52 protein-coding genes (1 of these 52 cut by a window edge) are annotated in these 57,223 nt (G+C 62.5%); 27 read left to right on the forward strand and 25 right to left on the reverse strand.

Annotation, left to right across the window (positions count from 1 at the left end; genetic code table 11):
- Positions 1-24: 24 nt before the first annotated feature.
- Positions 25-957, reverse strand: coding sequence for an ATP-grasp domain-containing protein (locus QRN04_RS08995; RefSeq protein ID WP_284975679.1), 933 nt, complete (start codon positions 955-957; stop codon positions 25-27).
- A gap of 138 nt (positions 958-1,095) precedes the next feature.
- Positions 1,096-2,664 carry a sigma-70 family RNA polymerase sigma factor gene (locus QRN04_RS09000; protein ID WP_284975680.1) on the reverse strand — a complete coding sequence of 523 codons (1,569 nt, stop codon included), beginning with the start codon at positions 2,662-2,664 and terminating at the stop codon, positions 1,096-1,098.
- A gap of 317 nt (positions 2,665-2,981) precedes the next feature.
- Here QRN04_RS09000 and QRN04_RS09005 point away from each other — a divergent pair, with 317 nt between their 5' ends.
- The 3 genes from QRN04_RS09005 to QRN04_RS09015 all read left to right on the forward strand — a co-directional run bounded on the left by QRN04_RS09005 (position 2,982) and on the right by QRN04_RS09015 (position 6,072).
- Positions 2,982-3,599: a hypothetical protein gene (locus QRN04_RS09005; RefSeq protein ID WP_284975681.1), complete on the forward strand. Its 618-nt coding sequence runs from the start codon at positions 2,982-2,984 to the stop codon at positions 3,597-3,599.
- 93 nt (positions 3,600-3,692) lie between these two features.
- Entirely contained in the window at positions 3,693-4,973 is a 1,281-nt protein-coding gene (locus QRN04_RS09010; protein WP_284975682.1) for an Ig-like domain-containing protein, read from the forward strand.
- 271 nt (positions 4,974-5,244) lie between these two features.
- On the forward strand, positions 5,245-6,072 hold the full coding sequence (locus QRN04_RS09015) for a DUF1684 domain-containing protein (RefSeq protein ID WP_284975683.1): 828 nt from the start codon (positions 5,245-5,247) through the stop codon (positions 6,070-6,072).
- A 17-nt stretch (positions 6,073-6,089) separates the two neighbouring features.
- Here the strand turns inward: QRN04_RS09015 and QRN04_RS09020 are convergent, their stop codons facing one another.
- Both QRN04_RS09020 and QRN04_RS09025 read right to left on the reverse strand, forming a co-directional pair.
- A complete protein-coding gene (locus tag QRN04_RS09020; protein ID WP_284975746.1) occupies positions 6,090-7,358 on the reverse strand; it encodes an acyl-CoA dehydrogenase family protein in 1,269 nt (422 codons plus the stop codon).
- A complete protein-coding gene (locus QRN04_RS09025) occupies positions 7,358-8,170 on the reverse strand; it encodes an SDR family NAD(P)-dependent oxidoreductase (RefSeq protein WP_284975684.1) in 813 nt (270 codons plus the stop codon). Before QRN04_RS09025 ends, QRN04_RS09020 begins: the two co-directional genes overlap by 1 nt.
- A gap of 92 nt (positions 8,171-8,262) precedes the next feature.
- On the opposite strand from QRN04_RS09025, the gene QRN04_RS09030 reads away from it, so the two are divergent.
- Positions 8,263-9,438 (forward strand): glycoside hydrolase family 76 protein, encoded by a 1,176-nt coding sequence (locus tag QRN04_RS09030; protein ID WP_284975685.1) that lies wholly within the window; start codon positions 8,263-8,265, stop codon positions 9,436-9,438.
- 33 nt (positions 9,439-9,471) lie between these two features.
- Here the strand turns inward: QRN04_RS09030 and QRN04_RS09035 are convergent, their stop codons facing one another.
- Positions 9,472-10,068 (reverse strand): YdeI/OmpD-associated family protein, encoded by a 597-nt coding sequence (locus QRN04_RS09035; protein WP_284975686.1) that lies wholly within the window; start codon positions 10,066-10,068, stop codon positions 9,472-9,474.
- A gap of 169 nt (positions 10,069-10,237) precedes the next feature.
- Here QRN04_RS09035 and QRN04_RS09040 point away from each other — a divergent pair, with 169 nt between their 5' ends.
- The 5 genes from QRN04_RS09040 (at position 10,238) to tgt (ending at position 14,802) form a co-directional block, all read left to right on the forward strand.
- Positions 10,238-10,918: a hypothetical protein gene (locus QRN04_RS09040; RefSeq protein WP_350224927.1), complete on the forward strand. Its 681-nt coding sequence runs from the start codon at positions 10,238-10,240 to the stop codon at positions 10,916-10,918.
- Positions 10,919-10,995: 77 nt separating this feature from the next.
- A complete protein-coding gene (locus tag QRN04_RS09045; protein ID WP_284975688.1) occupies positions 10,996-11,535 on the forward strand; it encodes an NUDIX hydrolase family protein in 540 nt (179 codons plus the stop codon).
- A gap of 66 nt (positions 11,536-11,601) precedes the next feature.
- A complete protein-coding gene (locus QRN04_RS09050) occupies positions 11,602-12,546 on the forward strand; it encodes a DUF6707 family protein (RefSeq protein WP_284975689.1) in 945 nt (314 codons plus the stop codon).
- 78 nt (positions 12,547-12,624) lie between these two features.
- Positions 12,625-13,335, forward strand: coding sequence for an SRPBCC family protein (locus tag QRN04_RS09055; RefSeq protein ID WP_284975690.1), 711 nt, complete (start codon positions 12,625-12,627; stop codon positions 13,333-13,335).
- Between the two features lie 204 nt (positions 13,336-13,539).
- Positions 13,540-14,802 (forward strand): tRNA guanosine(34) transglycosylase Tgt, encoded by a 1,263-nt coding sequence (gene tgt / locus QRN04_RS09060; protein WP_284975747.1) that lies wholly within the window; start codon positions 13,540-13,542, stop codon positions 14,800-14,802.
- A 1-nt stretch (position 14,803) separates the two neighbouring features.
- Here the strand turns inward: tgt and QRN04_RS09065 are convergent, their stop codons facing one another.
- Both QRN04_RS09065 and QRN04_RS09070 read right to left on the reverse strand, forming a co-directional pair.
- Positions 14,804-15,514, reverse strand: coding sequence for a queuosine precursor transporter (locus QRN04_RS09065; protein ID WP_284975691.1), 711 nt, complete (start codon positions 15,512-15,514; stop codon positions 14,804-14,806).
- Between the two features lie 189 nt (positions 15,515-15,703).
- Complete coding sequence (locus QRN04_RS09070) at positions 15,704-16,633, reverse strand: cytochrome b/b6 domain-containing protein (protein WP_284975748.1); 930 nt, start codon at positions 16,631-16,633, stop codon at positions 15,704-15,706.
- 302 nt (positions 16,634-16,935) lie between these two features.
- On the opposite strand from QRN04_RS09070, the gene QRN04_RS09075 reads away from it, so the two are divergent.
- Positions 16,936-17,553, forward strand: a complete 618-nt coding sequence (locus QRN04_RS09075; protein WP_284975692.1) for a TetR/AcrR family transcriptional regulator — start codon at positions 16,936-16,938, stop codon at positions 17,551-17,553.
- A 26-nt stretch (positions 17,554-17,579) separates the two neighbouring features.
- On the opposite strand, the gene QRN04_RS09080 is transcribed toward QRN04_RS09075, so the two are convergent.
- A complete protein-coding gene (locus tag QRN04_RS09080; protein ID WP_284975693.1) occupies positions 17,580-19,088 on the reverse strand; it encodes an XRE family transcriptional regulator in 1,509 nt (502 codons plus the stop codon).
- A 153-nt stretch (positions 19,089-19,241) separates the two neighbouring features.
- Here QRN04_RS09080 and aceA point away from each other — a divergent pair, with 153 nt between their 5' ends.
- The 3 genes from aceA to QRN04_RS09095 all read left to right on the forward strand — a co-directional run bounded on the left by aceA (position 19,242) and on the right by QRN04_RS09095 (position 23,724).
- The gene (aceA, locus tag QRN04_RS09085) at positions 19,242-20,588 is read left to right on the forward strand and encodes an isocitrate lyase (protein ID WP_284975694.1); all 1,347 of its coding nucleotides are present in this window, start codon (positions 19,242-19,244) and stop codon (positions 20,586-20,588) included.
- Positions 20,589-20,610: 22 nt separating this feature from the next.
- Positions 20,611-22,272 carry a malate synthase A gene (gene aceB, locus QRN04_RS09090; RefSeq protein WP_284975695.1) on the forward strand — a complete coding sequence of 554 codons (1,662 nt, stop codon included), beginning with the start codon at positions 20,611-20,613 and terminating at the stop codon, positions 22,270-22,272.
- Between the two features lie 138 nt (positions 22,273-22,410).
- Positions 22,411-23,724: an ATP-binding protein gene (locus QRN04_RS09095; RefSeq protein ID WP_284975749.1), complete on the forward strand. Its 1,314-nt coding sequence runs from the start codon at positions 22,411-22,413 to the stop codon at positions 23,722-23,724.
- Between the two features lie 147 nt (positions 23,725-23,871).
- Here the strand turns inward: QRN04_RS09095 and QRN04_RS09100 are convergent, their stop codons facing one another.
- The 5 genes from QRN04_RS09100 to QRN04_RS09120 all read right to left on the reverse strand — a co-directional run bounded on the left by QRN04_RS09100 (position 23,872) and on the right by QRN04_RS09120 (position 29,850).
- Complete coding sequence (locus QRN04_RS09100) at positions 23,872-25,068, reverse strand: MFS transporter (protein ID WP_284975750.1); 1,197 nt, start codon at positions 25,066-25,068, stop codon at positions 23,872-23,874.
- 131 nt (positions 25,069-25,199) lie between these two features.
- Positions 25,200-26,039: a carbohydrate ABC transporter permease gene (locus QRN04_RS09105; RefSeq protein ID WP_284975696.1), complete on the reverse strand. Its 840-nt coding sequence runs from the start codon at positions 26,037-26,039 to the stop codon at positions 25,200-25,202.
- Positions 26,032-27,006, reverse strand: a complete 975-nt coding sequence (locus tag QRN04_RS09110; RefSeq protein WP_284975697.1) for a carbohydrate ABC transporter permease — start codon at positions 27,004-27,006, stop codon at positions 26,032-26,034. The genes QRN04_RS09105 and QRN04_RS09110 overlap by 8 nt, the downstream gene beginning before the upstream one ends.
- A gap of 73 nt (positions 27,007-27,079) precedes the next feature.
- Positions 27,080-28,411, reverse strand: coding sequence for an ABC transporter substrate-binding protein (locus QRN04_RS09115; protein ID WP_284975698.1), 1,332 nt, complete (start codon positions 28,409-28,411; stop codon positions 27,080-27,082).
- 203 nt (positions 28,412-28,614) lie between these two features.
- On the reverse strand, positions 28,615-29,850 hold the full coding sequence (locus tag QRN04_RS09120; RefSeq protein ID WP_284975699.1) for an ROK family transcriptional regulator: 1,236 nt from the start codon (positions 29,848-29,850) through the stop codon (positions 28,615-28,617).
- Positions 29,851-30,046: 196 nt separating this feature from the next.
- Between QRN04_RS09120 and QRN04_RS09125 the strand changes: the two genes are divergently transcribed.
- Genes QRN04_RS09125 through QRN04_RS09160 form a run of 8 tightly spaced genes read left to right on the forward strand, consistent with a single transcriptional unit; the run spans position 30,047 to position 37,663 of the window.
- Positions 30,047-30,778, forward strand: coding sequence for a sugar phosphate isomerase/epimerase family protein (locus QRN04_RS09125; protein ID WP_284975700.1), 732 nt, complete (start codon positions 30,047-30,049; stop codon positions 30,776-30,778).
- A complete protein-coding gene (locus QRN04_RS09130; protein ID WP_284975701.1) occupies positions 30,778-31,899 on the forward strand; it encodes a Gfo/Idh/MocA family protein in 1,122 nt (373 codons plus the stop codon). Before QRN04_RS09125 ends, QRN04_RS09130 begins: the two co-directional genes overlap by 1 nt.
- A 10-nt stretch (positions 31,900-31,909) precedes the next feature.
- Positions 31,910-33,136, forward strand: coding sequence for a Gfo/Idh/MocA family protein (locus QRN04_RS09135; RefSeq protein ID WP_502868779.1), 1,227 nt, complete (start codon positions 31,910-31,912; stop codon positions 33,134-33,136).
- Between the two features lies 1 nt (position 33,137).
- Positions 33,138-34,139, forward strand: coding sequence for a sugar phosphate isomerase/epimerase family protein (locus tag QRN04_RS09140; RefSeq protein ID WP_284975702.1), 1,002 nt, complete (start codon positions 33,138-33,140; stop codon positions 34,137-34,139).
- A 7-nt stretch (positions 34,140-34,146) separates the two neighbouring features.
- On the forward strand, positions 34,147-35,019 hold the full coding sequence (locus QRN04_RS09145; protein ID WP_284975703.1) for a TolB family protein: 873 nt from the start codon (positions 34,147-34,149) through the stop codon (positions 35,017-35,019).
- 28 nt (positions 35,020-35,047) lie between these two features.
- On the forward strand, positions 35,048-36,058 hold the full coding sequence (locus QRN04_RS09150; protein WP_284975704.1) for a Gfo/Idh/MocA family protein: 1,011 nt from the start codon (positions 35,048-35,050) through the stop codon (positions 36,056-36,058).
- On the forward strand, positions 36,055-36,642 hold the full coding sequence (locus QRN04_RS09155) for a TMEM175 family protein (protein WP_284975705.1): 588 nt from the start codon (positions 36,055-36,057) through the stop codon (positions 36,640-36,642). The genes QRN04_RS09150 and QRN04_RS09155 overlap by 4 nt, the downstream gene beginning before the upstream one ends.
- Positions 36,643-36,694: 52 nt before the next feature.
- Entirely contained in the window at positions 36,695-37,663 is a 969-nt protein-coding gene (locus tag QRN04_RS09160) for a magnesium transporter CorA family protein (RefSeq protein WP_284975706.1), read from the forward strand.
- 38 nt (positions 37,664-37,701) lie between these two features.
- On the opposite strand, the gene QRN04_RS09165 is transcribed toward QRN04_RS09160, so the two are convergent.
- Entirely contained in the window at positions 37,702-38,859 is a 1,158-nt protein-coding gene (locus tag QRN04_RS09165) for a hypothetical protein (RefSeq protein WP_284975707.1), read from the reverse strand.
- Positions 38,860-39,004: 145 nt separating this feature from the next.
- On the opposite strand from QRN04_RS09165, the gene QRN04_RS09170 reads away from it, so the two are divergent.
- Entirely contained in the window at positions 39,005-39,535 is a 531-nt protein-coding gene (locus QRN04_RS09170) for a GNAT family N-acetyltransferase (RefSeq protein ID WP_284975708.1), read from the forward strand.
- Here QRN04_RS09170 and QRN04_RS09175 read toward each other — a convergent pair.
- Positions 39,479-41,641 carry an amylo-alpha-1,6-glucosidase gene (locus tag QRN04_RS09175; protein ID WP_284975709.1) on the reverse strand — a complete coding sequence of 721 codons (2,163 nt, stop codon included), beginning with the start codon at positions 41,639-41,641 and terminating at the stop codon, positions 39,479-39,481. The two genes, QRN04_RS09170 and QRN04_RS09175, sit on opposite strands and share 57 nt — an antisense overlap.
- A 148-nt stretch (positions 41,642-41,789) precedes the next feature.
- Here QRN04_RS09175 and QRN04_RS09180 point away from each other — a divergent pair, with 148 nt between their 5' ends.
- A complete protein-coding gene (locus tag QRN04_RS09180) occupies positions 41,790-42,488 on the forward strand; it encodes a DsbA family oxidoreductase (protein ID WP_284975710.1) in 699 nt (232 codons plus the stop codon).
- A gap of 97 nt (positions 42,489-42,585) precedes the next feature.
- Here the strand turns inward: QRN04_RS09180 and arfA are convergent, their stop codons facing one another.
- From arfA to QRN04_RS09205, 5 genes are all read right to left on the reverse strand, one after another.
- The gene (gene arfA / locus QRN04_RS09185) at positions 42,586-44,124 is read right to left on the reverse strand and encodes an arabinosylfuranosidase ArfA (protein WP_284975711.1); all 1,539 of its coding nucleotides are present in this window, start codon (positions 44,122-44,124) and stop codon (positions 42,586-42,588) included.
- 62 nt (positions 44,125-44,186) lie between these two features.
- The gene (locus QRN04_RS09190) at positions 44,187-45,092 is read right to left on the reverse strand and encodes a carbohydrate ABC transporter permease (RefSeq protein ID WP_284975712.1); all 906 of its coding nucleotides are present in this window, start codon (positions 45,090-45,092) and stop codon (positions 44,187-44,189) included.
- A gap of 2 nt (positions 45,093-45,094) precedes the next feature.
- Positions 45,095-45,997 (reverse strand): carbohydrate ABC transporter permease, encoded by a 903-nt coding sequence (locus QRN04_RS09195; protein WP_284975713.1) that lies wholly within the window; start codon positions 45,995-45,997, stop codon positions 45,095-45,097.
- Positions 45,998-46,031: 34 nt separating this feature from the next.
- Entirely contained in the window at positions 46,032-47,366 is a 1,335-nt protein-coding gene (locus QRN04_RS09200; RefSeq protein ID WP_284975714.1) for an extracellular solute-binding protein, read from the reverse strand.
- Positions 47,367-47,602: 236 nt separating this feature from the next.
- The gene (locus QRN04_RS09205; RefSeq protein WP_284975715.1) at positions 47,603-48,604 is read right to left on the reverse strand and encodes a LacI family DNA-binding transcriptional regulator; all 1,002 of its coding nucleotides are present in this window, start codon (positions 48,602-48,604) and stop codon (positions 47,603-47,605) included.
- A 125-nt stretch (positions 48,605-48,729) separates the two neighbouring features.
- Between QRN04_RS09205 and QRN04_RS09210 the strand changes: the two genes are divergently transcribed.
- Positions 48,730-49,455, forward strand: coding sequence for a TetR/AcrR family transcriptional regulator (locus tag QRN04_RS09210; RefSeq protein ID WP_284975716.1), 726 nt, complete (start codon positions 48,730-48,732; stop codon positions 49,453-49,455).
- Here QRN04_RS09210 and QRN04_RS09215 read toward each other — a convergent pair.
- Complete coding sequence (locus tag QRN04_RS09215; protein ID WP_284975717.1) at positions 49,415-50,083, reverse strand: LytR C-terminal domain-containing protein; 669 nt, start codon at positions 50,081-50,083, stop codon at positions 49,415-49,417. The two genes, QRN04_RS09210 and QRN04_RS09215, sit on opposite strands and share 41 nt — an antisense overlap.
- On the reverse strand, positions 50,076-50,375 hold the full coding sequence (locus QRN04_RS09220) for a type II toxin-antitoxin system VapB family antitoxin (protein ID WP_144661451.1): 300 nt from the start codon (positions 50,373-50,375) through the stop codon (positions 50,076-50,078). The genes QRN04_RS09215 and QRN04_RS09220 overlap by 8 nt, the downstream gene beginning before the upstream one ends.
- A gap of 135 nt (positions 50,376-50,510) precedes the next feature.
- Here QRN04_RS09220 and QRN04_RS09225 point away from each other — a divergent pair, with 135 nt between their 5' ends.
- The gene (locus tag QRN04_RS09225; protein WP_284975718.1) at positions 50,511-51,431 is read left to right on the forward strand and encodes a Cof-type HAD-IIB family hydrolase; all 921 of its coding nucleotides are present in this window, start codon (positions 50,511-50,513) and stop codon (positions 51,429-51,431) included.
- 15 nt (positions 51,432-51,446) lie between these two features.
- Positions 51,447-53,081, forward strand: coding sequence for a stealth family protein (locus tag QRN04_RS09230; protein ID WP_284975719.1), 1,635 nt, complete (start codon positions 51,447-51,449; stop codon positions 53,079-53,081).
- Here QRN04_RS09230 and QRN04_RS09235 read toward each other — a convergent pair.
- Together QRN04_RS09235 and QRN04_RS09240 are read right to left on the reverse strand one after the other, a co-directional pair.
- Positions 53,059-53,988, reverse strand: a complete 930-nt coding sequence (locus QRN04_RS09235) for a phosphodiesterase (protein ID WP_284975720.1) — start codon at positions 53,986-53,988, stop codon at positions 53,059-53,061. The genes QRN04_RS09230 and QRN04_RS09235 overlap by 23 nt on opposite strands.
- A gap of 151 nt (positions 53,989-54,139) precedes the next feature.
- Positions 54,140-55,585 (reverse strand): M23 family metallopeptidase, encoded by a 1,446-nt coding sequence (locus QRN04_RS09240; protein ID WP_284975721.1) that lies wholly within the window; start codon positions 55,583-55,585, stop codon positions 54,140-54,142.
- A 186-nt stretch (positions 55,586-55,771) separates the two neighbouring features.
- On the opposite strand from QRN04_RS09240, the gene QRN04_RS09245 reads away from it, so the two are divergent.
- Positions 55,772-56,695 (forward strand): oxygenase MpaB family protein, encoded by a 924-nt coding sequence (locus QRN04_RS09245; RefSeq protein WP_284975722.1) that lies wholly within the window; start codon positions 55,772-55,774, stop codon positions 56,693-56,695.
- 100 nt (positions 56,696-56,795) lie between these two features.
- Here QRN04_RS09245 and QRN04_RS09250 read toward each other — a convergent pair whose 3' ends face one another.
- On the reverse strand, positions 56,796-57,223 hold the final stretch of the coding sequence (locus QRN04_RS09250) for a bifunctional proline dehydrogenase/L-glutamate gamma-semialdehyde dehydrogenase (protein WP_284975723.1). The gene runs 3,046 nt beyond the window's last position; 428 of the gene's 3,474 nt are visible here — the last part of the coding sequence; its start codon lies off the right edge, out of view; its stop codon occupies positions 56,796-56,798.

The following is a 57,223-nucleotide window of genomic DNA, read 5'->3' on the forward strand; positions in this document are numbered from 1 at the left end:
GTCTCACATTCCGGCGTCGCGGCATCAACGAGCGTTCCGCAGGCCTTCCCTTGCATACGGCCGCATGACTGCGTCCACGAGCTCCGGCGCCCAGGCACTATGCGCACCAAACCCGGCCTCGATCCCCAGCACCACCGGGCTTCCGTCCGGCATGCGCCGGATCGCGACTCCGACCGGTCCAGACAACTTCGATGCCGCGGCTGCCGCGCCCGCCAGCTGCGCTACGTCCGGCAGGTCCACTCGACGGATGGAATCGCGGTGGGCTCTTCGGATTCCGCTACTGCCCACCTGCCCGGTCTTCTCCAAGACAACCACGACGTCGGCGCTGCCTCCGCTGAGGGCGTGGCGCAGAACCGTGGGGAGGTAGGCAGGACCGGGAGTGAATCTTTGCACCATCCAGGAATCGTCCAGGGCTGACCAGTTCAGGGCCGACCAGTTCAGGGCTGACCCGTTCAAGGCAATGTGCCCGACGGTGCTTCTCCTTTTCAGGACCTGTGCACCCAGTCCACCCTTGGAAACCCTTGGCCTCACCACCAGCGACCCGCCGAGCTGGACCATCGCCTCATTGATCGACCCGAATTCTCCCGGCAGTCCGAACCCGGCCACGGGAATGCCGGCAGCCACCAGTCGCTGCATGGCGAGATACTTGTCATGCATTACCCGAAGAGGTGCCGGATCGGCGATGAGCACGTCCACACCCGGGGCGAAATGATTCTTGGCCGCGGACACCACCAGGAGCTCATCACGGGCAGTGGGAACAACCACCTCGATGTCATGGATCGCGGCGAGCCCGCGTAGTTCCCAGAGGTAGCCGGGTACATGTGGCTGCGATACGACTGACACTGCGTGGGCAGCTGAAGCCTCCACCGGGTGCGCTTCGACGCCGAGTACCCAATGGCCACGATCCATTAATTGGCGCGCCAAGGAGTTGCCTGCAGGTCTTCCGACGCCAGTCACCAGAACCCGAACCATTACTTTGCCGCCGTTGTCATACGTCCCTTATTCGCCTACGTGCTGCCTCCTCAGTCAGGGCCAGCACGACATCAGTGCTTCAAACCGTGATTTCGTGACGCGGCAGGGGCAAGGAATTTGAGGTCAATACTTATGCACAAAGTCACCGGGGCCGAGTCCTTGGCCACTGAGCGAGTACGTCAGGACACCGCCTTGACTTCGCCGTTGGCTCACTGCGGTCACCTGAAAGTGCAGTTCCCTTCGCTGGATGGATGGAGTAGTGCAGGTAACCACGTTCGACGCCTGCACTGAGCAGGACCAACCTTCCGGGGCATCGACGAGCTTCATGGGGATCGACTCTGCCCTTCCCACCGAGAAGACCACCTTGCCCGGTCCCAAAGCTTGTGATCCCCCGACAGTGAAATTCACTTCCATGGTGACAGCCCGTGGGCCGGCACTCATGTCCTTGACCGAGGCGTCAACCGGCGCGGGCACATCCACCCGGGGCGGTGACGGCCGAGTGGAACTCGGTGGGGGGACCGGCGTCGGAATCGGCGTTGTGGTGGGTCTCACGACGGCGGGGGGCGGCGCTGCGGGAGGCACGGCCGGGACGACGGATGGAGCCGCCGCGGTGGGAACCTCGGCCGGGGGAACTGTGGCTGAAGGCGGCTGCGGTTTGGGTGGTGGGGCTGAAGCTGAGGGTTTGACGCTCTGTAACAGCTGGGAGGTACTGGCTTCCCCGGCACGCTGCTCCATGTAATCCGGCGTCAAGAGGTCCACCAAACCGACCGCGCCGAGGGCAAGCCCTAAGCCCGCAGCAGCAACCACTGCCATCACTGCCGGTTGAGCGATCGTCGGGACGGCCACGGCGGCCTTGACTGGCGCCAAGCCGCCAATGATGCCCAGTCCTGCACCCTTGCCGGCCCATGCCGCAGCTGGAATACCGGTGATCATCGGGAGAAGTACAGCCCGCATGGTGCTCTGGACGTCCTTGAGTTCGCCCAAGGCGGCGGTACATTTCGAGCAACCGTTCAAGTGCGCCCGCAGCTTGCGTTCCGCGGCGGTGGAAAGCCCACCTCGAATGAAGCTACCCAGTTTGCCGGCATATTCGGCACAACCAGCATTCTTCTCTTCCGCGATGTGGGCCTGAAGGTACTCCCTCCTGAGGCCCTCACGGGCCCGTAGTGCCAACGCGGAGACGGCGTTAGGGCTCAGGCCAAGTATTGGTGCCACCGCAGCGGGCTTCATCCGCTCAACGTCGAGGTACCAAAGTACGGCCTGCCACCGTTCCGGGAGTGCACGAAATGCCCTGGCGACAGTTTGGGATTCGAAGGCTTTGATTGCCGCATCCGGTTCTGCCGAGGCACTGTCCAAAAGGGAATCGTCTCCACTCGGCAAAGTCTTCCCCGCTTTGCGGTTCCGGTGATGCGAGAGCCGGGTCACCGTGGACAGCAGGTAGGCACGGAAGAAGTTGTCCGGTCCTTTCCCGGCCATGAGGCTCTGCAGGACGGACTGAAATGCCTCGGCAACCACGTCCTCGGCGTCGCTGGGGTTATCCACGTTGCGTCGCGCAACGGCGGATGCGATGGAGAGGTGGCGTTCGTAGAGGTCGTCGAACGCGGACATGTCTCCGCTGCGAACCTGCTCAATGAGGTGCCCATCGCTGTCCAGGTTGCCGTGTACGTTGCCGCCTGCACTCGTCGAGTGTGCCATCTAGGACAGCCCTCCACTATGAAATATCGCACCCATGTTTTTTTAGTGGCCACGGCCCCTCAGTCATGACGCGAATTTCTAAAGAGTCTTGATCAAAGCTTGCCGCTATCCGGTCAAGGGTCGGCACCGCACTTCCGCTCGCCGCATCGTCATGAAACGACCTCCAGAGGCACTAGTGGCATATGACATCGTTCCGGACAAGATCATTCGTCGAACGTACTTTTGCGCGTCAACTGCTCATGCAGAGGTGGCAGGCAACCAGTTATCGGCAGGGTTGGCGGTTTCAGGCGGACTGGCTTCTCCCGGAGGTCCGGGTCGTGGCCACCTACTTGGCTACGCGGTCCTCAGTACCAGGACCAATCGCCAGGTCGCTGGGGGCCGCCCGCGCTAGGAACGGCGTCAGCATCGGCGAAACGATGTTGGACTTCCGGGCACTCTTCGCCGCAGTGGACCGGAACTTGGACGCTGATGCACTCCAATCGTTGGTTGAAGGCTGGACGGAGGAAACCCAAGCGGCCCTACCTATCTCGTGCACCGACGTCTACACGGGGCTGGCCACGCAAGCGCACTTCCAGCGGCGGGTGCACGAGTTGACAGTGTTCGGGCCGGATCCGTGCTGCCCGCATGTCCTCACGATCATCTCGCTGCCAAAGTCCCGGGCAGGGGCGGGTCATTCGTGGACCCACTTGGCCCGGCTGGGAGAAACCGTCCTCTACCAGCTCCGAAGGACCGGTGCGCTGGCTATGTACATGAACTGCGCGGTGCACGTGCTGTTGCCCCTAAATGAAAGCAACCTTGCCCGGCTGATGGAATGCAAGATGGCGATCGAAATCCTGGCAGAGGGGGCTTTCAGTCCCGTTCGAGTGAATTTCCATCCGCTTGTCCCTGCCGCCCAGGAACCAACTACCCCGTGCCACATCCCGGAGACGTCATGACGGCGGGGGACGAGGGTCCGTCACGAACCCCGGCCTTCAACCACTCTTCTTTCGACGGAACACTTCGCACGGATTGTAAGGACCACCATCACCATGATGAACCACTTCCATCTCAAGGCCGCCTCTGTGGTGGCCGCACTCTTGGCTGCCGCGATGACGGTTTTGGGGATCGGCCTGTTAGCGACGCCGGCGAATGCCGCCGACATTCCGGGCGCCCACATCAGTATCAGCACCACCTCCACAGTGACCCAGCAATGGGACCAAGTAGACCTGACCTGTCAGTGGTCGGTCCCCGATAATTCGAAGCCCGGCGATACCTTCAGCCTGCAACTTCCTGCCGAACTTCGATGGTTCGGAAGTTCCACCTTTGACCTCAACAACAAAACCGGGCAAACCGTTGCCACCGCCGTGGCGAATCCCCAGGGCCTGGTGGTCTTCACCCTGACGGACTTCGTCGCCACTCATCCCTTGAACGTCGGTGGAGCGTGCAACTTCACCACCCAGTACGCGGTGCAACCGGGAACTGGTGGTTCAACCCAATTGAATTTCTCCGTGGGATCCACGGTGGTGCGTGTTCCTGTTGTGGTTAATGGCCCGTGCACAGTCAACTGCGATCCAGCGGGCCCGACGTCTGTCGGTAAAGCCATGTGGTGGTCAGATCCAGCACAGACCGAACTTGAGTCCATCTTCTACATGCCTGCCATGACTTCCCGTACCAACGACGTCGTGATTACTGATACCCCTGCTGCTGGAATGGCTATCGACTGCAGCCGTATTACACCGCGTGTGGGCAAGAACCTGAACGCAGACGGCAAAGTGAGCGAACCCTACGACGACGCCCAATACCCGGCCACCGTTGATTGTTCCCCACAAAAAGTCACGGTTTCTTGGAAAGGCCTCCCGAAGGGCGAGCACGTTGAGCTTTTCGTCATAACGCCCGTCACTGATGCTTCGCTGGATGTGTACCAAAACAACGGTACGGTCAGCATTCAGGGCCGGGAAAGCATCGTGGGCGCCCAAACGCGCCGCACCAACGCAGGGGGCAGCGGAGACGGCACCGCGGCACCCACCCCAACGACAACTCCGAGCACCGCCACCCCGACCCCATCTCCGAGCACGGCGGCGCCCACTTCAACCCCAAGCACGGCCACCCCAACCCCGAGCACCGCAACGCCTGCTCCCAGCACCACCGCAGCAGTTGCCGTGACCACCAAGCAGCCGTCCGCACCTGCGCCGGCTCCCACCGTATCGGGCCAATTGGCCAGTACAGGCGCTCAGGGACCCGGTGTTCTCCTCGTCGCGGCAGGCCTCCTCGCCGTCGGATCGCTCCTGGCCTATGCAGGTGTGCGCCGGGCCCACCGGCGCTCGCACTAGGACACCTCGGAACCAGGATTTCCCCGACATGACTGAGGAGTGCGCCGGAACATGCTTGCACGCATGCCCGGCGCACTCTTAGCCCCTTAATCGCGGCTCGCGCTGACATGGGTTGGGGGTCAGCGCGAGCCGTCACCACGCCCCACCATCTGCGGCACTACCTCCTGTACTACGAGGGAGCAACGCTAGGCTGGTGGGAATGCAGGAAGCGGGCAAATGGTTGATCAAACTGCAACCGCTGCGCACTACCTGACTTGGCCCAAGGAGAACAATGAGCTCGCCCAGCACAACCATCGATGCCCAAATCGCACGTTGGCAGCGATTCCGTGCGGGCCGAAACGCAGCCCTCTCCGCGGACCACGGATGGCTGACGCTCACGTCCTTCCAGTGGCTGCCGGAAGAGCCCACCACGCTCGACCTTGTCCCCGGGCTATGGTCCACTGACGGCACAACCGCATTCCTCACCGCGAGCGCAGGGGACGGCCTCACGTTCGTAGAGAACGGCGATGCCGTCGAGGGGACCGCGAGTGCAACCCTGAAGGACGAAGAATCGCTCATCTGGGTCCAGTACGGAGGAGCGGACGGTACGCAAGTAGTTGTTGAACTTGCCATGCGTGCGGACAAGTACGCTATTCGCACCCGGGACAACGGCTCTCCGGTCCTGACGGGGTTCTCAGCCGTGCCCACATACGACTACAACCCCGACTGGGTCATCGGAGGTCGCTTCGAGGCCTACGCAGAGCCGGTGGATGTCCCCATTGGCACCGCCAACCCCTTGGTTGACGGCATCCACCGTTCCGTAGGAGAAGTCGTGTTCCGTGCACCGGGCATCGACCACGATATTCGGCTGCACGCTGAAGAGGAGAAGTTGGGCGCCTTGACCGTCACCTTCCACGATGAGACCAACGGCGACACCACGGACGAGTGGCGAAAGGTGTCCATCCCCCGCCCGCGGCCTGACGGGTCGGTGGTCATCGACTTCAACCGCTCCATCAACTACCCCAGCGCCTTCACGCCCTACGGGACGTGCCCGATGCCTGTCCGGGGGAATTCCATCGATGTGAGGGTGGAAGCGGGCGAAAAAATCCCGGCGGAGTAGGGCCCGCCCACTCCCGGCTAGACGATGGCCGAAACCCCTGTCACCGCGCGGCCCACGATGAGCGAGTTGATCTCGTAGGAGCCCTCATAGGTGTATATGGCCTCGGCGTCGGCAAAGATCTTCGCGATCCCGTAGTCGGTGACTATCCCGTTGCCACCCAACACACCCCTGCCCAGCGCGACCGTTTCGCGCATACGGGCACTGCAATACGCTTTGGCCAGCGCTACCTGCGCCATCGCGGCCCCTCCGTGCCGTGTGCCTTGGGCATCGGTGTAGATATCCTCTTGGAGTTGCGCGATCCGCACCATCATTCCCATGCTGGCCACGGCGTTTCCCAGCATGTCCACCAGGTGTTGCTGGATGAGCTGGAACTTCGCGAGCGGCTTGCCGAACTGCATACGTTCGACGGCGTATCGCCGGGCAACGTCGAAGGCGGCCAATTGTTGGCCCACGGCCTGCCACGCCACCATGATTCGGGAGCCCCTGAGGAGATGGTTGGTATCGGCAAAACTGCTGATTCCGGCGAAACGGTCTGCTTCTGCAACCTCGACGTCGCGGAAAACAATGTCGGCGTTCTGGACGGTGCGGAGGGCAATCTTGTTCTCAATGCGGCTGCGTGTGATCCCTGGCAGCGAAGCGTCCAGGATGAAGGCCCGGATCGATGAATCAGCCTCGTCCTTGGCCCACACCAGCATGTAGTTGCAAAACGTCCCATTGCCGATCCAGCGTTTGGCGCCGTTAATCACCCAGTAGTCCCCGCCGTCGGACTCTGCGCGCTCAACACGCCGGGCGGTGGTCTGCATGCCCCCGGCCACATCAGAACCATGGTCCGGTTCGGTCAATGCGAAGGCACCGGTCGTGCGGAGGTTCGAGGCGTCGTCAAGGTAGCGGTCTTGCTGTGCATCACTGCCGAAGTCGTACAGCGATTCGACGAAGAGATCGTGGTGGACCATGAAGAACGTGGCAATAGAGGTATCCACCCTCGTCATTTCGGCGATCACTAGGCCGGCGAAGAGGTGCGTGTATCCCCGCTGAGCCGGAGCACTGAGGCGCAGTGCTGCCAGTTTGGGAAGTATGTGATCCGGGAACTCGGCTTTGTCCCACCACTGGCCCGCGTATGGGGCGATCTCAGTGGCCAGGAAGGCCCGGAGTTCGTTGAGTTTGCGTTGCTCTTGGACGCTGAGCAGGGATTCAAAGTCGAAGAAGTCCGCCGTGGGCAGGTCGGCCAAGGACGGGGCTGACCCGAAGGAACCCGGCGAAGCTGCAGGAGCCTTCTGGAGTCCCATCATTTCAGTCCCATCCGGATGGCGCCGTCCAGCCGGATGGTCTCACCGTTAAGCATGGCGTTCTCCACTATGTGAGCGGCCAGATTGGCGTATTCGGCGGCTCGGCCCAGGCGCGCCGGGTGTGGGACCTGCTGGCCCAAGGAGTCTTGCGCGGCTTGTGGCAGGCCGGCCATCATCGGCGTCTCAAAGATGCCAGGTGCGATAGTGGCAACCCGGATCAGCGACCTCGCAAACTCCCGCGCCAGAGGGAGGGTCATGGCCGCCACGGCTCCCTTGGAGGCAGCATAGGCCGGCTGGCCGATTTGGCCTTCGAACGCCGCAACGGAGGCCGTGTTGACGATGACCCCGCGTTCGGGGCCACCCAACTCGGTGGAAACGGGTTCGGTCTCCACCATGGCTGCGGCTGCGAGGCGGATGACGTTGAATGTCCCCACGAGGTTGATCTGGATTACTTTGTTGAACGTTTCCAACGGCAGGACCCCGTCGCGTCCCAGGACTTTTCCGGGAGTGGCAATGCCTGCACAGTTGACCACGATGCGGAGCGGCCCCAAGGAGGTCGCGGCGTCGACGGCTGCCTGCACCTGGGCTTCGTTGGTGACATCCGCGGGTGCGAAGACTGCCTTGGGCCCGGTGCCGCTCGGCTCGCCGGCAGCCGCCCCGCCGTTGAGCTCCTCGGCGTAGGCTTGACCGCCCGACTGCGGCAGGTCCACCAGCAACACGGAGGCACCGGCGTCGAACAATCGCTTGGCTGTTGCGGCTCCCAAGCCGGACGCCCCTCCGGTAATCAGCGCGACAGTACCCTTGATGTCCATTCATCCTCCTTGATGCAGACCCAAATCTGTTAATGCATGTTAACTGAAATCCGGCTGACGCGCACCCGGTGACCTGCCGCTAGGCTGGTTCCATGTCTGAACACGAGCAGCCAGACCACGTCCCGGCGTCGAACCTCCGCCCCACCGGGTTGGCATCGGACTGGGCATCTCGTGCCGATGACTCCGCGCGTGCCGTCACGAGGAGCTTTGGACACCGGCTGCTGTTCCTGCCCGGCACCCACATCGGCTCGGTGGCGCTTCCGTCAAATCGCCTGTGGGGACTCGTGGGTCCGTGGCATTACTGGTGGCAGGCGCATTACGTGGACTGCTTGGTGGATGCCGGGCGCCGCGAACTCGCCACCGGAGTGAGGTTCGACGGCGGTTCCCGCCCCAGTGCGGGCAGCCTGGCGTCACAGCTGGTTGGCACTATCCGTATGCGCAACTTTTTCCGGTTCGTCAATTCCTACTATGACGACATGGCGTGGCTGGCCCTTTCTGCACTGAGGCTTGAAGAACTTGCCAGGGATGCAGGGAAACCGGGCCAAAAGCGTTACGAAACCGTCCGGCGTTCCTTGACGCCCCAGCTCGAGTCGGCCTCGACGGATGACCTCGGCGGGGGAACATTTTGGAGCACCAAGCGTGACTTCAAGAACACGCCGGCAACCGCACCGGTAGCCCTGTATTTCGCCCGAACGGCCCACCGGTCCAGGGCCCAGTCCTTGGTGGATTGGCTGAACGCCAACCTCCTCGATCCGCAACTCGGCCTCTATCAGGACGGGCTGCACCTGAAAAAGGGCCAAACCACACTGGAGGACCGGATCTACACCTATAACCAAGGACCGGTCCTTGGCGCCTTGTTGGAACTCGGTGGCGAGCACAATCGCCACCGGGCACGCCAACTGGTTGAGGCGGTTAATCGGGAATTGACCGTCCCGGGCACACACGTGATCCGCGGCGAAGGCAGCGGCGACGGTGGGCTTTTCACCGGAATCCTGCTCCGCTATCTGGCATTGGCTGCACGTGACGAAAGGCTTGGAAGGGCTACCCGTAGCATCGCCCGGACTTTGGTCCACGATACGGCTGAGGCGTTCTGGGATGGCCGCAATGACGCCGCGGACCGCCCACAAGGCCATAAGCATGTCCCGTCGCTGGTCTTCTCCCCCGATCCCCTGCGCCCGGCGAAGCAGACGTATCCGGACGGCGTCGCCGTCGAACTTTCAACCCAGCTGCAAGCCTGGATGGCGTTCGAAGCCGCGGCAACCTTGTGAGCCCCGGCCCAGATGGAGGGCGGCCCGGCCAGGTCAGGAGGCGGGACGCTTCTTTTGCGGATACGGGGCTTCATGGCGGGCGAGCATCTCGACGAATCCGGCAATCTTCCGCGCTCGAGTCTCAGGCCTCTTGACCAGGTTAGTGCGGTGGACCAATGCGAACCGGTTCTGGGACGTCAGGACATCGAACATCGCTTGCGCTTCTGGAACAGCAGCAATTGCAGCCGCGAGATCCTCCGGAACCACCAGGTCGGCAGACCCCGAGTAGGCGGCCTCCCAGCGGCCATTGGCTTTGGCTACCTCGACGGCGGCCCGGCCTGCCTCGGTCATTTTGCCCTCGGATTCGAGCCGGGCAATGTGCCCGACATTTCGCGCCGACCAGATACTCCTCGGTCCACGGGGGGTCATTCGCTGGACGAAGCTCTCGAGATCCCGGCCCTTCACTTGGCCATCGATCCAGCCGAAGCACAGTGCCTCGTCCAGCGCTGCGTCGTAGTCCAAGTCCGTGACGTTCCCGCCCTTCTTGTGCAGAACAAGCCACACGCCGGGGCTCGTGGCCGCGTTCGTGGAAAGCCAAGCGCGCCATTCGACGGCGTCTTTGACCAGAAGTTCTTCGAGCTCAAGGGGCATGGGACCATTCTGCAGTGAGCCGTGCCTGATGTGAAAAGTGCCTTGTTGTGAACCGCGCCTACTGGGATCAGCCGCCACGGCATAGTCTGGAAACGCGCAGTCCGGAAACAGCGCACCATCACCAGGAGGACCAATGCTGCGAGCCCGGCCAATCCATTTCACCTCCCGCATGAAGCCCTGGACCGAACTCCTCTCTGCCTTGGGTTTGGTGAGCGTCGGGAAGCACCCTGAGTGGCATGAGTTCGACGCCGGGTCCGGCAGCTTGGTGCTGCATGCCACGGAACCCGGCTCGCCAGAGGACGGCACCACTGTCTTTGGTGTAGAGGTAGGCGGCCTCGACGAGTTCGCGCGCCGCACCCGCGAGGACGGAACCCGGGCCGAGCTGACGGAGGCGTCCCTTGGCACGGCGGTGCGGATCTCCGCCAAAGATGGCTTCACGTTCCTGGCGGAGCAGGCCGAACGCGCTGCCGATGGCACGTGGGCGACATCGGGCGAAGCCGATCAGGCACTCACCGTAGTTGCCGTCTGGGTGAGTCCCGACGTCGACGGGTCCGCCCAGGAGCTCCGCAACATCGGCGCCCGTCCCCGCGACTCGGACGACGCATCAGCGACCTTCACCACCAAGAATGGCGGTATCCTCCGGGTGCTGCACGGCACTGAAGCCACCTCGGGCGACCTCGCCTTCGAGTACGACGCCGATCCGGAACCACTGCTGCGCAGGCTCACTGAAGCTGGTGTTGAGGCGCGAATCAGCGACGAGGTTTTGTACGTGGCCAACCCGGATGCCGCCGGCGGCTCAGCACCAGCGTCAATCGTGGTGGAACGGGCACCGGAGGTAACGCCCGGCTAATGTCGCCGAGAGCGTAACCGGGGTGGCGCCGTGCGGCCACCACCGAACTTCGGGTGCGCATGCGGTAGAACTTAACCATGAGCGTTCGTACACCTGACCCGTATCCAGGCTGGCTTTCCGATGAGGACCTCTTCGAAGCCCGCGGCCGCCTCCCCATGGTTTATGTGGAGGCCGTTCCGGTCAGGCTGGATCCGCTCGGCTACGTCAATGAAGTCGGCACCCTGCTGCAAGGGGACGCCGATGGAAACATGGTTCGCTACCTCGTTTCTGGCCGTGTGCTGTACCGCGAGACCATTCGCGGAGCCCTCCTGAGGCACATGGAGAAGGACCTCGGGCCCTTGGCTTTCCCGCAACTGCCCATCAGCCCTGTCCCGTTCACAGTGGCAGAGTACTTCCCCGCGCCTTCCCAGACGGGCTTCACCGATGACCGGCAACACGCCGTCTCCTTGGTGTACGTCATTCCCGTCACGGGCGAATGCGAGCCCCGCCAAGACGCCCTGGAACTGACGTGGATGACCCCGCAGGAGGTGCTAAGCGACGATGTCCAGCAGGAATTCGAAGGTGGCCGCGGAAACCTGGTACGGCAAGCCCTGGCCTTCTCGGGCGTTGCCATCTAGCGGGTCCCGCCCCTGAACTCGGCTGGTCTTTGTAGACTGGACCCCAAGAGAACCAAAGGACATCCGATGACTCACAGCCCAGCCTCACAGCAATACAAAGAAAAGCAGGCTGGGGACCTGCAGCCCGGAGATTTCGTCTTCCCACCCGGAGACGGTCCCGCCGAGGAAGTCCGCGGCGTGGAGGTGCAGAATGACGATTACGGGGTGCCTGCTCTGGTGCTGGTCACAACAGTCGACGGCCGAACGGTGCGGATCGCGGTCGGCTCCAATGTGCCGGTAGGTGACCCGGACTCCAGCACCTCAGCCGGACCGGAGACGGGCACTCCCGCAGCAGACGCCGTCGTGGTGCCTCCCCCCCCGGAAGCACCGCCCGCGCACACCGGGCCTACCGCCGAAGAAATGGCTCTCATCCCGCAACCGGACGGAACACCGGAAGCTGTGGTTCGCGCTGCTGCTGCGGGACATCAAGGCAAGAGCGGCGTGCAAGTCCTGGCCGAGCGGCTCGCGAAGGGGATCAACACCAAATCCGGCAGCTGCCTGCGGGACCTCAGCGATCTGGCGTTCGACCTCTGCATCGTGCACCGGGACCCGGACCATGCGTTGGCTGTAGCGGACCTGTTGAACGTGCTGCCCTTCGACGGGAACCTGGACCGCTGGGCCTCGATCGAACGCGCCCTCGCGTTATCGAGCTTTATCTGCCGGGAGGCCGGCCAGAGGGATCGGGCATCGGTCTACGAAAAGTTGCTGCGTGCTCCGGAGTCCCAGGAAGAGGACCCGTTCAAGGCCCTCATCAACGCCCGCGTCCGGCAGCGGGGGTTGAACGAACCCAATCTGTACGACAAAGAGATTTTCCGCGCCATCGACAACGGCAATTCGGAGGCCGAGCGCGAGTGGCGTTTCCTAAGGCTCGAGTCGTTGCTGTTCCTGCGCGCCCATGGCGGTTCCCAGACGATCGATGAGGAAGAGTTGGGCCGGCGCATCGGTAATGAGTTGGAAGCCGTCCGCGCCTGAGGCACCGTCCTATGCCGAGTACCGTCGCGTGCTGTCAAGACCTGTTCCGCGCGCCCGAACGGCTGTAGATTCGGGGCCATGACGAACAATCTGAGCGTTGTGGTTAATGCTGACGCGCGGCAGGTTTGGGCCATGTTGCGCGAACCGTCATTGGTGGCTCAATGGCACGGTTGGGAAGCCGATGACCTCGCTGACGAAATCAAGCACATCTATTTCTCCCCCGACGTTGTGGAGGGGCCGGATCACACCAGCCTGACCGTCAATGGCGGGGATGTTTTCGAACTGCATCCTGTCTCCGGTGGCACCGAAGTGTCGGTGACCAGGGCTGCCCTGGACCACAATTCGGAGTGGGCGGAGTGGGATGAGGACATCACCCAAGGCTGGCTGACCTTCCTGCAGCAACTGCGGTTCGCTGTGGAACGTCATCCGCACGGCCACAGGCGTACGCACTTCCTTTCGGTCCCGGGCAGCGGCGGTCCGGCGATCGAACAACTGGGCCTTGGCGATCTGCCGCCTATTGGTGACGAATACTCGCTCACGCTACCCACCGGTGAGGCCTTGTCCGGTCGTGTTTGGTTCAAGAGTCGGCATCAAGTCGGGGTCACCGTACATAGCTACGCGGAGCACGGCGACGGGCTGCTCATCGTCGCCGAACAACTACCCATTCCGGATAAGAGGCCCGACGGCGGGTCAGTGGTGATTGCCTCAACGTACGATCTTGGCGCCCACGCGTTGGCGGACATCCGGTCATCATGGGACAACTGGAAGGCGGAGAAGTACAGCTCCTGAGTTTGGGGAGCGTCGCCATAAGCCTGTTCGCTGCGGGCCGCTGCAGGCTGGCTATTGCCGGGTTCGGAGCGCAAAGCTGGCAGACTGGGAAGCGTGCCAAGTTCCGTTCCCGCTCCAGGTGTGTCCGCTGCTGCGTCCGCCCAGCCCACCCCATCAGCCGTATCCTCCCGGGCAGCCGCCACCGACCCGCTCGAGCAATCACTTCTGCCTGGCCGGCAATCCGAGTTCTCCTTCTCCGTGGGCCAGCGCCTTGCCGAAACGTGTTCGCCGTCGGACGCCCTGGTGGACGCCAACGGCGGCGCCTTCCTGGGCAGGACCGGGTCCATCACCACGCCGCACGGAACCATCCAGACGCCTGCGTTCATCGCCGTCGGGACTAAAGCGACAGTCAAGGCCGTCCTCCCGGAGTCCATCGCGCAACTCGGCGCGCAGGCAGTGCTTGCCAACGCTTACCACCTTTATCTTCAGCCTGGGCCGGAGATTCTCGACGCCGCGGGTGGCTTGGGCGCGTTCATGAACTGGTCCGGCCCCACCTTCACGGACTCGGGCGGATTCCAGGTGATGAGCTTGGGGTCGGGGTTCAAGAAGGTCATCGACATGAAGAACGTGGACAACTCAGGCCCGGATGATGCGGTGGCTCCGGGCAAGGAACGCTTGGCGCACATCGACGACGACGGCGTCTGGTTCAAATCCCACCTGAACGGGGACCGGCACCGCTTCTCACCGGAGATCTCCATGCAGGTCCAGCATCAAATCGGCGCGGATATCATGTTCGCGTTTGATGAGCTGACCACGTTGCAGAACTCGCGGGCTTACCAGGAAGAGTCCCTTGAACGGACACGGCTGTGGGCTCTTCGGTGCCTGGCCGAGCATGAACGGCTGACGTCCGGGCGGGCCGGCAAGCCGTATCAGGCGTTATTCGGCGTCATCCAGGGCGCCCAGTACGAGGACCTTCGGCGCAAAGCGTGCCAGGACCTGGGCAGCATGCCCTTTGATGGGTACGGAATCGGCGGGGCGTTGGAGAAGGAAAATCTCGGCACGATCGTCCGGTGGTGCAACGAGGAACTTCCCGAGGACAAGCCCCGGCACCTGCTGGGAATTTCCGAGCCGGACGATATCTTCACGGCCATCGAAAACGGAGCAGACACTTTCGATTGTGTCTCCCCCACTCGTGTTGCCCGGAATTCCGCGTTCTACACACCCTCAGGCCGCTTCAACCTGTCCGGGGCGCGTTACAAGAAAGACTTTGGGCCGCTGCAGGACGGCTGTGACTGCTACGCCTGCGCCAACTACTCCCGCGCCTACATCCACCACCTGTACAAGGCCAAGGAGATGCTCTCTGCCACCCTCATCTCCATCCACAATGAACGTTTCGTGGTGAAAATGGTCGATGATGCCCGGCTTGCCATCGAGTCAGGGGACTTCTTCGAGTTCAAGGCCGAGACCCTCGGTAGGTACTACTCGTAGGCTACGCCGCAACCAAGCCGTAGCTCGGCTCGCGCTTTTTGATCCAACGCACCACCAGGACCGTCACCGGAACCAACAGGTACTGCACGCCGGTCTTGTACAGGAAGCCTGCAAGGACGTAATTGACGAACGAACCGACGTCTGTGATGCCGATGACCGAGGCCGCGATGCTGCAAAAGATCAGGGTGTCCACGAATTCGCCCACGCCTGAGGAGCCCATGAGGCGGGCCCACAGGGATTTTTCACCCGACCGCGCCTTCATCTTCACGAGTATCCATGAGTTGATGGTCTGCCCCGTGAGGAATGCAAGAAGCGAGGCAAGGACAATCTGGGGAACCGGGCCCAAAGCGCCCTCGATGGCTGCTTGCTTGGCAGTTCCGAAATCGTCGTTAAAGCCGGGGAGCGCGATGATGACCCAGTAGCAGAGCGAGGCGAATACCGAGAGCGTGAACGTGGTGAAGATGGCCTTGCGGTTGGCCCTGAAACCATAGACCTCGCTCATGACGTCACCGAGGATGTAGGCCAAGGGAAAGAGGAAGAACCCGCCGTCGGTGATGATCGGGCCGATGACAACGCCCTTGGAAGCCCCGATGTTGGACAGGATCAGCACTACAGCCATGATGGCCAGAAGGATGCCAAAGTTGGGCGATCCGATCGAGGCGAAGCGCGGCGCTGGCTTGCTCAGGGTACTGGAGCCGGAGGGCGTGGTCATGAGTATCCGTTCATAGTGGTTTGCGCAGGCACCCTGGTGAAGAGGAGGCCCCGCTGTATTAGCACTGGTCGGTGGGGCATCACACCCGGCACCGACTTCCATTCTCCCACCCCAGCACTCCCAAACCGGCGCCCCAACCAGCACCGTCGAGAATGCATTGACGGATGCGCTGCGGCAGCGTGGTGCCTCCTAGCGGGAGACCTTACCCATCAGGGACGCCACGGGCCGGAGGAACAACGGACTGGCCAGGAACCAAGCAGCGGCGGTAACGACGATGGACAAGGCAAAGATGCCGAAACCCCACCAGTTGTCGTCGTTGCTTGAGGCGTACATATGGTTCAGGTTGTTCAGCGCTCCGGTGGCCAGTACCAAGGTCACGTGAACGATCACGAAAGCCACAAAGTAAATCATCACCGGGAAGTGGATCCTGCGCGCCGCTTCAATGGGGTAGACCTTGTTGACCGCTGCCTTCTTGGGCCAGGCCCCGGACATCCGGATACCGGTGATGATGGCCAGCGGCGCGGCAATGAAGACGGTGAGGAAATAGGTCAGCAGCTGCAGGCTGTTGTAGTTGTTCCAGCCGTTCTCCAGCGGCCAGTTCAACGAGGCATACTGTAGCCCGGCGGAGAGCGCGTTCGGGAAGACGTCCCAGTTGGTGGGAACGATCCTCAACCACTGGCCTGTGGCGAAGAGCAACACGATGAAGATGAGGCCGTTCAGCATCCAGAGGGCGTCCAAGGTCAGGTGGAACCACAGGTCCAAACTGATCTTGGTAGGCGGATTCTTGGTTTTGATCAGCCCTTTGTTGTTCCTGGTCCAGTACGCCGGAGGGCGCGTAGTGGTTCGGACCTGCCACCCCGAACGGATGATCAGGACAATGAAGAACATGTTGAGGAAGTGTTGCCAGCCGAGCCACGCCGGGAAGCCCGTAGGTGCTCCTTCAGGAATGGCGGAGTGCCCCGGATAGTCCCGGAGGAACTGCTGGACCGGTTGAAGGGTCCTGAGCCATTGGGCAACCAACACCAGGATCAGCGCTACCACGAGGGCCCCTACCGTAACGACGACGGGTTTGAACCACCTGTTCGACGTGATCCCGGACGACTTGCTTGAAACGGACATCAGGCCGCGTTCCTCTCTGGCTTGTTGGCGTGCGACCAGTTGGCGCTCTCGTAGAGATTCAACCAGTTGCAGCCCGACGGGGAAAACGTCCACCGGGGTTTCGGGGCGTTCGGCGTCAAAAATCGCAGCATTCGGGGACAAGCCGGAACATGTCTTTCTAGAACCGACTTCCAGAATTATTTCCTGCCGCTTCAGCATGCGTCAAGGTTTGGGGTTGGCTATGTGGATTTCTTGGAAGGTAGGATTCCAGGAAATGGCCGGTCAAAGATTTCGGCTTGTCCGCTGCCCTGTGAGGAGTCGCGATGATGGTCCGCAAAACATCGGAGGTAGCCACCAGCGTGGCGTCCTGGCAATGGACCCGCACGGCAACCACCCGCAGGAACCTGTTGGAGGCGGCCCGCCAAGTGTTCGTCGAGCACGGTTTCACGGACGCCAGCATCTCGGATATCGTGGCCCGCGCCGGGTCTAGCGTGGGCAGCCTTTACCACCATTTCGGGGGGAAGACCGAGCTTTTCCTGGCGCTCTGGGATGACTATCAAAACGAGCACGAGAGGGTTGTCGCTGCCGCGGTAGCCAAGGAGCGACGGGCCGGAGAGACCGATCCCTTGGCGTTGTTCAACGTGGGGAGCCGGAGCTACTTCGACTACACCTGGAAGCACCGTGCACTTGAACGGGTCTTCATTGAAGGCGACACTCCCCCGGGATTCGAGGTGCTGCGCCGCGAACGCGGACAGGAATGGGTACGGCAAAACTCAGTACTTCTCGGCGCCAACAACGACACTTTGGGCCGGCTCACGGTCGCCGTCATCACGGACATCGTGACTGTTGGAGGCCGCGAGGTGGCGTTTAGCTCGTCCAAAAGGGCAGCAGACGAGGTTGTCGAGGCCGCAGCCGTGCTGGTGGAGCGGCTGCTTCGCTAGCTTGGCAAGCGTCCGGCGTCGCGCATTTAAGCGTGAGCGGCCAGGAACGAGTACACCTCGGTCTCATCCACGCCGGGAAAGGCACCCGGAGGCATGGCTGCCAACAAGTGCGAATGTGCCCTCGCGGAAGGCCACGCATTACCAGCCCACTCGTTCGCGAGGGATGCCGGCGGACGTTTGCAGCAGTTCGGGTCCGGACAGGTAGAGGTTGCCCGCGCCATGGTTTCCCGCCCCCGGAACCATTTCACGTGCTGATAAGGCACTCCAATGCTCAACGAGAACTCACCTGCGGCAGATCGTTCGGTGCGGGCCGTGCACCAGTAAGTGCCGGAAGGGGTGTCCGTGTACTGGCTGTAAGCGCTGAACTTATCCGGTACGTCGAACACGGCACGAGAGGTCCAGGCCTTGCACGATGGCTGGCCCTCGATGGCCCCCGTGTGATCCTGGGGGAAGGTCACGCCGTCGTTCTCGTAAGCCTTGTAGATGATGCCCGACTGGTGGGTCTTCTGGAAGTGCGTGGTGATACCCAGATGCTTGGTGGCGAGGTTGGTGAAGCGGTGCGCCGCCGTCTCGTAAGACACGGCAAACGCATCCCGGATGTCCTCAACGGCGATTTCCTTCGCGACCTTGGCCTTCTGCAGGAACTCGACAGCGGCCTGCTCCGGCAACAACAATGCAGCAGCGAAGTAGTTGGTGGCCACCCGCTGCGCCAGGAAATCACCGTAATTCCGCGGTGTCTCATGGCCCAGGACGTAATGGCCCAGCGCTTGGAGAAGCACTGACCGAGGGTCGTGGTCCTGCCGCTGGTTCTGCGTGAGATAAATTCTGCGGTTCTTCAAATCCGTCACGGACCGCGTGGAATGCGGCAGATCACTCACGTGATGCAGCGAAAAGCCAAGGTTCTCAGCGATGTCCGCGATGACGTGCTGGCTGAGCGGACCCGAGGTGTAACCGACCCCTTTAAGGACCTTCTGCGCTTCGGCTTCATACTCGGGAAAATAGTTACCGCGCTCGCGCATCATGGCACGCAACTCGCCGTTCGCACGGCGGGCCTCTTCCGGCGTCGCGACCTGCTCATTAAGCTTGCGTTCGAGCTCTTGGAGCAGCCCCACCTGGGACTCCAGCACATCGAGCGGAAGCCGCGAACTGATGCGGATTTTCGGCAGGTTCAGCGACTCGTACAACGGCCCGCGCTGGTAGCGTTCGAGCTCGATTTCCAGGGCAGCGCGGCGGCTGGGCGGTTCCGCCCCGAGCAACTGGTCGATGCCCACATTCAGTGATGCCGCGAGCTGTTGCAGCAGGCCTAATTTGGGCTCCCGCTTTCCATTCTCAATCAGGCTCAACTGGCTCGGAGCGGTCCCGACGGCGGCACTCAAGTCATCAAGGGTCAGCCCGGCTTGCTTGCGCAAATGGCGCACGCGGCGGCCAAGGCTGATGACGTCCAGTTCAGGGGACGACGGGGACGACGACGGCGACGCGACGTCACGATTCCAGCTCACAGGCGACATTTCTTGAGAATACGCGAAGAAGTGCATTTCTTTCCATAGCTTTCCCCTAGAAACGCTTTAGGAAGTGCTGAAAAGTAGGCCTTACGAAAAAGAAACACAGACCCTGGAAAGCCGGCCGAAGCTGCAAAGGCGCAGCGGAGGCCGGCCTGGGGAGCCCCGTTGGATATTAGGAGACATGCAATGACCGCATCGTTTGAACCAGCAGACCAGACGTCCGCTCAGGAGTCCGCAAGCGAGCAGGCCGCAGCGCTGGAACTTGAATGGTCCGCCAACCCGCGGTGGGAAGGCATCACTCGCGATTACTCCGCGTCCGACGTCGTCCGCCTCCGTGGGCGGGTTTCCGAGGAGCACACGTTGGCCCGCCGCGGTTCGGAGAAGCTGTGGAAGCAGCTTACCGAGGAAGCATCCACCGGTGGTTACACGAACGCCCTCGGCGCCCTGACCGGCAACCAGGCCGTGCAGCAGGTCAAGGCCGGGCTTCGCGCTATCTACCTTTCGGGGTGGCAGGTCGCCGCCGATGCCAACCTTGCCGGCCAGACCTATCCGGACCAGTCCCTGTACCCGGCCAACTCAGTCCCCCAAGTTGTCCGCCGAATCAACAACGCCCTGCTCCGCGCGGACCAGATCGAGTACGCCGAGGGAGTCCAGACCGTGGAGGACTGGCTGGTGCCGATCGTGGCCGACGCCGAAGCCGGGTTCGGCGGCCCCCTGAACGCTTACGAGCTCATGAAGTCCATGATCACCGCGGGTGCCTCGGGCGTTCACTGGGAAGACCAACTCGCATCGGAGAAGAAGTGCGGCCACCTTGGCGGGAAGGTACTGATTCCCACCCAGCAACACATCCGCACCCTGAACGCGGCACGTTTGGCAGCCGACGTCGCCGATACGCCTACCGTGATCATCGCCCGCACCGACGCCGAGGCAGCGACCCTGATCACCTCGGACGTTGACGAACGCGACCAGGAATTCATCCTCCGCGAAGCGGGCCAACCCATCCGTACTCCCGAGGGCTTCTACAAGGTCCGCAACGGGATCGAACCGTGCATCGCGCGCGCCAAGGCCTACGCCCCGTACTCGGACCTGATCTGGATGGAAACCGGTACCCCGGACCTGGAGCTTGCCCGTAAGTTCGCCGAATCCGTCAAGGCCGAGTTCCCTGACCAGATGCTCTCCTACAACTGCTCGCCGTCGTTCAACTGGCGCAAGCACCTGGACGACGCAACCATCGCCAAGTTCCAGCGCGAGCTCGGCGCCATGGGGTTCACGTTCCAATTCATCACTTTGGCTGGTTTCCACGCCCTTAACTACTCAATGTTCGATCTCGCCCACGGTTACGCCCGTGAAGGCATGGGCGCCTACGTCGAGCTCCAGGAAATGGAATTCGCCTCCGAGTCCCGCGGCTACACCGCCACCAAACACCAGCGCGAGGTCGGCACCGGATACTTCGACGACATCGCCACGGCGCTCAACCCGAACGCGTCCACCCTCGCCCTGGTCGGATCGACCGAAGAGGGCCAATTCCACTAGCCACTCCCGAAAGGAAATCGCCGTGAACAGCTTCACTGACAACTTCACCATCAATGGCATCACCCTGACCGCGCAGCCTATCTGCCGGCAGAACGAGGTCCTCACTCCGGATGCGCTCGAGTTCATTGGCCAACTCCACCGGGCGACGGCGGATCGGCGTCAGGAACTGATGCAGGCCCGGCACACCCGCCGCAACCAGATTTCCGCCGGTCAGGACCCACGCTTCCTGCCGGAAACCGAGGGCATCCGCAACGATCCGACCTGGCGCGTGGCTCCCCCGGCCCCGGGCCTGGAGGACCGCCGTGTGGAAATCACGGGCCCGGTGGACAGGAAGATGACCATCAACGCATTGAACTCCGGCGCCAAAGTGTGGCTCGCGGACATGGAAGATTCCTCCACGCCCACGTGGCGCAACGTGATCCAAGGCCAGTTGAACCTAACGGATGCTTTGGAGCGCCGGATCGACTTCACCTCCACCGCCGACGGACGCACTAAGGAATACAAGCTCCGCCCGGCGGAGGACCTGCCCACCATCGTGGTCCGCCCCCGCGGCTGGCACCTGCCCGAGAAGCACATGCTGATCGACGGCAAACCAATCGCCGGCGGCGTGGTGGACTTCGGGCTGTTCTTCTTCCACAACGCCCGGCGGCTGCTCGCCCAAGGCAAGGGGCCGTACTTCTACCTGCCCAAGATCGAAAACCACCTCGAAGCACGGCTATGGAATGACATCTTCGTCCTGGCCCAGGACCTGCTCGGCATCCCGCAGGGCACTATCCGCGCCACCGTGTTGATTGAAACCATCACCGCGGCGTTCGAAATGGAAGAAATCCTGTATGAACTCCGCGACCACGCCGCGGGCTTGAACGCCGGCCGGTGGGACTACATCTTCTCCCTGATCAAGAACTTCCGTACCCGGGGACCGCGTTTCGTGCTACCGGACCGTGGCCAGGTAACCATGACCCAGCCGTTCATGCGCGCCTACACCGAACAACTGGTCCGGGCCTGCCACCGCCGTGGAGCCATGGCCATCGGCGGCATGGCAGCAGCTGTCCCCAACCGCAAGGACGAAGCCGCCAACACGGCGTCGTTCGAGAAAGTGCGTGCCGACAAGACCCGTGAAGCCAACGACGGCTTCGACGGCTCGTGGGTAGCCCACCCGGACCTGGTGCCCGTGTGCCGGGACGTGTTCGACTCAGTCCTGGGAGAAAAGGCCAACCAGCTGGACCGCTCCCGCGAGGACGTCACCCCCGATGACCGTGCCTTGATCGACATTGCCAGCACCCAAGGCACCATCACCGAGGCCGGCATCAGGATCAACATCGAGGTAGGCATCCGCTACATCGAGTCCTGGCTCCGCGGCAACGGCGCCGTCGCCATCCACAACCTCATGGAAGACGCCGCCACCGCCGAGATCTCCCGCTCCCAACTCTGGCAATGGATCCACTCGCACGCCATCACAGATCACGGCGACATCATCACCCGTGAATGGGTCGAGGAGATGCTCGATGAGGAATTCGCCCGCTTGGAGCGCTTCGATGATGACCGCTTCGCGGACGCACGCGCCATCTTCGAAGAAGTCGCCCTCGCCGAAGAATTCCCCACCTTCCTCACCATCCCCGCCTACGCCCGCTACCTGAGCGAAGCACGCGAGGAAGCAACCAAAGAGGAACTCGTCGCCGCCTAACCGGCGACACAGACCGGGCAACCACCCCGGAACAACACCGAGCCCGGAAGCTGGGCTGCCAGCACTCATCGCAACAAGTGACCCCGACCGTCGGGGAGGCAGCCCAGCTTTTCGTTCGCTAACTAAGGAGGCATGACCGTGACAAGCTGGCGCATCAGGGACTTTCACTCATCGGACTTGGACGGCATCCTGCATCTCTGGGAGTCGCTCAAGGCTGCTGGCGTGGAGCCGGTCTACGCGTTGTCGGAGGTCCTTGCGTCCTGCGAAAAAGACCATGCCGTGGTGGCGGTGCAGGGCGACCAGGTGGTGGGTGCCGCCGTCGGGCGTGCCGCGCATGATCAAGGCTGGGTGGTTTTCCTCGCGACGCTGGCTGAGTTCCGGGGACGGGGCATAGGAACATCGCTGCTGTCCGCCGTCGAGAACCGAATGGCACCGCACGGCCTGAACAAACTCTCCGCGCTTATGCCCGAAACCGAAACCCGCGTGGAAGCGTTCATTGGCCGCGGTTTCGTGGTGAAGAAGAACTTGCGCTACTTCGAGCGGACCATCCCTGTGCAGCGCCAGGAACTCGAGCCGCTGAGCCTGCTCGGCGGCCGGATCCTCGCGCGGGACCTGTGGGAAAACGTGGCCGGCATGAGACGCGAAAAAGACCTCTTGGAACGCCGACTGGTGTTACCGCTGGCCGAGTCCGAGCTCGCCGACGAGTACGGTGTGGTTCCACCGCGCGCCGTGGTGCTCTTCGGTCCGCCCGGCACGGGCAAAACCACGTTCGCGAAGGCCATCGCTTCCCGGCTGGAATGGCCTTTCGTGGAAGTCTTTCCCTCACGTCTGGCGGCTGATCCCAAGGGCTTGGCCGGTGCACTCCGCGAGACGTTCCTGGAAATCGCGGACCTGGAACACGCCGTGGTGTTCATCGACGAGGTCGAAGAGATCGCATCACAACGCGCCGGAGACCCGCCCTCTCCGCTACAGGGCGTCACCAACGAACTGCTCAAAATCATCCCCGCGTTCCGCGAACAACCCGGCCGCCTGCTGGTCTGCGCCACCAACTTCATCCGGGCCTTGGACACCGCGTTCCTCCGCCACGGCCGTTTCGACTACGTCATCCCCATCGGCCTTCCCGACGTCCACGCCCGCGAAGCTATGTGGCGGCGCTTCATTCCCTCGACGGTGGTGGATGCTGTTCATATTGGGCGGCTTGTGGCCCGGACGGAGGGGTTCTCGCCGGCGGATATCGAGTTCGCTGCGCGCAGCGCCTCCCAGCGGGCTTTGGAAAAAGCCGTATACGACGACGGTGCTGGCCCGGGCTCGTCCGGTGCGGCTGCCTCCGATCGACGGAAGGGGCCGGTTACCCAGGACTACCTTGACGCGATCGCCGACACCCGCACCACCGTCAGCGACGAGGTATACCAGGAGTTCCTCGAAGACATCGACGTGCTCGGCAGGACTTAGCCCACCCGCCAGCTGAACAGAAGAAGCCATGAACCCGTCAGTCGCTAACGCAGATCCCTATGATGAGTTCGGTGATCAGCTGGTAGTTGACGGTGGAGGGTCGCTCAAAACTTCCGTTCGGGTTTAAGGCGCTGGGCAGCCGCGCGCCTACCGCTGGCCGGCCGCCCAGCGCACGGACAGCGTAGTGCACACACAAAACGCGATGACCGAGAAGAGGATAACCAAGAGGGGCACCGTCCAACCACCGGAGACGCTGTGGACGTACCCCACAACGGTGGGTGCCAACGCGGCGAAGCAGTAACCAGCGCCCTGCACCACGGCAGACATCTTCCCCGCGGAGGCCTGGTCCCGGGCAAACTTGATGATGGCGATGAAGATGACGGTGATACCGCCGCCTTGGGCAACGCCGCCAAGGGAAGACCACAGCCACCACCATCCCGGCGCCAACAACAGGCCCACGGGGACGGTCAGCCATAGCGCACTCAAGGTGACCGCCACCGTCGTCGTACTGGCGAACCGGGCCAGGAGCGGCACCCCGAGGCCTCCCACGATGGCGAAAATCTGGAAAAGGGACGAGCCCGCACCAGCTTGGGCGGTGCCCATAGCGAGCTCGTCGGAAAGGAAGCTGGGCAGCCAAGCCGTGACGCCGTAGTAGGAAAAAGCCTGCCCGGCAAAACCCAGTGTCAGTCCGGCGGTCAGCCAGCGGACGCCCGCAACCTGGGCATCGCCGGCACGTTCCACTGCGGGAACAGGAACCGGAACAAACGCCCTGTGTGCACCAACAGAGGGGATCCAAAATACGATCGCCGCCAGGGCCAGCAGGGCACTCGCCGCCAGGGCCAGCCGCCAGCCAACGAGTTCCGCGAGAGGCGCGGTGGCCACGGACGTGAGGAAGGAGCCGATGTTGAGCGCCGCCGTGTATATGCCCATGGCGCCCGCCTGCCGCCGCGGCGCGAAGTCGCGACGAATGATGAGGGGGACCGCGATGTTCCCGATGGTGATCGCCACACCGATCACCACGGTGCCGGCCATCACCATGGCACCACCGGCAACAGAGCGGAGTACGACGCCGGCCAGCACGCCAATCAGGGTCAGCATCACGGCGAACTCCGCACCAAGCCGGCGCCCTGCCATCGACGCCAGGGGTGAAGCGAGGGAGAAGCAGAGAACCGGAATCCCGGTCAACAAACCGAGTTCAACCGGCGAAAGACCGAGATCCCGCCGCAGGAGACCCACGACGGGAGCCACGGACACAAAAGGGCCGCGCATGTTGAGTGCGATGAGTGCGATCGAGACCAGCAGGATCCAGGCGCTCGGCGCCTTCGCGTGCACCTTGGCGCTCATCGGAGTTGCGGTTCGGTCAGCGGACATAAGTACGATTTCATCAGTTCCATTGCTATCACAGGCCTCCAGTGCGGACGCAGTGTGACAGAAACTCTGAAACTCCTCCGGTTGGTATGCCCGCGTGTGGTCCTTTACTTCACGGCGCCGGCCGTGAGGCCCGCGACGAAGTTTCGCTGCAGCAACAGGAAGCCGACGACGACCGGGACACTGACCACCAGCGACGCTGCCATGATCTGGTTCCAATAGACGTTGGTCTGCGTGGAGTAGAGCTGCAAACCGACGGCCAAGGTCCGGTTGGCATCCGTTGTCATGACGGATGCAAAGAGGACTTCGCCCCAAGAGGTCATGAAACTGTAGATAGCAACAGCCACCAGTCCCGGACGCGCCGCCGGAAGCACCACCCGCCACAGGGCGCCCATCGGACCGCAGCCGTCCACCTTGGCGGCCTCGTCCAGATCCCGGGGAATACCGTCCAGGTATCCCGCGAGCATCCAGATGGAGAACGGCAAGGAGAACGTCAAGTAGGTGATGACCAAGCCGGCACGGGTACCGACAAGCTGGATGCCCACTGAGGAGTTGATGTTCACGAAGATCAGGAACAGCGGCAGCAAGAAGAGCACACCCGGGAACATCTGCGTGGACAGCACGGCGGTGGAGAAGATGTTTCGCCCGAGAAAACGGTAACGGGAAATTGCGTAAGCGGCGAAGACGGCGATGATCAAGCTCAGGATGGTCGCGGCTCCGGCCACGATGACGCTGTTGCCAAAATACGATGCCAGCGGCACCGTCTGCCACATGTCAATGAACGGGGCGATGGTTACCGACGTCGGCCACCAGGTGAAGGCGCCCTGAACGTCCGACAGGGGCTTCAGTGCCGAGGTGATCATGACGTAGACAGGTACCACCGTGAAAATCGTCAGAAGTGCGATGACGATAACTCGGAATACTTTGATTCCACTGGTTTCACGCACGCTGGGACCTCCGGTTCAATACAAGCAAGTAGATTCCACTGACCAGCAGCAGGAACAAGAGCAGCATCACGGACATGGCCGCACCCGAGCCGAAGTTCCACGTGAGGAACGACGCGTTGTAGATGTGGAACGAGATCAGGTCCCCGGCAGGCGGCTGGGCGTTGCCGAACAGGACGAACGGCGTATTGAAATCATTGAATGTCCACAAGAACATCACCAGCAGGAGCACCATGTTCACGGGCCGAACCATGGGGAGCGTGATGGACCGCCACTGCCGGAAGGGCTTGGCCCCGTCAACGGCGGACGCCTCATAGACGTCAGTGGGGATGGACTGAAGCCCTGCCATCAGCATCAGGAAGGCGAAGGGCCAAAGTCGCCAAATGGCTACCACCACGATGGAGACAAAGGAGTTATCGCCGATCAGCCAGAACGGCTTGTCGCCGCCCAAGTGGAGGTTGTCATAAAGGAAGTGATTGACCGCGCCGGTGTCCTTCTGCAGCATGAACTTCCAGGCGATGATGCCGGCGTACATAGGCAACGCATAGGGAACCAGGAAGAGTGTCCGGAAGAAGCCTTGGCCGCGGAATTTCCCTTGGAGGGCCACGGCAGCCGCCATACCCAGCGCCCAGGAGATCCCGACCACCAAGAGGGTGAAGGCGCAAGTAACCAAGAATGACTGAAGCAAAGCCGATCCGACCGCTCCATTGAAGTCCAGGGCAACTTCATAGTTCTTGGTGCCGATGACGGGCGCGTTGCCCCAATTCGAAATGAAAGCCTTGGTCAATTTGAGGAAGCTCATCCAGATTCCCGTGACCATGGGAATGATGTGGATGACCACTTCGAAAACGATGGCCGGCGCCAGCAGGGCGTAAGGCAACCACCAGCCCGATGGGCGTGGTCGGCGCTGTTTAAGCTCGGACTTCGGAGGGGCCTCGGTAGTGCTAGGGGGTGCCGTTGCAGCAGCCACGGAACTGACCTTTCTGTAGGGCGGGCGGGCCGGGCGGGTGGTGCCGGGGCTGCCGGCACCACCCGGGGTGGCGCTAGCCGGCGGCTGCGACCTGCTGCTCCGCCGTCTTCATGGCGGTGCGGATGTCATCGGTGCTGACGGTTCCACCGGAGGCAATCTTGGCGAACATCTGGTTCATCGCCTTGCCAACGGTGCTCTCGAACTGGTCCTCTGCCGGTACCAACGGAAGCGGCTTGGACTTGGTGGAGTAGATATCGGAGAACGTCTTGGCTTCAGTGGCGTTGTCCGTGAAGTTGGGCGTGGCTCCATTGAGTACGGGCAGGGCCGAGAACGGCTTGTCGAGTGCCGTCTGAGTCTCGGCGCTGGTCATGAAGTTCACGAACTTCAGTGCAGCGTCCTTGTTCTTGGTGTTCTTGAAGATGGACAAGTTGATGCCTGCAACGTGGCTGGCAACCTGGGACTTGGCATCCGAAGGTGCCGGGAACGGAACGACGCCGTACTTGTCGGTGGTCATGCCGTTGGCGACGATGGAGTTATCGGCATTGTTCTGGTTCAGGATCATGGCTACCTTGCCTGTGGCAAAGTCGTTGACTGCCTTGGTCCCGTTGTCGTACTGCGCGTTGGCGACGTTGACGACCTTGTCCTTCTGCATCAGGTCCAGGAAGCGCTGGATCCCGTTGACTACTCCATCGGAGGAGAAGGTCGGCTTGCCGTCCTTGTCGAAGAGGTCCGCACCGTTTTGGGCTGCGTTGATGAAGGCGAAGTGTGCATTTTCCGTGTAGCTGCCCGCGGCCAGCGCAAAGCCGTACTTGCCGCCGGTGGTCAGCTTCTGGGCATCCTTAACGAGGTCTTCCCAGTTGTTCGGCGGGGTCAAGCCAGCAGCGGAGAACATTGCCTTGTTGTAGTACAGGCCGTAGGCCAGACCGTAAACGGGAACCGAGGTCGGATCCTGTCCGGCCACTCCGCCCGTATCCATGGCGGTCTTGACGAACTTGTCCTTGCCACCAATGGCTTTGAACGCCGCATCATCGAAGGGCATGAAGGCGCCGGTGGACTGCAGCGAAGCCGCCCACGTGTTACCGATGTTCACGACGTCGGGCGCCTGGCCTGAGGTGACGGCCGTCTGGATGCGGGTCTGGAGGTCATTCCAGCCGATGACTTCCAGGTTGACCTTGATACCGGTCTGCTGGGTGAACTTCTCCAGTTGGGGAGTCAGGACCTGCTTGTCGTTGTCCAAGCTGGTGCCCTGGTTACTGGCCCAGTATGTGAGCGTTCCGCCCGATCCTGAAGAGTCGGAGGATCCCGCGGAAGAAGGGGAAGAAGAGTTGTTGTTGCCGCCACAGGCGGCTGTCGTAAGTGCTAGCGCCGCAATGGCAGCAGTAGCAGCAAGGGTACGAAATTTCACTTCATGACTTCCTTGTCTGAGATTCGCAGATGCGCATCGAGAGTCCGGCCTCCGGACTTTCCACAAAGCTAATTGAACTTATGTTGTTAGTCAATCAAAAGTTTTCAATTAGATGGCAAAGAATTTTTGGCGCAGAGAGAGCGCGGCGGGAAACGGGCATGGGAGAGCCAAGGCCCATGCCAGGAAGGGCAACGCCCGAGAGGCTAAGCCTTTTCCAGGAGGGCTTCGATGCTCGCTGGCGACAGGACGTCGTCGACAACCATCCGGCTGGCGCCGAGCACGCCGGCCTCGTCCGCCGCCATCGACTGGACGATCCGAAGCCGGGCAGTGGCAAGCGGCAAGGAACGCTGATAGACCACCTCGCGCACGCCAGCCAGGAGGTACTCTCCGCCGGCAGCCAAGCCGCCGCCAATAACAATCACTGACGGGTTGAGCAAGCTGACGCAGGTTGCGAGTACGTCTCCCACGTCGCGGCCCGCTTGGCGCACAGCTTGGATGGCTTTGAGGTTGCCTCGACGGGCAAGCTCGAGGACGTCTTCACCGGTTGCAGCCGGCACTCCGTCAGCGGTGAGCGCGGCGGCCACGGCAGGTCCGGAGGCCAGCGCTTCCAGGCAACCGTAGTTGCCGCATCGGCAGAGGACACCGTCCCCGCGGGGCACCCGCACATGGCCGATGTCGCCCGCGGTACCGTCAGCACCTCGTTGCAGCAGGCCACCGCCGATGATGCCCGCGCCGATACCCGTGGCAACTTTGATGAAGAGGAGGCTGTCCACGTCAGGCCAAAAGAAGGCCCGCTCCCCCAATGCCATGATGTTTACGTCGTTGTCCACCACCACGTGGGTATCGAAACTGCGCTGGATGTAGTGGGGCACGTCGAAGCCGTCCCAGCCGGGCATGATCGGAGGGTTGGCAGGCTTCCCGCTGGAATGTTCCACCGGGCCCGGCAAACCGATTCCAATCCCGGCCAGCTCGCGCGCGTCCCTGCCCGTCTGGGCAAGCAGCGTGCGGCAGAGCCCGACGACGAGGTCAAGCACCGCTTCCGGTCCGGCCGACACCTCCATCTCCACCCGTGACTCAGCCAGGACACGGCCACTGAGATCGGTCGCGGCAACCAGGATGTGCGTGGCTCCGACGTCGACGGCGATCACCACACGTGCGGAGGGTTGGAAAGCAAAGCGCGACGGCGGGCGGCCGCCTGAGGAGAACGCCTCACCGGCCGGTGCTATGAGGCCCAGCGACGTTAACGCGTCAACACGGGCTGCGACAGTCGACCTGGCCAGTCCGGTCATTTCCGCGAGCTCGGCGCGCGTGCGTGCACGGCCATCACGCAGTAGTTGGAAAAGTTCTCCCGTCCGCGACTGTCCGGGCGCCGACGCGACAGAAGCGGCAGACGCGGGAATACGGGCGGACTGCAGCTCAGTGACCGGCGGATTGGACATGGATCAATGAAAGCACGGGGGGCTTATTCCTGTCACAATCACCATTGCGCCAAAATAGCCATAACTTTTGCTTGACTGTCGGCAAAAGCTGTTCTAGCTTTACTGATGCGGCGCTCCGCAATAAGGAATCGCTGCGCAAGAGCCAGCAACTGCCGGGATCGGCCTTGGGCCGAAAGCATCTATGCCAGGAGAACCTGTGATTTACTCCCTACAGCTTTACACCGTCCGCGGCCCCTTGGAAGAAGACCTGGAAGGCACCGTTAAGCGAGTGGCCGAGCTGGGCTTCACCGCGGTGGAACCCTACAACTTCGTGGCCAACGCCGACGCATTGGCCACCGCACTGAGCAAGAACGGGCTCACTGCACCGTCGGGCCATGCGCCACTGCTCCGCGCCAACCAGGACGAAATCTTCCAGGCCGCACAGAAGCTCGGCATCGGAACGGTCATCGATCCGCACGTCGACGCCGCCCAGTGGACCACAGAGGCGGACATCAAAGAAACAGCCAAGGCACTGAATGCAGCTGCGGCCAAGGGTGCCGAATACGGCATCGCTGTCGGCTACCACAACCACGAGTTCGAGCTCGAAAACCGGATCAACGGCCGGTCCGCACTCGAGGTTCTGGCTGAGAACTTGGATCCCCAGGTGGTGCTCGAAGTTGACACATACTGGGCCGCCGTCGGCGGAGAAGAGCCTGTTGCCTTGCTGGAACGGCTCGGGGACCGGGTCCGCTTCATCCACATCAAGGACGGACCGCTCACCAAGGTGGACAAAGACCAAGTTGCCGTGGGCTCCGGCCAGATGCCCATCTGGGACGTTATCGAGGCCGCAAAGAACCTCGAGGCCGGCGTCGTGGAGCTGGATGACTTTAACGGAGACATTTTTGACGCCGTCAGCGATTCATTGGCGTACCTGAAGGCAGGCAAGTAATGGACAAGACAACTACCCCGCGCACGGGTCCCGTCGGCATCGGCATCATCGGCGCCGGCGTGATCAGCAAGGAATACCTCACCAACCTCACCAGCTTCCCTGACGTGAAAGTCCACGTCGTGGCAGACATGTTCGAAGAGGCTGCCGCAGCCCGCGCCGCCGAGTTCGGCATCGCTGCGTCCGGCGGCGTCGAGGCAGCCCTGACGCACCCCGACGTCGAAATTGTGGTCAACTTGACCACCCCGGCAGCCCACGTGGAGGTTGCTACCGCTGCCGCCAATGCCGGGAAGCACGTCTGGAGCGAAAAGCCGTTCTCGCTGGACCGCGAAAGTGGCCTCGCGCTGCTCAAAGCCGCTGACGCGGCAGGCGTCCGCCTGGGTTGTGCGCCTGACACGTTCCTGGGCGCCGGCCTGCAGACCGCACAGCGCATCATCGCCGAAGGCGGGATCGGCGTCCCGCTGACCGCATTGACGCTCATGCAGTCCCCGGGGCCGGAATCCTGGCACCCGAATCCTGCCTTCTTGTTCCAAGAGGGCGCCGGACCATTGTTCGATATCGGCCCTTACTACCTGACCACGCTCATCCAGACCTTTGGTCCCATCGCCAAGGTGGCGGCCCTCGGGTCCGTCTCCCGGCAGAAGCGGGTTATTGGTTCCGGGCCCAAAGCCGGCGAGGAATTCGACGTCACGGTGCCCAGCCACGTGAGCGCGATCGCCCAGTTTGAGGGAGGCGAGTCCTCCCAGAGCATCTTCAGCTTTGACTCGAACCTGCAGCGGACTGGTTTTGTCGAGGTGAACGGGACCGAAGCCACCATCGCCTTCCCGGATCCGAACATGTTCGACGGCGATATCCTGCTGACCCGCCGTGGCGCGTCGGAGCCGGAGGTCATTTCCGCCGTCGGATCGACGTCCTCCCGTGGTACCGGCGTCTTGGAAATGGCCCGCGCTATCCGGGCCGGTGTTCCGCACCGGGCCCAAGGACAGCTGGCCTACCACGTACTCGATGCCATGGTTTCGATCGCCGAATCCATCGAGACCGGAACCTTCGTTGATTTGGCCAGTACTGCGGTCGCAGCTCCTCCGCTGCCCGCTGACTGGGACCCGACCGCCGCTACCCTCTAGGACGCACCTGATGCTGGATCACGAAGCCGCCCCGTCCGAACCTCCGGCGTCCCGCCCCGCTAACAGCCCCGTTTCCCGCCCGTTGGGTGTGGCTGCTATTGGTTACGCCTTTATGGGGAAGGCTCATTCGAATGCGTGGCGGAACGTGGCCAGCTTCTTTGACGTCCCGGCCTTCGAGCAGAAAGTGCTCGTGGGCCGGGACGCTACGGCCGTGGCGGAAGCCGCGGCCAGGTATGGCTGGGCCGAGTCCGCCACCGACTGGCGCTCGGTCATCGAACGGGACGATATCCATATCATCGATATCTGCGCCCCGGGCTGGATGCATGCCGAGATCGCCGTCGCGGCACTGGCAGCTGGCAAGCACGTCCTGGTCGAAAAACCCTTGGCCAACACCCTGGCCGAAGCCGAACTCATGACCGCAGCCGCGGCCAAAGCCCGGACCAAAGGCGTGCAGTCCATGATCGGCTTCAATTACCGCCGCGTCCCGGCCCTGGCGCTGGCACGCGAACTGATCGCTGAAGGCCGCCTCGGCACCGTTCGGCACGTCCGGGCAGCGTACCTGCAGGACTGGCTCACCGACACCGAAGCTCCCATGACCTGGCGGCTGCGCAAAGAAACCGCCGGCTCGGGAGCTCTCGGGGACATCGCCTCCCACGCCATCGACCAAGTGCTCTTCCTCCTCGGGGACGCCGTCACTGAGGTCACCGGCCGGCTCCACACTTTCGTGGACCGACGCCCCGGCTCGGACGGCAGCGCCGGCGGGTTGGAAGATGTCACGGTCGACGACGCCGCCTGGGCAACGCTGACCCTGGCCTCCGGAGCGATCGCCTCGGTGGAAGTCTCCCGGGTGGCCACGGGCCGGAAAAACTCCCTCGCCCTGGAAATCTACGGCGAGAAAGGCACCATCCTCTTTGACCTCGAGAACCTGAACGAACTCGGGTTCCTGGACGCCACCCTCCCGGTCCGGGAACAGGGCTTCCGCCGGATCCTGGTCAACGAACCGGATCACCCCTACCTTCAAGCCTGGTGGCCGCAAGGGCATATCATCGGCTGGGAACACACCTTCACCCACCAAATCAGGGACTTCCTGACAGCCATCGCCGCCGGGGAAGCGCCATCGCCGTCGTTCGAAGAAGGCCTGAACGTCCAACACATCCTGGCTGCGATCGAAGAATCCGCCGCGGCTAAAAGCTCTCTGATCCAACTGTCCAGCAGCAGCACCGCCGAAGGAGTCTGACATGTCCCGCCCGTATACCTTGTTCACCGGTCAGTGGGCCGATCTGCCCTTCGAGGAAGTCGCCCGCCTTGCCTCGGGCTGGGGTTATGACGGACTGGAGATCGCCGTCTCCGGAGACCACCTGGACGCCTGGCGCTGGGACGAACCCGGCTACGTCGAATCCAAACTCGCGATCCTGGAGAAGTACAACCTCAAGGTCTGGGCCATCTCCAACCACCTCAAAGGCCAAGCGGTATGCGATGACCCGATCGACTTCCGCCACGAAGCGATCGTCGGCTCGCGCGTGTGGGGCGACGGGGAACCAGAAGGCGTCCGCCAACGCGCCGCCGAAGAAATGAAACACACCGCCCGCCTCGCCCGCGCCCTGGGGGTGGATACCGTGGTCGGGTTCACCGGTTCCGCGATCTGGCAGTACGTCGCCATGTTCCCGCCCGTCCCCGAAAAAGTCATCGACGCCGGCTACCAGGACTTCGCGGACCGCTGGAACCCCATCCTGGACGTCTTCGACGAAAACGGGGTCCGCTTCGCCCACGAAGTCCACCCGAGCGAGATCGCCTACGACTACTGGACCACCGTCCGGACCCTCGAAGCGATCGGCCACCGGGAAGCGTTCGGCCTGAACTGGGACCCCTCCCACTTCATGTGGCAGGGCATCGACCCCGTCTCCTTCATCTGGGACTTCAAAGACCGGATCTACCACGTGGACTGCAAAGACACCAAGCTCCGCCCCACCGGCCGCAACACCGTCCTCGGCTCCCACCTGCCCTGGGGCGACCCCCGCCGCGGCTGGGACTTCGTCTCCGCCGGACGCGGCGACGTCCCCTGGGAATCCTCCTTCCGCGCCCTCACCGCGATCGGCTACAACGGCCCCATCAGCATCGAATGGGAAGACGCCGGCATGGACCGCCTCCACGGAGCCCCCGAAGCCCTCGCCGCCCTCAAGAACTTCGACTTCCCCGCCTCACAAACCAGCTTCGACGCCGCCTTCAACACCAAGGACTAACACCAACGTGATCCGCACCCTTCAAGCAAGTCAGCGCTGCGAGGTGTGGATCGCGTCGGTGACCGGAGAGTCCCACCTCGTGTACAGCACGGACGAGCTTCTCCTCGAAGCCCCGAACTGGACCCTCGACGGCGCGGCACTTGTCCTCAACGGGGGCGGGAAGTTGTGGACACTGGACGTTTCAGGTGGCAAACCCGCAGAAGTTCCGCTGACGGGCGTTCCGGACCTCAACAACGACCACGTCCTGGGCCCCGACGGCGAACGCATCTTCCTCTCCGCCAACGACGGCCACATCTACAGGGCTTCGCTGCAGGGAGGGGCCGCCACGCGCATCACAGGCGACGACGGATCCTTCCACTTCCTCCACGGTGTCAGTCCCGACGGCAAGGAGCTTGCCTATGTGGGCATCGAGGCAGGAGACTTCACTAAGCCCGGGCGGCTCATGATCATGAATTCCGACGGCGGCCCCGCCACCATGGTCGACGTCGGCACCGGCCACTGTGACGGTCCCGAATACTCACCTGACGGAGAGTGGCTCTACTTCAACACCGAGTCCTTCTCGACGGCGGCAGGCCATGCGCAGTTGGCCCGACTCCGGACCGATGGAACGGGCTTCGAGCGTCTCCTCGAGAGCACCACTGTGGACTGGTTCCCGCACCTCTCCCCTGATGGGCACTACGCTTCTTACATCCGGTTCCCCAACGGAACCAAGGGCCATCCCGCGGACTTGCGTGTCGACGTCGTACTTGTTTCAACAGGTGACTGGAAGACTCCGCTGCACGAATGGCCACTTTTCGGCGGCCAAGGTACCCTCAACGTCAACAGCTGGTCGCCGGATTCGGAGCGCTTCGCGTTCGTGGCATACCCGCTGGCTGATTGAAGCTGCCGGCCCAACAGAGGAATAACACGTGAGAATTCCATCCGAGACCCCCCTCCGTTGGGGAATCCTTGGCACCGGTTTCATTGCAGGGGCACAAACGCGGGATCTCGTGGAGAACGGTTTCACCGTGCAGGCTGTGGGCTCGCGCTCTGTGGAATCCAGCCGGGCGTTCGCGGATAGGTTCGGTATTGCCACCGCGCACCAGAGCTACGAGGACCTGGCCGCGGACCCCGAAGTGGATGTCATCTACGTGGCCACTCCGCACCCATTCCATCGCGACAACGCGCTCTTGGCCCTCAACGCCGGCAAGCATGTCTTGGTGGAAAAGTCGTTCACCATGAATGCCCGGGAGGCCCGCGAGATCACTGACCTCGCTGAGTCCAAGGGCCTGGTGGCCCTGGAAGCAATGTGGACGCGGTTCCTCCCCCATATGGTCCGCATCCGCGAAATCATCCGCGAAGGCACCATCGGGGAGATCCGGAAAGTGGTCGCCAGCCATAACCAGCGCTTGCCCAAGGACCCACTGCACAGGTTGAACAATCCTGCCTTGGGCGGAGGTGCGCTGCTGGACCTGGGTGTCTATCCGATCTCCTTTGCCTTCGACATCCTCGGCGCCCCGGAAACCATCGATGCCAGTGCCTCCATGACGGCCACCGGCGTCGACCGCCAAACTGCGGCGGTTTTTAACTACGCCAACGGTGCCCAAGCGATCGTGGATTGCGCCCTCGACGCAGCCAGCGCCAACCGCGCCATGGTGGTAGGCACTGAAGGCTATATCGACATCGAACACACGTGGTACATGCCGGTTCCCTTTACCGTTTTCTCCGGGGACGGGGAGGTGCTGGAACGCTACGACCAGCCGGTCACCGGCCGGGGCATGCAGTACCAGGCCGCGGAGTTGGAACGGCTGGTCCGGGCCGGAGAAACGGCCGGTTCCATCCTGCCTCCGGAAGAAACGGTCGCGATCATGGCCGCGATGGACGAAATCCGCCGCCAGATCGGTCTGTCCTACGCGGCCGACACGGAAGTTGTTGCGTGAACAAGAACCGCCTTGAAGCGTTCAGTGATGGTGTCTTGGCGATCGTCATCACCATCATGGTCCTGGAACTCCGGGTGCCGGACGAACCGACGTGGCACGGCCTTTTGGGGGTCCTCCCCACGTTCCTCAGTTACCTGCTGAGCTTCGGTTACGTTGGAATTTACTGGAACAACCATCACCACTTGATCCAACTGGCTGACCGTGTCAACGGCAGGATTTTGTGGGCCAACCTGCATTTGTTGTTCTGGATATCTCTGTTCCCCTTCACTACCCGGTGGATGGACGAGTCCGGCTTCTTACAGGTACCGGTTCTGGTGTACGGGCTCAACCTTCTCTGCGCGGCGATAGCGTTCTACGTCCTGCAGCAGTCGCTCATCCGGCAACAGGGCCGGGACGGTGCACTGGCCCAAGCAGTTGGTAAGGACTGGAAAGGCAAAGCGTCCCCGTTCATCTATTTGTCCGGCATCGCACTCTCATTCCTGCACCCACTGCTCGGAGTCGCGGTCTACACGGTGGTGGCGTTGATCTGGCTGGTGCCGGACAGGCGCCTGGAACACTTCGTCACGCAGTTGCACCAAGGCTGACACTGACGCCCTCGCGGACAAAGCCCATGGTTGGTGGCCTACCATGAAGTCCATGATGCGCACGAGGCTGTACCGCGATGGACGTATTGAGCGTGAAGATCTCCGGATCGAGGAACTGGATGACCTGATCCACGAGGAGGGAGCCACCGTCTGGATCGACTACACGTCGCCGTCGGTCGAGGACCTGGAAGCCATTGAAAAGGCGCTCGGACTGCACCGCCTTGCTGTGGAAGACGCCGTCCATGAGCACCAGCGTTCCAAACTCGATCGCTACCCGGGACACCTTTTCCTAGCTACGTACCACGCTGAACTGGACACCGAGTCAAGCAAGCTCAGTGTCTCGGAGATCAAGGCGTTCATCACCAAGCGCGCCCTGGTGACAGTGCATGGTCCGGACATGGACCCCGGAGTGCTCACGGCACATTGGGACGCCGAGCCCGATCTGGCCGTGCACGGAACCGCATTTCTGCTGTGGGGCCTTCTGGACCTCATTGTTGACGGTCACTTCGAAACAGTGCAGGAGTTGGATTCCCGGATTGATTCGCTGGAGGAAGTCCTCTTTGACGACCACGCGGCCGATCATGACCTGCAGCGCCGCTCGTTTGAACTTCGCAAGTCCTTGGTGCAGCTCCGGCGCGCAGTCCTGCCAATGCGTGAAGTACTGAACACCATCCTCCGGCGGGACTTGGACGTCCTTGATCCTGAGATGCAGCCCTTCTTCCAAGACGTCTACGACCACGTCCTCAGGGTCTCGGAGTGGACAGAGTCCCTGCGGGACCTGGTGACCACAATCCTTGAGACCCATATCAGCATTCAGGGCAACAAGATGAACCTTGTCATGAAAAAGGTCACCAGCTGGGCCGCAATCATCGCCGTCCCCACCGCCGTCACCGGCTTCTTCGGGCAAAACGTCCCGTTCCTTGGCTTCCAGTCCCCCCTTGGCCTGGGACTGTCGCTGACCCTCATTGTCCTTGCTTCGGCCGCGCTCTATATGACCTTCAAGCGCAAGGAATGGATCTGACCAGGTGACGCAGGCGAGCAGCCCGACGATGGTGAAGGTCAGGTGATGGGGCCGCGAAGGTCCCGCTGAGGATCCTCCGGCCGGGCATCGCTGGCTATCCGGTTGGCGGGGCGCTTCGGTGGTATCTGGGCGGTCGCCAGCCTTCGGGGCCCGCTCCAGAGGGCCGGCGGAGCGTCGATGGCATAGGCGAGCCTGTAGGCGACGGACTCATAGTTCAACCGCCACCCCCGAAAATGTGGCCAGGCCCGTTCCGCACTGTGTTCCACTGGGTAGCCGACGTCGCGGAGCATCTGAACCGCGTCGCTAAACTCCTCGAACGTCAGCTCGGTATCGTCGTCCGGGTTCACGTCCTCCACTACCGGGATGGACAGGGCTCCGGCGATCTGGTTCAGGCAGGAAAAGCCCATGCGCAGCATCAATCGTGCCCGCAGTGTTGGTGCTGTACCCGGGCTCAAGGAGAGTTGGAGGGCAGCGCTGTCCATGACACTGAGCAAGGCGGTCAACCAGTTCGACTCGGGCAGCGGCGAACGCAGCATGCAAAGGGTCAGGTACGTGGTGTGGGACTCAGCGACATCCGCGGCCCATCGCTCCCACGTCCCGTAGAGCGTGCCCAGTTCCGCTGTACTGTCCACGGTGGAGAGCCCGAACCTGGTCCGGATCAGCAACTCCGGCCCCCATGCCGGAGAACCAGCCCGTGATAGCAAAAGGGAGACTTCAGATTCACGGCGGTTGAATGCCGCGTAAAGGGTGGGGAGGTAGCCGACCTGGAGTGCGATGACCACCAAACCGGTAAAAGCCCCGGAGTACACCAAGGCTGTGTTGCCCAGTTGGTCCGGTGCTGCGTAGCCGAGGGTAAACAATGCCGAACCGGCCTCGCTGAAAGCCCGGTAGGGATCGGTCTGGACAAACGGCAGTAGCATCAGCGCGAAGGAAAGATACAACAACATCATCCACATGCCCAGCCTGATGAACAGCTGCATCGGCGCTTGCCATGCCAGAAGCCTGTCCAGCTTCCTGTACGTTTTGATGGGCCTGCGGGCAACAGAAAAAATTGCCTCGGCGATAACGGCCGCAGCCGCCGAGAGTTTGTGTTTGTGCTGACGGGGCACGATCAAAGCGCCGATCACGCTTGTCCACGTCCAAATCAACAGGAGCAACCCAACCGGGAAGCTGATCCACCCCACTACTACGGCCACCCAAGATCCTAACCCGTGCGTGATAATGCGTTGCTGCCTACAAGCATGCTAAACCTCACAGCAACATAGGGGTCAGCGCACAGCCACTTCCCTTAGGATGCCTGTGAGGCGCATTGCCCGCAGAAACGCTCCAAGGGGGAACCACATGGCTGAAACCGTCCGCACCGCAACGACGCACGACGCCGGCAAGCTGGCCGAGTTGGCAGCCATCACCTTTCCGCTGGCGTGCCCGCCCGGCTCGTCGCCGGAGGACATCGAGGCCCACGTCGAGCGGAACCTGAGCGAAGGCAACTTCAAGGAGTACCTCGCCGACGCGAACATCACCGTTCTGGTACTCGACGACGCCGGAGAGTTCAGGGGCTACACCATGCTCGTAGCCAAACGGACCAGTAACCACGACGTCGCGTCGGTCCTCACAGCACACCCCGCCACGGAACTGAGCAAATGCTACGTCCACCCCGACCACCACGGTAAAGGGGCTGCGGCACGGCTCATGCGGGCCTCTTTGGCTAATGCTGCAGACAAGGGTGCCTCCGTGGTGTGGCTCGGCGTGAACAGCGAGAACGCCAAGGCCATCCGGTTCTACGAGAAGAGCGGCTTCCGGAAGGTAGGGACCAAGTCATTCAGGCTCGGAAATACCGTGGAGCACGACTTCGTCATGGAGCACGAACTCTAGCCAAGGCTCCGTGCGCAGAACCAAGCCATTCGGAAGCCCTGCCACCGTGCCGTTCACACCCGACGCCTGGACGCTGATTCGGGACGATCCGAGCAGCACGTTATCAGCTTGGAACTCGCCAATTTCCTCGGGCAGGATCGGAGCCAGGTGGAGGACGTTTCGGGTGAAATCCGGGTCCAGTCGAAGCAGGACCCGGGCCAGTTGGATCGGCGTGGCGGCTGCCCATGCCTGTGGGGAACACGCCGTCGGGTACGGAACGGGCTCCGAGAAGTCGTCACGGCCAAAGCCGCAAAACAGCTCCGGAAGCTGACCGCCGAAGTGCTTGGCGGCGTCGAACAATCCGAGCGCCAGCCGGCCGGCCTCCTTCACAAAGCCGTAGCGCATCAGGCCGGTGGCCGCGAGCGCAGTATCGTGCGGCCATACCGAGCCATTGTGGTAGCTGACGGGGTTGTAAGCGCCCATGTCCGAGGCGAGGGTGCGGATCCCCCAGCCAGTGAACATTTCGGCGGACATCAGCCGCTCGGCAACAAGGGAAGCCTTGTCCTCATCGACGATCCCGGCCCACAGGCAGTGGCCCATGTTGGAGGTACAGGAATCCACGGGCTGCTTGTTTTTGTCCAAGGCTAGGGCGAAGTAGCCCTTTTCCGGCAGCCAGAACTTTTCATTGAAGGCTTGCTTCAGCGCCGCGGCCCGCTCGGCACAGCGACGCTCGACAGCGGCGTCCCCCGCTTCCCGTGCGAGCAATGAGCGCGCCACGTAAGCCGCGTAGGCGTAGGCCTGTACTTCGGCCAGGGCAATGGGGGCCTCAGCCATCCGGCCGTCAGCGAAGTTGATCCCGTCCGGGGAGTCTTTCCATCCTTGGTTGACCAAGCCGTGTTCGTTTGGCCGTTGGTACTCGATGAACCCGTCGCCGTCGCGATCCCCGTACTTCTCCATCCACTGGATAGCGCGGTCAGCATGGGGCACCAACGAATTAACGAGCTCCGGATCCACTCCCCACCGGCTCAGTTCGCCTAACAGGACCACGAAGAGCGGGGTGGCATCGGCTGTTCCGTAGTATGCGGTCCCGCCGAGCGACTGCCCGGCGGTGGTGCCAAGGCGGACCTCGTGGGGAATACGGCCGGGTTCTTCTTCGGAGTCAGTATCGACCTTGCTGCCTTGGAGGTCGGCCAGGGTTTGGAGTGTTCCCGCCGCCAGGCCGGGGTCCACCATGAGGGACATATAGGAGGCCAAGAGGGAATCGCGTCCAAACAGCGCCATGAACCACGGCGCACCCGCTGCGACGGCCACGCGGCCGGGATGGTGGGGGTCGAAGATACGGAGCGAGCCCAGATCCTGTTGGCTGTGGACCAAAGTCTGTTGAACATTGGCATCCGTCACGGATATCCGCGGCACGTGCTCTTCCCAGGCGCGGTGTCGGCGGACTCCCACGCTGCCATCCGGCGGTGCTGTTGCGGAAAACGGCTCGTCCGGGCTTTCGCCGTTGGTAAGGGGCGTAGCGATGACGCTGGTGGTCCAGGTACCGCGGGCCGGGATGCTGACGTGGAACGTGAGGCCCTCATCGGTTGGGGTGCTGCCCGCCGCCTGGAAGGTCACTCCGCGCCGTTGCCCGTCGGCATCTTCAGAGGTGAAACTCAGTACCTCATGGCCGATGCTGCGCCTCGGCGGTTCGGCTTTGCCCGTGTTCCCGCCCTTGATGTCGAAGAGGTCCTCCAGATCGGCGTCGAGCGCTAAGTCGATGCGGCAGGTAGCAGGCTGTGCCGAGTAGTTCCGGATGACGATGTCATCTCGAAGTCCTGGCCCCACATGCCGTTCATGCTGAACCACCAACGGGGTATCGAATTTCCCATCGGCTGACCGGCCCCGCCCGATAAACTCCGCGTGGTAGGCAGCCTGGTTTCGCCCGGTTAATGGTTCACGGGGCGCGCCGTTCACCGTCAGGACCCAGCGCGACACGACCCGCGTGTCCTGATAGTAGGCACCTTGGGCGCCGCCTCCCTGGATGTCACCGGAAGGCCCTGAGATACAGAAGGAAGTCCCCTCGACGACGGTTACGGCACCGGGCACGGAGGCCTGGGCCACCGGGTCTTCGTTCCAAGCTGTCATGGCGGGTATGTCTCCTTCGCAGTGGGGCGGGCCGATGGTTTGGTCCTAGTCTGATCCAACGGCATGCGCCCTTCCACTTTGCCCTGCCGGTGAGGAAAATAACACCCACCCTGGGAATGCTGTACCGGCTGGACGGGTTGTAGCTGCCATGAAGATTGAGATCTGGTCAGACGTCGCGTGCCCGTGGTGCTACATCGGCAAGCGCCGCTTTGAGACCGCATTGGCCCAGTTCCCGCACCGCGATTCCGTGGAAGTTCAGTGGAGGAGCTACCAACTGGACCCATCAGTCCCGGAGCATTACGACGGCACTGAGCTGGACTATCTGAGCAAGCGCAAAGGCATGGCCCCTGAGCAAGTCCAGCAGATGTTCGGCCACGTCACGGAGACCGCCAAGGGTGAGGGCTTGGACTACCGTTTTGACACTGTTGTGGTTGCCAACAGCTTCACGGCCCACCGCCTCATCCATCTCGCTGCCTCCCATGGCCACCAGGACGCTGCCAAGGAACGCCTGCTCAGTGACCACTTTGAGCACGGCAAGGACATCGGCAGCGAGGAATACCTCACCGCGCTTGGGGCAGCATTGGAACTGCCCGCCAGCGAGGTTGCGGAACTGTTCACCACGGACAAGTTCACCGACGCCGTCAACGAGGACATCAATGAGGCCCGGGCCATCGGCGTCACGGGCGTCCCATTCTTCGTGATCGACCGCAAGTACGGCATTTCCGGCGCCCAGCCCGCTGAACTCTTCGCCCAAGCATTGAACCAGGCGTGGCAGGAAGCCAACCCGTTGATCCCGGTCGGCGCTTCGGACGGCGAGGCCTGCGGGCCCGACGGCTGCAGCATCTAAGTAGCCCCCGCCGTCGTGCGTTAACCCATGTAGGGGACAGCAAACGTCGCAATGAGCGTTCATTGCGACGTTTGCTGTCCCCCAGTTGGGTGCGGGGCTAGCCTTTCGCTACATGAAGCTCGACGACGGCCCAGGACAGGGCGGGCAGCGTCAGTCGCAGCTCTGAACCGTGCGCCTTCACGCCTTCCAGCGGCGTCAAGCCCACCCGGCCCGGCTGGTCCTGGGCGTTGGTCGTGAAGCGGTCGCCGCCGTCGGGAATCTCGAGGACCTCGGCGCGTACCACCTGCTGGGCGTCAAAACCGCGAAGCGCCACCTCGACGTCGGCGGCTTCTTCCAACCCGCGGTTGGCGAAGAACAAGGCCACCCGCCCCGTTTCCTCGTTCCAGGTCGCGCTGACGTCCACCAGGTCCGTGTCACCGAAGCGGGCATTGGAGTACTTGTCCGAGTCCACGGAGAGCCGCAGGATCTGGCCTTTGGCGAGCTCTGCCATCCGTGCGAAGGGGTGGAAAATGGTCTGCTTCCACGCCGGCCCGTTTTCCTCGGACAGGATGGGCGCGATCACGTTGACCAGCTGTGCCTGGTTGGCGATCTTGACCCGGTCCCCATGGCGGAGGAGCGAGTTGAGCAACGTTCCCACCACCACGGCGTCCGTGACGTTGTACTTGTCCTCGATGATCCGGGGGTGCTCGCGCCATCCGGCCTTGATCACGTTGTGTGGCTGGTCCTCGGTGTCCAAACCGCGCTGGTACCAGACGTTCCACTCATCGAAGGACAGGTTGATGTGCTTCTTGTGCTTTCCCTTCGCACGCACCGCGTCCGCTGTGGCGACGACGGACTCGATGAAGTAGTCGGTGTCGACGGCGGACGCGAGGAAACTGCCGACGTCGCCTTCTTCCTCGAAGTAGTACGCGTGGAGGGAGACGTAATCCACCTCTTCATATGCTTGCGTGAGTACGGTCTGCTCCCAAGCGCCAAAGGTGGGCATCCGTGAATTGGAGCTCCCGCAAGCCACCAGCTCGATGTCCGGGTCCACGAACCGCATGGCCTTGGCGGCTTCCTGGGCGAGGCGTCCGTATTCCTCAGCGGTCTTGTGGCCGATCTGCCATGGCCCGTCCATTTCATTGCCCAAGCACCATAGCTTGATGCCGAAGGGGTCCTTGTGGCCGTTCTTTGCGCGAAGGTCTGACCAATAGCTCCCACCGGGGTGGTTGGCATACTCCACGATTTCACGGGCAGCTTCCACTCCCCTGGTGCCCAGGTTGATGGCCTCCATGATTTCGGTGCCGGCCTGTTTGGACCAGTCCACGAACTCGTGCAAACCAAAGGCGTTGGTCTCCACGGTGTGCCAGGCACCATCCAGCCGCCGCGGCCTGTTCTCACGCGGTCCGATGCCGTCTTCCCAGTTGTAACCGGAAACAAAATTACCGCCGGGGTACCGGATAACGGTGGCCCCCAGTTCCTTGACGAGCTTGAGGACGTCTTGGCGGAAGCCGTTCTCATCGGCCTCAGGATGTCCGGGTTCGTAAATGCCGGTATAGACACAGCGGCCCATGTGCTCCACGAAGGAGCCGAAAAGGCGGCGGGGTACTTCGCCGATCGTGAAGTCGCGATCGAGGGTGATCCGTGCGCGTGACATGTGCAGTATCTCCTAATCTCCTTGGTGCTGTTCTGAAATTGGTGGTAAGCGTGTGGTGCCGATCAGGTTCCGGCGAGTCCCGTCGTCGCAATGCCTTTGATGATCTGGCGTTGAAAGAACAGGAAGATCACGATCAGGGGCAGCGCCGCCAACAACGCGGACGCCATGTTTTGCGCGTACTGGATGCCGTAGGCGCTCTTGATGGTTTGCAGGCCAACGGGGAGGGTGAGCAGGTTGCTGTCGTTGGTCGCGATGAACGGCCACAGGAAGTTGTTCCACGCGCCGATGAAAACAAAGATTGCGACGGCGGCCAGGATGGGCCGGGACAACGGCAGGATGATCCGGGTGAAGATCCGCAAGCGGCTGGCACCGTCCATCACTGCGGCTTCCTCGAGTTCGCGCGGGATCTGGTCGAAGAACCTCTTCAGCACGAACACCATGGCCGGGTGGATGACCTGCGGCAGGATGATGGCCCAGGAAGTATCGATCAGGTTCAGCGACAACATCTGGTAGAAGAGCGGGATGATCAGCACGGGCGGCGGGACGATGATGGAGGCAATGATGACCGTCATCAGCATCCTCTTACCTTTGAAGTCGATCCTTGACAGCGCGTAAGCAACCAGCGCCGAGATCACCAGCGTTATCGCCGTGATGGCCGCCGACGTATAGAGCGAGTTCCAGGTCCAGAGAGGAATGTTGCCGTCCTGGAAAACTTTGGCGAACGCGTCGAAGGTAAAGCCCGACGGCGGAACCCAGCTGATCTTGGAAGCCGCCGCATCCGTCTCGCTCTTGAAGGCGGTGACAGTGGCCCATGCGAAAGGGATCAGCCACAGGACGGCGATTACTGCGGCCAGGGCGACAGCGGCTATCCGGCCGATGGTGGGTTTCTTGCGGACGGGACGGAGCCTGTGGCTGCCAAGGCTTTGTGTGGATCCGCCGGCCGTGCGGGTGAGTGTAGGTGTGGCCATGATTATGCACTCCTGCGGCGTGTGATGACGAACTGCATGATGGAGACAACCAGGATCAGTCCGAAGAAGATGTAGGAAATGGCTGCGGAGTAACCGAGCCGGTAACCGGTGAAGCCGGTCTCAAAGATGTACTGCACTACCGGCCGGGTTGATCCCGCGGGACCGCCCGCCGTCATTTGGTACACCTGATCAAAGATCTTGAGCGATGCCAGGATCTGAAGGAGCACGATCATGACCGTAGTGGGTGCCAGCTGGGGCAACGTGATGGAAAAGAACTGTCGCCAAGTACCCGCGCCGTCCAAGGACGCCGCTTCATAATGCTGGGCCGGAATGTTCTGCATAGCCGCCAGATAGAGCAGGAAATTGAAACCCACAGTCCACCAAAGGGTGGCAATGACGATTGCCCACATGGCCACGTTGGGATCGTTGAGCCACGCAACCTTGGGTAGTCCGACCTTGGAGAGCATGTCATTGAAGAGCCCTAGTTGGGGGTTGTACATCCATGTAAAAAACAGGGACACCACCGTGGATGCCAAGAGGTACGGCGCAAAGTAGGACAGGCGCCACAGCCACTGGGCCGGAAGCCCGATGTTGAGCAGCGCGGCCATCACCAGCGCCACGAGGACCAGCGGAACTGTGCTGATCACGGTGAAGTAGAGCGTGTTGCCCAGCGAATGCCACATGTCTGCGTCGCCGAACGCTTCGGTGTAGTTCGAAAAGCCGATAAGCCCGTTGTTGGCTCCGGTCAGCGACTTGCCGGTGAGGCTCATGTAGAAGCCGTAAAGAATGGGCCAGACCAGAAAAACCAGGAAGAAGAGCAGGAACGGGGCGGCGAAACCCCATCCACTGACGTTGCTTTGCGTCCTGCTCACGGATCTCCGGCGGGACAGGGTAGTTGAACTCATGAAGGACTCCTTTGTCGCTCGGTACGTGAACCGGTTAGACCGGGTTGGGACGGGAAAGAAGGGTATTGGTCCTGCGTTCGAAGGCATCCCACCCCACAGAGGCCTTGTCCCGCCCCAACAGCACGTTCTGGATGTTCTCCCCGAAGTACGTCTGCCAGTCCGAGCCGGAGCCACTGAACCAGGACTCGGGATCATAGGCGATGATGTCCGCTGCGTTGGCGTAATGGATTTGCGGGGTCAGTTTCCGGTATTCGGCAGTCTTGACCACGGGCTGGAAGGCAGGAATATGGCCTGCTTCCGCCCAGGACAGGGAACCCTTGAGGACATCGGTCACGAATTTGTAGACGGCGCGGCGCTTCTCGTCGTTGACCGTGAGCTGCCGTGGCAGGACAAACGAATGGGAGTCCGCGTAGGAAGCCGGAGTTCCGTAGAGCGTGGGAATGGTGGCCGCGTCAAAGGGCAAGCCGGCCTTCTTCATGGTGGGGATTTCCCAGACTCCGCTGAACAGCATGCCTGAGTCACCGCGCGCGAACTCGGCGATGGCGGTATTGATGTCGCCGCTGCTGGCGGCAATGGTGTCATCCAGGAGCGATGCCATGAACTCCAAGGACTCAATGGCCGCATCCCGGTCAACTTTCATGGGCTGACCGGGCGTCAATTCGATGTCCGCCCCATGTTGCTTGTAGAGGGTGTAGAACAACCGCCACATCTGGGATCCAAGCGCCAGGTATCCAAAGGACAAGCCGTGCGCCTTAGTCACTTTCTGCATCTCTTTGGCCATGCCCATGAACTCTTGGGGCGAGTTGACCGCCTGGAGCTGGCCGTTACTGCCAAGAAGCCCTGCTTTTCCGGCGATGTCGGTGTTGTAAAACATCACGAACGGATGGGAATCAAGGGCAAGGGAGAAAACCTTGCCGTTTTGCTGGCTCTTCTCCCAGATCCGCGGCGCGAAATCTGCGCTGGTGACACCGTGTTCTTCAAGAAGGCCAAGGTCCCATGGCTCGATCAGCCCACCCGGCGCGTACCCGGGGACTCGGCTGGCGTGCATAATAGCCACCTCGGGTGGCCGCCCGCCTGCCGAAGCCATAGCCAGCTTCGTGTAATAAGGCGGCCCCCATGCAAGCACGGTGGGGTGGACCTTGAAGCCAGGGTTAGCTTGGTTGGCTTTGTCGATCATGCCTTGCATCTTGATGCCGTCTCCGCCGGAGAGCAGATGCCAAAAATCGATGTTTTGGACCGCCGAAGCTTGGGCTGGTCCACCGCAACCGGCCAGGCTACCGGCGAGTGCCAGCCCTCCGACGGCTGCTGATCCTGTCAATAACTGTCTCCGGGACAACTGTTTCCCGGCAAGGGATTCATACTGCTTCACCCGTCACTCCTTTGGATGGGTCCGCTGAAAGGGTCCAGCTTCCTTGCGTGAACTCAGTGCGAAATTCACTGCGAAAGCTCATTGCGAAATCTCAGTGCATAGTCCGGTTCCGGTGCGCCTGCGTTCGGAGGAAGGTGGCCCGACGGGTGACGCAGCACTCACATTACATCGATGTAATCGACAGGACAAGAGAAATTGTTAGCGCAAACATGATGAATTTAGCGGGCTGGCCGGCCTCAGGCCCGGCTGCTTTCCCTCTCCACAATGGAGAAGTCCACCGAGACTACGCGTTGGGCATGACTCCTGTCCGCCATGCGCTCCGTGAGCAGACGCAGGGCCTCCTTTGCGATCTTCCGCTTATCGAAGGAGACCGTGGTCAGGGAAGGGACCGCGTAGCGGCCATCGGCAATGTCATCGAAGCCGGCAACCGCAATGTCTTCCGGAACGCGCACGCCACGCTTCCACAGAGCACTCAGGGCGCCGATCGCCATGGAGTCCGTGAAGCAGAAGAGCGCTTCGGGAACCGGATTCTCCTCCAGGTATTCGTTCAACGCTTCGGCAGCAGCCCAAGGGTGCCAACTCTCGCACGAAATCATCAGGGACTCGTCCTGAGGTATCCCCAAGGATTCAAGCGCGGCCTCATAACCGGCCCTTCGCTGGATGGCAGTGGCTGAGTTCCGCCCGCGGTTCACACCAAGGACCGCAATGCGCCTCCGCCCCGGCTTGGCAAGGGCCAAGGTCATGTCCCTGGCCGCGGCAAAACTGTCCACGAACACCCTGTCAGCCAATTGCTGGGTCACTTCCCCCAGCAAGACCACCGGCGGCAACGCCACCCCCACCCGCACTGCACTCTCATCAAGGACAACCGGGTTCAGGATGAGCCCATCGATGAGGTTGGAGCGGGCCCGGGTCAGCAGCTCCTCCTCGCGGTGCGGGTCCGAGCCGGTTTCCTCTATCTGGACACTCCAGCCTTGCTGGTGCGCGACCTCAACAATGTGGTGGGCGATCTCGGCGGAGAACGGGGTAGCGAGATCCGGAAGGGCCAACGCTATGACTCCCGACCTGCCGTTGCGGAGGCCACGGGCAGAGAGGTTGGGCACGTAATCGAGCTCCTGCATGGCCTGCTCAACCCGCAGACGCGTTGGGCCACTGACCGGCACGATTCCATTCATCACGTTCGAGACCGTTTTTGGTGACACCCCTGCCCGCAGGGCCACATCCTTAACCGTTGCCCGCAACAGTTCCCCTCGTGAAGTTATTGTCCGATTCCCCTGATGGTACGCGAATTCGGGCAGGTCCGCGCCCGGAAAGCGGCGGGAGGACCATGACGACTCTTAGTGACAGATAACGGTAAAGTGTCTACATGCCCAAGATCACGGCCGCCACGAATGCAGCCCAACGCGCCGCGACCCAACGCCGTATCTTGAAGGCTTTCGGCGAACTGCTTTTCACCCATGGACTGCCCGGCTTGACCATGACCGACGTCGCCCGCCACGCCGAGGTGGGGCGTACCGCCGTCTACAACTACTACGCCGACATGGAGCAGTTGCTCATTGCGTACGCCTTGGATGAGACCGAGCGGTTCATCGAGGATCTCAGGGAAGCGCTCGAGGCGCTCGAAAACCCCGTAGACAGGCTTGCCCTCTACGTTCGCGCGCAGGTGGAGGACCTCAGCCGCCGCCATCTGCCGCCCGGCCCCGCGATGGCCGCCGTCCTGTCCCCAGGCTCGTTCGCCAAGCTCGCGGACCATGTGGGGGATCTCAACGTCCTCCTCCAGGACATCCTCCGTGATGGTGTACAGCAGGGCTATCTCCCGGACATTGATATTGCCCAACTGGCCCGGCTCATTCACGGGACACTTTCGGCCAGCGCCGCGCGCCGCAATCGGCCGGCGGAGGAATCACACACAGCCATTGAATCCCCGACGCCGCTTGAGACGTATGCGGCCCAGACGGTGCGCTTCATCCAATTGGGAGCCGGCGCACGGTTCGATGCAGCCGGACATGCCGTACGCCTGGACGATGTGCAGCTTCTCTGTTCCGCGGGCGCTAGTGTCCCGCCGGCAGTGTCGGGACCACCGGCCATTTAGCGTTGTCCGCAATCCGCAGGTCCTCCCGCGGGCATTGCAGTTTGCCGGGACTCTGGTCCACGAGTTGAGGCTCCACCAAACGCTCGTAGCCGGCCGTGAGAATGACGTCCACGGAACCATCAGTGCGGTTGTCCTGGAAATAATCGGTGCCGGCAAGATTCCGTTGGATGTTGAATGCTGCAGCCTCGCCCTTGACGCCGGAGACCACCACGCCAACGCCTGTGTAAGCGGTGCTGCTGTTGCTTACACCGCCTACTTTGTAGCCGCGTGCCACAAACAGATCGGCCACGGTCTTCGCCAATCCGCCCCGGGTGGTGGCGTTGAAGACATTCAGGTTCACCGTTGTGTTCGGGACGTAGTCAAAGGTGGTGGTGGGGCACAGGCTGGTGGGCGCTTTGCTGGCCACCGCGGAGGGCACCTTGATCACTCCGTTCATGACGGCCCAAGCCCCCACGGCTCCGGCGCAGATCACGCCAACCAGAAGGACCAGGACGATGCCGTGCAGGAGCCGACGGGCAAAACTACCGCGCCGCGCCTCCTCATCCTCGGCAAAAGTTGCCCGGAGCTCCTGGCCGGACACAACCCTGTGCCCGTGAAGCTGGGTGACGTCCCGGGGACGCCTAGCCATCGATCACCAACACGCGGGCATGGATGGCAGTGCGTTGATGCAGCGCGGTGCGCACGGCCCTGTGGAGGCCGTCTTCGAGGTACATGACGCCCTGGTACTGGACGACGTGCGGGAAAAGGTCACCGAAGAATGTGGAATCTTCAGCCAACAAGGCCTCCAAGTCCAGGGTCCTCTTGGTGGTCACCAAATCATCGAGGCGGACCGGCCGCGGAGGCAGGGCCGCCCAGTCGCGTGGCGCGGTATATCCATGGTCAGGGTACGGGCGTCCCTCGCCCACAGCTTTGAAGATCACCCTGCAAGCCTAGGGAAGAAGAGGCCGTAACGGAACTTTTGACCCCGGGCACGGACAGGTTGTAGCCAAAAGGTGATTATCGTGGTGGGGCGTCATAGCTGGGTCCTACCGCCTTGGGACTGACAGAATAGAACCATGACCCAACCGTTCCCAGGTACTGGCCGGACCGCTGCCCGCACCACGCCCCCACTGGCGTTGCTGCTCGACGTCGACGGCCCCATCGCCAGTCCCGTGACGCGTGACGTCAAGCCGGACATCATCACCGATCTTGTGGCGCTTGCCTCGGCGGGCATCCCCGTCATCTTCAATACCGGCCGCTCAGATGCGTTCATCTGTGAGCAGGTCATGGAGCCCATGATCGCTGCCGGCATGCCCACCGACACGGTGATCCACGCTGTTTGCGAAAAAGGCGCAGTGTGGTTCAGCTACACCGCCCAAGGGGCAGGCCCCATCCATGTGGATAACGAGCTGGCTGTTCCGACGGCGTACGGAGACGACGTTCGCAGGCTCGTGGCCGAGGACTACTCGACGCATATGTTCTTCGACGAGACCAAGCGCGCCATGGTCTCCGTGGAGCAGCGCCTGGACGTTGCCAACGAGGATTACTTGGCGGAACAGAAACTCTTTGACTCCGATGCCTTGGACCTCATGGGCCTCCACGGCCTCGACGCCGCGATCCTGGACCACCACGCTCCCGAATCCGACGACGCCGCGGACTACAGGCTGGACCCCACCATTATCTCCACGGATATTGAATCGGTTCGGCTCGGCAAGGACCTGGGAGCCAGTAGGGCCGTGGAGCTCCTGGCGGCACACGGCATCACACCCCTCTCGTGGCGGACGGTAGGTGATTCCCGTACGGACTACGCCATGGCAGACTGGCTTCACCACAATGACCATGACGTCAAGCACGTGGACGTGAGACCCGCCGACGGCGTACCGGTGAAGCCCTACCCCATCCTCACGGCAACTGACCTGGGCCTCGCGGAGGACGTCATCCATGATGACGCCGGCGCTGCCTTCCTTCGCAGTTGGCGTGAAGCGCTGTCCATCTAGGCCGACACCCCGCAGATGCCCCCAAAGCTACCCGCCCCACAGATTCCGGAGAAAAACGCCATCACGCAAGCACCAGTTGATCCGATTTACCATGGCAGCCCCACCGTGGAAGAGGAGGCCGTTGCCGAGGCAGTCTCCCCTGCCGTCGTCGCGAACCTCAGACACAGGTCCGACGTCGTCCGCCACCGCGGGCGGTACGCCATGGTCATCAGCGACCTGACCCCGCAGCAGGCCATGGTGTCCGATCTTCTGGCGGTCAGGGCAGCCTTGGAAGCAGCCGACGTCGACTTCATCCTGGTCAGGGGCAACGACGAACGTCCGGTCATTGCCGTGGATTGGGAAGCGCGGCGACAGGTCCGGGAGGCACTGGTCCGAGCCTTCCATGACGAGCCGTTCTACTCCATGACCGTTGACGCCAAACGGAAAGCCTCGGTCCTGGTTGCTGACGGTGAGTTGTCCGCAAACCGCAAGGCGAGGATCTTCCGGCTGTACCGGCCCAGGGTGGAACCGGGCGGTGGCCTCTGGTACGGACCGGCTTTGGGCGTGCAGCTTGAGTTGTGGAGGTTCGAGGGCGACCATCTGGAGCTTCCGGTGGAGAATTCGTTGACCCGCCGCACAATGCTCCGGCAGGACGCGGTGCGCGGCACAGTCCAGCGGCACGGCCTGGCGTGGCCCACCATCGAGAACATGTTTGCCGACCACGCCAGCGACATCGATTTCGATATCGACATCGTCTTTTCCTGGGTGGATGGCAGCGATCCAGCCTACATTGCAGCACGACGCGCCCAGCAGGCCGGAGCGGTCCTCGGTGAAGGCGACGACCATGAGGCACGCTTCCGGCAGATCGATGAACTCAAATACGCGCTCCGGTCCGTACACATGTTCGCACCTTGGATCCGCCGGATCTTCATCGCCACCGATTCCCCGGCACCGAAATGGCTCGCGGACCACCCATCGGTTACGATCGTGCGCAGCGAGGAATTCTTTGCCGACCCGTCGGTGCTGCCCACGCACAATTCCCAAGCAGTGGAATGCCAACTGCACCACATTGAGGGATTGTCAGAGCATTTCCTCTACTCCAACGACGACATGTTCTTCGGCCGCCCGGTGGGGCCGGACATGTTCTTCACACCGGGCGGCATCACCAAGTTCATCGAGGCCGACACCCGGATCGGCCTCGGTGAGAACGATGCCGAACGCAGCGGTTTCGAGAACGCAGCACGGGTCAACCGCAAACTGCTGTGGGAAAGGTTCGGCCGGATCACTACCCGCCACCTCGAACACACCGCTGCACCCCTTCGCCGCAGCGTGGTGGCCAAGATGGAGAAGGAGTTCCCCGCGGAATTCGCCAAGACCGCGGCCAGCCGTTTCAGGGCGGCCGACAACATCTCAGTGACCAATTCCTTCTACCACTACTACGCCCTGCTGACGGGCCGCGCCGTCACCCAGACGGCCGCGAGAGTCCGGTACGTGGACACCACCATGTGGGCCGGGCTCCACTATCTGCCCAAGCTACTGGCGAAGCGTCACATGGACTTTTTCTGCCTCAACGACGGCAGCTTTCCTGAGGTCGAGGCGGATGAGCGCGCCGAAGTAGTGACGGACTTCCTGGAGAAGTACTTCCCCGTCAAGGCACCCTGGGAGAAATAAGGGTTCCGCGGCGCGAGTGCTTGGGAATCCGGACACCGGCTTCGGCGAGCCTCCGCTGCACCTCAGCGGCGTCCAAGGGTTCGCCCACTGTCGCGCCCCCGGACATCGGGACCACCGAGTGCACAATCGTGTGCTCGTAAACGTGAACCATGTTGTAGGACTGGGCACCGTCGCGACCGCGCTGGCCGCCTGCGCGCACGCCCAGGTCCTGCGTGTAGCACGTGGCAGAGGCGACCGACACCGGAATGCCGGCGAAGTCCGCTGTCGTGGAGTAATGCAGGTGGCCGCCGAGGATGGCGCGGACGTCCGTACCCCGGACGACGGCGGCCAGGTCGGCTTGGCCGCGAAGCTCCACCAAAACGGCCATATCCTGGACGCAGGGCACAGGCGGGTGATGCATCGCCAGGATCGTGCCGTCCGGCGCTGGTGTGGCCAATTCCGAAGCCAGCCAGTCCAGCTGCGACTCGGACAACTGCCCGTAGTGGTAGCCCGGAACCGTGGTGTCCAGGGTGATGATGCGCAGGCCGTTCACAAAGTAGCTGCGGTCCACCGGATCCTGGGGCCTGCTGGCTTCGGAAGCGTCGTGGAAAGCTGCGCGGAAATTGGCCCTGTTGTCGTGGTTGCCCATGGCCCAGATCGCCCGTGCACCCAATGAGCGGCACACTGGCTCGATCATGGTGCGCAAGCGCAGGTATGCCTCGGTTTCACCCTTGTCCGCCAAATCCCCGGTAAAGACGATGGCCTCGGGCCTGATGCGGGAAGCCACGATCTGATCGCAGATCTCCTGAAGCCTGGCTGCGCTGTCCACCGAGCCATGAAGCTCGTTCGGTCCCCCCACCAAGTGAAGATCGCTCAAGTGCAAAAGCACATGACCTGGTTTGGGGTGTTCGGCCTCGATGAGCTCCATAGCTGCCTTAGCGTTTGGTGGGAGACGGCGTCTCCCGTGTCAATCCAGTTGCCTTAATCCAACCAGACAGAAAGCCAACAACAAGCTAATTCGGGGCGGAATGTTGGAAAATTACTTTCTTTCAACAGGGTCCGCGGCGTAGGAACAGGGTCTAGGGGGTCGGGACCAGCAGTGAGGAAAGCTGCACAATCACGCCATCAGGGCGCCGCACGAGGCCCGGTGCTACCAAAACGTAACCGGGCGGCAGGACCACCGCGGTGAGCGTGCCGGGGATGATCGCCACAGGTGAGGTCGGTGAAGGCGCCGGAACCGGCGGGGCTGTGGGGGTCACTGCGGGCGGCAGCACTGTCGGGGTCAGCAGCGGAGGTGTCACGGCCGGCGCCTTGGAGGACGGGACCGGAGCCGGAGCTTTGGGCACGGGGGTGAGGGTGATGGTAGCGGTCGGGGTTGGCGCCGGCGTCAGGGTTGGCGTCGCCGCTGGCGTCGGCGTGGCAGTCGCCGTCGGGGTGGCAGTCGGCGTCGGGGTCGGCGTCGGCGTTGCAGCGGGGACCTGCGTGGTGGCCTGGGCGGGTGGGGTCGCTCCCGACGATGCGGGCGGAACCGTTGACGGCGGAGCAGCGACGGGCGGATTGGGGGCCGCGACGGCGGGTTGGCCAGCCGCTGGCGCCGTGACCACCGGCGGTGCTACGGATACTTCTTGGTCGCCGCCAATGACCGCGCGGTTGCTGGCGTCGGCGATCGGGACGGCCCACTGCGGCGCGGTGGAAACTCCCGTGCCTACGCCTGGTTCGTAACTCACCATGGTGATGTTCTGCAGCGGATCCACTTGATGGGTAGGCAGGTAGATCCAGCCGTTGGGGTTGGTGTGGAGGCCGTTGACAATGGTCTCGAAGTGGAGGTGGCAACCGGTGGACCATCCCGTCGTCCCCACCTCGGCGATGACTTGGCCCACCTGAATCGACTGCCCCAGAGTCACACCAATGCCCTGCAGGTGGTTGTACGTGGTGACAAGGCCGTTTCCATGGTCAATTTCCACACGGTTTCCGCCGCCCCAAGGATGCCACCCTACTGCACGGACAACCCCGGCGTCGGCAGCGTAAACCCGGGTACCGCACGCTGCGGCATAATCTTGGCCCCAGTGGAAATCATTGGGCAGGCCGGTGATCGGACTGATGCGCCACCCGTACGGTGAACTCGGATTCAGGACTTCCAGGGGCGCGTACAGGCTTCCAGCCGGAGGCCTCGCCAAGCCGGCGGAAGCAACATTCAGCGCACCGGATCCGTCCTTGCCCACAGCGCGGACCACAGCACGGTCGAAGGAGAGCATGGGCGTTCCAGGCATTTGGACCGGAGGTTCAGGATTGGGATCAATCACGGCGGTCTGCGCGTCCGGGGGCACGAGGGTCCCCAAGGCCACAGCTCCTGCCAAGGCCTGGGTCGAGGCTCCGTCGGGCGAACCAACGGGAGCGGAGTTCAGTGGCTGGAAACCGAAAGCGAAGAACGCGGTGACGGCAATGAAACACGCCAGCGCGACTCGCCGGAAGCGGCCCATGCGCACGAGGTGGAGGACCTTGCTTGAATCATGATGCTTGCCCACAAAACACTCCCCAAAAGCCAGCGGCACCAAACCCCAGCCTGGCGTGCAATCCCCATTGTGGCCGTAATCACACCAGAAATAAAGGGCTCCCCATGGCAGGTACTGGAAAGGTTCGCGCAGTTTTTGCTCAAGACGTCTTGAGGTTCTCCGGCGCTTGTCTGTACAGCTCAGGCAAAGCGCGGTCGAATGGACTACATGAGGAATTACCTCACTGAGTACAGGGATGAACTGCAGCGCACCTTCACGGGAACCTCAGGCACGCCACCGGAGTGGGTGCCGCGCCTCGCGGAAGGGAACGACGCCGGTTATTACCTGCCCGGCTCAGCCGTCTGGGCAGTTCACGGCCATGTGGCCACCATCATTGCCGGCATCAGGGTGTTGTTGATGCAGGCGCTCCACCCCGGCGCACTTGCCGGCGTCTACGAGCACTCCGGCTTCCAAAAGGATCCCCTCGGCCGCCTGGCCAACACCATCCGCTGGATCTTCACGGTGACCTACGGTTCAAAGGACGCGGCCGAGGCCGCCACCCTCCGCGTGCGAAAGATCCACGAGCACGTCCGGGGCACCTATGTGGATGGCACCGGCGCCCGGCGTGATTACGCCGCCAACGATCCCGAACTCCTTCGCTGGGTCCACGTCACTTATGCTGACTCGTTTATTACGGCCAACCGCATCTGGGGGCAGGCCATCCCAGGAGGCCCGGATGCCTACGTCCGGGAGTGGGCGGTGGCGGGCCAACTGATGGGGGTGCAAGACCCACCCGTCACCTATGCACAGGTACGTGACGAATTGGAGAGGTGGTATTCCTCGGGAGTGCTGCGGGCCGATGAACGCCTCGCCGAGACAGTATCGTTCATCCGAACGCCGCCGCTCAGCCCGCTCCTCAGGCCCGGATACCGCATTCTGTTCGCGGCCGCCGTCGCAAGCTTGGAACCGAAGTACCGCGCCATACTGGGGATCGGGCCTGCCCGGCTTGGCCCCATCCCTCTGCCCGTCATCACCGCAGCGAGGGCCGTGCTGGGCATGGTTCGCTTGGCACTGGGATCGCATGGTCCAAGTGAGTTGGCTGCCCGCCGCAGATTGCAGAGGCTGGGCTACGCGCAGGTGTGACGACCCGTGCCCCCTGAACGGTCGAGGGGTTAGCTCTCGCGGCTTTGATGTTTCCAAAGCCCCAAAAGCTAACCCCTCGGCGTCATTCCAGGCGTGCCGCCTAGATCACGTGGTCGGACAAGTGGTTCGGGGTGCCGAACCGGTGCGCCGTGATGGACACGGCCTGCTCGCGGAGGAACGGCAGCATCTCGATGCGGCCGGCTTGGGTCACTGCGCCGTGGTAAACCCCGACGTCGGGACGGCCACCCATGGCTGCGCTCAGCGCGGCGAAGTCACCGCCGATGAGGCGGATGCGGCCGGCGTCGAAGTTCGCTGCACGAGCCAGCCACGCGGCGTCGTCCTCGATCCGAACGCTGACGCCCAGGTCCGCCAACACGGATACCACAGCGTCAGGAAGCACGACGGCGGAGCTGACCTTGAGCGCCGAACCGGCCACTGCACCGGCTGCTACTACGCGGATCAGTTCAGCGAGCGTTTCCCCTTCGGAGAGGCGGATGGTGACCGGCAGTGAGCGATAACGGAAGACGT

The sequence above is a fragment of the Arthrobacter sp. efr-133-TYG-104 genome, from assembly GCF_030208915.1.
GTDB lineage: Bacteria > Actinomycetota > Actinomycetes > Actinomycetales > Micrococcaceae > Arthrobacter.

What these genes read in the sequence shown, in the direction of transcription:
- QRN04_RS09000 (WP_284975680.1), bottom strand. Translation starts at nt 2,664, where the DNA reads ATGGCACACTCGACGAGTGCAGGCGGCAACGTACACGGCAACCTGGAC.
- QRN04_RS09180 (WP_284975710.1), top strand. Translation starts at nt 41,790, where the DNA reads ATGAAGATTGAGATCTGGTCAGACGTCGCGTGCCCGTGGTGCTACATC.
- QRN04_RS09235 (WP_284975720.1), bottom strand. Translation starts at nt 53,988, where the DNA reads ATGGAGCTCATCGAGGCCGAACACCCCAAACCAGGTCATGTGCTTTTG.
- QRN04_RS09075 (WP_284975692.1), top strand. Translation starts at nt 16,936, where the DNA reads ATGATGGTCCGCAAAACATCGGAGGTAGCCACCAGCGTGGCGTCCTGG.
- QRN04_RS09215 (WP_284975717.1), bottom strand. Translation starts at nt 50,083, where the DNA reads ATGGCTAGGCGTCCCCGGGACGTCACCCAGCTTCACGGGCACAGGGTT.
- QRN04_RS09010 (WP_284975682.1), top strand. Translation starts at nt 3,693, where the DNA reads ATGATGAACCACTTCCATCTCAAGGCCGCCTCTGTGGTGGCCGCACTC.
- QRN04_RS09225 (WP_284975718.1), top strand. Translation starts at nt 50,511, where the DNA reads ATGACCCAACCGTTCCCAGGTACTGGCCGGACCGCTGCCCGCACCACG.
- aceA (WP_284975694.1), top strand. Translation starts at nt 19,242, where the DNA reads ATGACCGCATCGTTTGAACCAGCAGACCAGACGTCCGCTCAGGAGTCC.
- QRN04_RS09045 (WP_284975688.1), top strand. Translation starts at nt 10,996, where the DNA reads ATGAGCGTTCGTACACCTGACCCGTATCCAGGCTGGCTTTCCGATGAG.
- QRN04_RS09190 (WP_284975712.1), bottom strand. Translation starts at nt 45,092, where the DNA reads ATGGCCACACCTACACTCACCCGCACGGCCGGCGGATCCACACAAAGC.
- QRN04_RS09210 (WP_284975716.1), top strand. Translation starts at nt 48,730, where the DNA reads ATGCCCAAGATCACGGCCGCCACGAATGCAGCCCAACGCGCCGCGACC.
- QRN04_RS09135 (WP_502868779.1), top strand. Translation starts at nt 31,910, where the DNA reads ATGCTGGATCACGAAGCCGCCCCGTCCGAACCTCCGGCGTCCCGCCCC.
- QRN04_RS09050 (WP_284975689.1), top strand. Translation starts at nt 11,602, where the DNA reads ATGACTCACAGCCCAGCCTCACAGCAATACAAAGAAAAGCAGGCTGGG.
- QRN04_RS09195 (WP_284975713.1), bottom strand. Translation starts at nt 45,997, where the DNA reads ATGAGTTCAACTACCCTGTCCCGCCGGAGATCCGTGAGCAGGACGCAA.
- QRN04_RS09230 (WP_284975719.1), top strand. Translation starts at nt 51,447, where the DNA reads ATGCCCCCAAAGCTACCCGCCCCACAGATTCCGGAGAAAAACGCCATC.
- QRN04_RS09065 (WP_284975691.1), bottom strand. Translation starts at nt 15,514, where the DNA reads ATGACCACGCCCTCCGGCTCCAGTACCCTGAGCAAGCCAGCGCCGCGC.
- QRN04_RS09175 (WP_284975709.1), bottom strand. Translation starts at nt 41,641, where the DNA reads ATGACAGCTTGGAACGAAGACCCGGTGGCCCAGGCCTCCGTGCCCGGT.
- QRN04_RS09020 (WP_284975746.1), bottom strand. Translation starts at nt 7,358, where the DNA reads ATGGGACTCCAGAAGGCTCCTGCAGCTTCGCCGGGTTCCTTCGGGTCA.
- QRN04_RS09025 (WP_284975684.1), bottom strand. Translation starts at nt 8,170, where the DNA reads ATGGACATCAAGGGTACTGTCGCGCTGATTACCGGAGGGGCGTCCGGC.
- QRN04_RS09040 (WP_350224927.1), top strand. Translation starts at nt 10,238, where the DNA reads ATGAAGCCCTGGACCGAACTCCTCTCTGCCTTGGGTTTGGTGAGCGTC.
- QRN04_RS09035 (WP_284975686.1), bottom strand. Translation starts at nt 10,068, where the DNA reads ATGCCCCTTGAGCTCGAAGAACTTCTGGTCAAAGACGCCGTCGAATGG.
- arfA (WP_284975711.1), bottom strand. Translation starts at nt 44,124, where the DNA reads ATGTCACGCGCACGGATCACCCTCGATCGCGACTTCACGATCGGCGAA.
- QRN04_RS09015 (WP_284975683.1), top strand. Translation starts at nt 5,245, where the DNA reads ATGAGCTCGCCCAGCACAACCATCGATGCCCAAATCGCACGTTGGCAG.
- QRN04_RS09070 (WP_284975748.1), bottom strand. Translation starts at nt 16,633, where the DNA reads ATGTCCGTTTCAAGCAAGTCGTCCGGGATCACGTCGAACAGGTGGTTC.
- QRN04_RS09245 (WP_284975722.1), top strand. Translation starts at nt 55,772, where the DNA reads ATGGACTACATGAGGAATTACCTCACTGAGTACAGGGATGAACTGCAG.
- QRN04_RS09030 (WP_284975685.1), top strand. Translation starts at nt 8,263, where the DNA reads ATGTCTGAACACGAGCAGCCAGACCACGTCCCGGCGTCGAACCTCCGC.
- QRN04_RS09055 (WP_284975690.1), top strand. Translation starts at nt 12,625, where the DNA reads ATGACGAACAATCTGAGCGTTGTGGTTAATGCTGACGCGCGGCAGGTT.
- QRN04_RS09130 (WP_284975701.1), top strand. Translation starts at nt 30,778, where the DNA reads ATGGACAAGACAACTACCCCGCGCACGGGTCCCGTCGGCATCGGCATC.
- QRN04_RS09080 (WP_284975693.1), bottom strand. Translation starts at nt 19,088, where the DNA reads ATGCACTTCTTCGCGTATTCTCAAGAAATGTCGCCTGTGAGCTGGAAT.
- QRN04_RS09100 (WP_284975750.1), bottom strand. Translation starts at nt 25,068, where the DNA reads ATGAGCGCCAAGGTGCACGCGAAGGCGCCGAGCGCCTGGATCCTGCTG.
- QRN04_RS09170 (WP_284975708.1), top strand. Translation starts at nt 39,005, where the DNA reads ATGGCTGAAACCGTCCGCACCGCAACGACGCACGACGCCGGCAAGCTG.
- QRN04_RS09160 (WP_284975706.1), top strand. Translation starts at nt 36,695, where the DNA reads ATGATGCGCACGAGGCTGTACCGCGATGGACGTATTGAGCGTGAAGAT.
- QRN04_RS09120 (WP_284975699.1), bottom strand. Translation starts at nt 29,850, where the DNA reads ATGTCCAATCCGCCGGTCACTGAGCTGCAGTCCGCCCGTATTCCCGCG.
- QRN04_RS09140 (WP_284975702.1), top strand. Translation starts at nt 33,138, where the DNA reads ATGTCCCGCCCGTATACCTTGTTCACCGGTCAGTGGGCCGATCTGCCC.